The organism is Streptomyces ziwulingensis (assembly GCF_039542605.1).
GTDB lineage: Bacteria > Actinomycetota > Actinomycetes > Streptomycetales > Streptomycetaceae > Streptomyces > Streptomyces ziwulingensis.
Genome location: NZ_BAABIG010000005.1, coordinates 60,163 through 117,833, shown reverse-complemented (window position 1 = coordinate 117,833; position 57,671 = coordinate 60,163). Strand labels below are relative to the sequence as shown.

The window sequence follows — 57,671 nt, the reverse complement described above, 5'->3', positions numbered from 1 at the left end:
TGGCCGAGGGCGCCGAGTCCGCCGTACCGCCGCCCGCTTCCCCGCCGCCCGTCCCGCCGCTTCCGGCGGAACAGCCCGCGATTGCCAGGGCGAACAGACAGGCCAACCCGGCCGCGGACTTTCGTGGACGGCTCATCGCGTACGCTCCCGCTCTCAAGATTCATGTCTCAGGACGGAAACAAAACGTGTTCCCGAATCGGCAAGGTGCCACACAGGACTGTGTCCATCCTGGGCAAAGTACCGCCAACTCCCCGACTTTCTCAGCTCAGTGACAGCTTCGGCCTTTTCTCACCGGCTCCGCACAAGAAAGGCAGAGATTTCGTCACATGAACACTCCCTAATATCCGGAGAATGCATTCCGAGCCTGCCATCGAAAGCCGCGCCGCCGTGCGCGGTCGCCGCCGCAAACGCGGCAACGGGTCCGCCGCGGCGGTTGACGGTCCTGTGTTCGTTGACAACTCCGGACGCCGGGCCAGGCTGCTGCGCCGGATCGGCCTGCTCGTCGGTGTCGTCTGTTTCGGGTACGCGATCGTGCTGGGCATGGCCTTCATGGGCATCGGCACGTCGATCAACCCGTCCTCGCTGCTGCCCTTCGCCGGAGGCGGCGCGGACGGTTCCGCGCCCGGCGGGGGCCTGCGGCCCGAGGGCGGCGCACCCCCGAGGGGGCTGCCCAGCGGCCGCCCGTCCGGCGCCGCCACCGGCTCCGCTCCCGCCGGTACCTCAGGTCCCTCCGGTACTTCCGCTCCCTCCGGTACTTCCGCTCCCTCCGGTGCCGCCACCGGCTCCGCCTCCGCCCCGGCCGCCTCCGCGACCGCCGACTGACCGGGACCGCAGCCACCCCATGAGCCCCACGTCTCCCACGCCTCCCACTACTCCCGCGCCTCCCACGCCGCCCACGCGCGGCCGCCGTCGCGCCCCCGGCCGCATGGAACGGGCCGCCGGCCGCGCCGCGGCCCTGCAGAAGCCGCGCGTCATCCTCGCCCTGCTGCTCCTGCTGGCGCTCACCTGCGTCATGCTCCTCGACGGCTACCTGCGCGCCGAGGTCGGTGGCGACCAGCGGGTGCGTTCCGGCGCCAGTTCCAGCGACGTTCCCGAGGACGTCCTGGACGGCGGCCCCATCCTCACCTTCCGCGGCGGCGAGGCCACCTCGCTCTCCGTCCCGGACAAGACGATCGCCCTGACCTTCGACGACGGGCCCGACCCCACCTGGACCCCGCAGGTCCTGGAGATCCTGAAGAAGTACGACGTCCCCGGCACCTTCTTCCTGGTCGGCTCGATGATCTCGCGCTACCCGGGCCTGGTCGAGGACACGGTCGAGCAGGGCAACGAGGTGGGCGTCCACACCTTCACCCACGTCGACCTCTCCTACCAGAGCGAAGCCCGGATGACCCGCGAGATCGAGCAGACCCAGTTGGCGCTGGCCGGCGCGGCCGGCATCACCACCACGCTGTTCCGGGCGCCGTACTCCTCGGAGACCGACGCCATCGACAACTACAGTTGGCCGGTCTACAAGAGGCTCGGCGAGGACGGCTACACCAGCGTCTTCATCGACACCGACAGCGACGACTGGAAGCGGCCGGGCGTCGCGAAGATCGTCAAGTGGGCCACGCCCGAGGACGGCGAGGGCGCGTCCGTCCTCTTCCACGACTCCGGCGGCGAGCGCTCGCAGACGATCGAGGCGCTGCCGAAGTACATCGAGAAGATGCGGGCGAAGGGGTACACCTTCACCACCGTCAGCGGCGTGATGGCGGAGCAGCGCGGCGCGGACGCCACCGCCCCGGCCGCCGGCGCCGGGCAGACGGACCCCGCCGGACAGGGCGGCACCGAGGCGGGAACCGGGGCCGGGGCCGGTGCTGATGCGGGCACGGGTGCGGGTACCGGCACCGCGCTTCAGGCCGCCCACCGTGAGGCCGGCGGCGCCACCCTCTACGAGGGCAAGGCCCTCATCGCCGCGGTCGCCGTCGCCGAGTGGACCGTGCCCGCGCTCTCCGTCGGACTGATGGTCGTGGGCGTCGCCGTCATCGGCCGGTTCGGCATGATGCTGCTCCTCGCCCGCCGCCACTACCGACAGCGCAACAGACGCCGGTTCGGTTGGGGGCCGGCCGTCACCCGCCCGGTCAGCGTGATCGTCCCGGCGTACAACGAGAAGGAGTGCATCGCCAACACCCTTCAGTCGCTGGCGCTGAGCACCCACCCGATCGAGGTCATCGTCGTGGACGACGGTTCCACCGACGGCACCTCCGAGATCGCCCACGAGGCGGCCCGCTCCCTGGGCATGACCAACGTCCGCGTCATCCGGCAGGAGAACGCGGGCAAACCCGCCGCCCTCAACAACGGCGTGCGCAGCGCCGGCCACGACATCGTCGTGATGATGGACGGCGACACCGTCTTCGAGGCGGACACCGTACGGCAGCTCGTCCAGCCGTTCGCCGACCCCGGGGTCGGCGCGGTCGCGGGCAACGCCAAGGTCGGCAACCGCGACACCCTCATCGGCGCCTGGCAGCACATCGAGTACGTGATGGGCTTCAACCTCGACCGCCGCATGTACGACCTGCTGCGCTGCATGCCGACCATCCCGGGCGCGATCGGCGCGTTCCGCCGCGAGGCGGTCCTCCAGGTCGGCGGCATGAGCGAGGACACCCTCGCCGAGGACACCGACATCACCATCGCCATGCACCGGGCGGGCTGGCGGGTCGTCTACCAGGAGCACGCCAGGGCCTGGACGGAGGCGCCGGGCTCGCTCAAGCAGCTCTGGTCCCAGCGCTACCGCTGGTCGTACGGCACCATGCAGGCGCTGTGGAAGCACCGCAAGTCCCTCACCGACAAGGGGCCCTCGGGGCGCTTCGGCCGGGTCGGCATGCCGCTGGTGGTGATCTTCCAGATCGTCACGCCGGTCTTCGCGCCGCTCATCGACGTGTTCACCGTCTACTCGATGATCTTCGTCGATCTCCAGGCCGCGCTGCTGGCATGGCTGGCGGTCCTCGCGTTGCAGTTGTGCTGCGCGGCGTACGCCTTCCGCCTGGACCGGGAGAAGTACCGGTACCTGCTGATGATGCCGCTCCAGCAGCTCGCGTACCGGCAGATGATGTACCTCGTCCTGATCCACTCCTGCATCACCGCCCTGACCGGCGGCCGGCTGCGCTGGCAGAAGCTGAAGCGGACGGGTGAGGTCGGCACCCCGGCGGGGACGAGCTGATGGGGGCGCACAGCAGGCAAGCGGTGAGGAGAGAGGCGCACGGCAAGGAGGCGGTGGGCAAGGAGGCGCTGGGCAAGGAGGCGCAGGGGACGGAGGCGCTGGGGAAGGGCGTGGCGGGGGAGGGCGTGGCGGGGAAGGGTGCGGCGGGGAAGGGAGCGGCCGGGCGGGACCGCTACTTCGACACCCTCCGCGCGGTCGCCCTCGTCCGGGTCGTGATGTACCACACCTTCGGGTGGGCCTGGGCGGGCCTGGTCTTCCCCTCCATGGGGATCATGTTCGGCCTGGCCGGCACGCTGATGGCGAAGTCCCTGGAGCGCCCCGCGCTCAAGGTGGTCAGGAGCCGGATCCGCCGGCTGCTGCCGCCCTTCTGGTTCTGGGGCGTCTTCGTGGTCGTCGCGATGCTGGTGCACGGCTGGATGCCGGGCCCGCAGATCGTCTACTGGGTGGTGCCGCTCGGCGACCCGCCGGGCAACGCCTGGGGCGAGCAGGCCTGGGAGATCCTCTGGTACCTGCGGACCTACCTGTGGTTCGTCCTGCTCTCCCCGCTCCTGCTGCGCGTCTTCCGGCTCGCGCCGGTCCTCGTGCTGCTCGCCTCCCTCGCCCCGATCGTGGTGTTCCAGTTCTGGTGGCGGCCGCCGGACGACCGGTTCGGCACCGGGCTGCTGGACCTGGCGACCTACCTCTTCTGCTGGCTGGCCGGTTTCGCCCACCGCGACGGCGTGCCGCGCCGGCTGAAGCCGGTCGCGGTCGTCCCGCTCGCGCTCGCCGCGCTGGCCTACGGCGCCTGGTACGCCTTCGCCCACCGGGCCGAGTACGGAACCTACGACCTGGACGACATCCCGCTCGCGCAGGCGTTCTGGTCGGCCGGGTTCGTGACGCTGCTGATGTACTCCAAGGAGCGCCTGGGCCTGGACCTCGCGGGGCTGAGCCGCTTCCCCCGGCTGGACCGGCTGGTCACCGTCTTCAACGCGCGGGCCATGACGGTCTATCTTTGGCACGAACTGGCCCTGATCCTGGCCGTGCCGCTGATCGACCAGTTCTGGAAGGTGCCCGCCTTCGAGGTGTACCTGCCGCTGGCGAGCCAGTGGTTCCTGTTCGGGATCGGCTGGGTGCTGATCGCCGTCTCCGTGGTCGCCTGCGGCTGGGTCGAGGACGTGGCGGCGCGCAGGAGGCCGAGGCTCCTGCCCTGAGCGGGGACTGCAACAATGACCGGGTGACCCGCGCCTCCCTGAACAAGCAACCGCACGAAGTCGCCTCGATGTTCGACGACGTCGCGGAACGGTACGACCTGACCAACGACGTGCTCTCGCTCGGCCAGGACCGGGTGTGGCGCAGGGCGGTCGCCCGGGCCGTCGACGCCCGCCCCGCGCAGAAGGTCCTCGACCTCGCCGCGGGGACGGCCACCTCCTCGCTGCCCTTCGCCCGCACCGGCGCCTACGTCGTGCCCTGCGACTTCTCGCTCGGCATGCTCCGGGTCGGCAAGGGGCGCCACTCCTGGCTGCCGTTCACCGCGGGCGACGCGACCCGGCTGCCGTTCAAGGACGACGCCTTCGACGCGGTCACCGTCTCGTTCGGCCTGCGCAACGTGCAGGACACGGACGCGGCGCTGCGCGAGCTGTACCGGGTGACCAAGCCCGGCGGCCGGGTCGTGATCTGCGAGTTCTCACACCCGACCTGGGCGCCGTTCCGCACGGTCTACACCGAGTACCTGATGCGCGCCCTGCCGCCGGTCGCCCGCGGCGTCTCCTCCAACCCGGACGCCTACGTCTACCTCGCCGAGTCCATCCGCGCCTGGCCCGACCAGCCCGCGCTCGCCGAGCGGCTCCAGAAGGCCGGCTGGTCGAAGGTGGCCTGGCGGAACCTGACCGGCGGAATCGTGGCACTGCACCGCGGCTTCAAGCAGGCGTGAGCCCGGCCCGGAACGGAACCACCCGGACACCGTTCCGGCCGACTCGCCCTCCGCTCAGACCGGCTTGGACCGCACCAGGGCCTCTCCGGGGCCCTGCGGGAACGGGCCGAGCGGTGTGTGCGTGATGCGGGGTTCCTCCAGCTCGCGCCGGACCCCGCCGCCGGGCGCCGGTGGCAGCCGGGGCTCGCGCACCCCGGTGCCGCCGCCCTCCGCCTCACCGAGGTCGAACCAGACGGTGACCGCCGCCCCGCGCGGCACCTCGACCCCGGGCGGCGGGTACTGCCGTACGACGTACTCCACGACCACGCGGTGGAGGTCGGGGCGGTCGGGGGCGGCCAGCAGCACGCCGTGGGTCTCGGCCGACCGGCGCGCGTCGACGGCCATCAGGCCGACCAGGCGCGGCACGGGGACCTCGGACATCTCGGGTGCGTTGCGCACGGACCTCACCCCCAGCGGTACGGGCAGGGTAACCCCCGTCCCGTACCCACCGGAAGCTTCAGGTAGCAATCCGTAGCCGATTTTACGGCATTTGGTTACTCTCTGTTACAGTGCGAGGCGGTAGCAGTGTCCCTGGCGCTGGGACCGCGGTGTCGTGAAGACCTCGGCCAGGTCCATGCCGAGGCGCCGGGTGACCGCGATGGAGCGTTCGTTGTCCGCGTCGACCATCGCGACCACGGCCGGCACGCCGGCCGAGCGGACCCGCTGGACCGTCTCGCGCGCCGCCGCCGTGACGTACCCCTTGCCCCAGTGCGCCCGGCCCAGCCGCCAGCCGACCTCGATCTCGCCCCTCGGGCCCCAGTCCCGCGGCCACGGCTGGGCGCCGGTGAAGCCGATCGCCTCGCCGGTCCCGTCCAGCACGGTCCACAGGCAGAAGCCGTGCTCGGCGTCGTGCCGCCGCTGGCGGGCGGTCAGCTCCTCGTACACGGACAGTTCCGCCGTCCGCCCGCCGTGGAACTCCATGACGTCCGGGTCGTCGAAGAGCCGGTGCCAGGTCACGGCGTCCTCGTCGGTGGGGACGCGCAACCGTACAGCGGGGAGAGCTCGTTTCACGGGGCAGCCCTTCAGCCGGGTGATCGGTGACGCTGAATAGACTGCCCATGTCCGGTGCCCGTCGGCACGCATCTTTTCGAACTCCGGGGGAGATCCCGTCGTGACCGAGCCCCTCACCGACAACACCGCCGATGTGATCGTCGTGGGCGCGGGGCCAGCCGGCTCCACGACCGCGTACCACCTGGCCAAGGCCGGGCTCGATGTCCTGCTGCTGGAGAAGACCGCCTTCCCGCGCGAGAAGGTCTGCGGCGACGGGCTCACCCCGCGCGCGGTCAAGCAGCTCGTGGCGATGGGCATCGACATCTCCGAAGAAGCCGGCTGGCTGCGCAACAAGGGCCTGCGGATCATCGGTGGCGGCAACCGCCTCCAGCTCGACTGGCCCGACCTCGCCTCCTTCCCCGACTACGGCCTGGTCCGCAAGCGCGACGACTTCGACGAACAGCTCGCCCGGCAGGCCCAGAAGGCCGGCGCCCGGCTGTACGAGCGCTGCAACGTCGGCGCGCCCGTCATCGACGACCGCACCGGCCGCATCACCGGCGTGCGGGCCAAGCTCGGCGAGGAGAAGCGCGAGGTCACCTTCCACGCCCCGCTGGTCGTCGCCGCCGACGGCAACTCCACCCGCCTCTCCCTCGGCATGGGCCTGCACCGCCGCGAGGACCGTCCGATGGGCGTCGCGGTGCGCACCTACTTCACCTCCCCGCGCCACGACGACGACTACCTGGAGTCCTGGCTGGAACTGTGGGACCGGCGCGGCCCGCAGGACCGCCTGCTGCCGGGCTACGGCTGGATCTTCGGCATGGGCGACGGCACCTCCAACGTCGGCCTGGGTGTCCTGAACACCTCCGACTCCTTCAAGGAACTGGACTGGCGCGAGGTCCTCAAGGCGTGGTGCGCCTCCATGCCCGAGGACTGGGGCTACACCCCGGAGAACATGACCGGCCCGATCCGCGGCGCCGCCCTGCCGATGGCCTTCAACCGCCAGCCCCACTACACCCGCGGCCTGCTGCTCGTCGGCGACGCCGGCGGTCTGGTGAACCCCTTCAACGGCGAGGGCATCGCCTACGCCATGGAGTCCGGCCAGATCGCCGCCGACGTCATCGTCCAGGCGCACGCGAGGGCGACGCCCGCCCAGCGGGAGACCGCCCTCGCGCGCTACCCGCGGGTCCTGAAGGACACCTACGGCGGCTATTACAACCTGGGCCGCGCCTTCGTGAAGCTGATCGGCAACCCGAAGATCATGCAGATCGCGGCCCAGCGCGGCCTGACCCACCCCGTGCTGATGCGGTTCACCCTGAAGATGCTCGCCAACCTGACGGACCCGACCGGCGGCGACGCGATGGACCGCATCATCAACGGACTGAGCAAGGTGGCGCCCAAGGCGTGAGCCGGGCCGGGGCTCAGACGCCCGGCTCGGCGGCTCTCACGGACCGGCGCGCGTAGATCTCCGCGCGCCGGTCCGCCGACTGCCGCAGCGCCGCCTTCCGCTCACGGGCGGAGAGCCGGTCCAGGTAGAGCCGCCCGTCGACGTGGTCCGTCTCATGGGCCAGGCAGCGGGCGAAGTAGCCGGTGCCCTCGATGACGAGCGGGGCGCCGTCCCGGTCGTACCCCCGCACCACCGCCCGGTCGGGGCGGGGCACGGCCATCATGGCGCCGGGCACCGACAGGCAGCCCTCGCCCTCGTCGAGCAGCCGCCGCCCGGCCGGGCCGAGCGGCTCCAGCACCGGATTGACGAGGTGTCCGACATGTCGGACACCTTCGTCGTCGGGGCAGTCGTAGACGAACAGGCGCAGACCGACACCGACCTGATTGGCCGCCAGTCCGGCCCCTTCGGCCACGTACATCGTCCGGAACATGTCGTCGATGAGGGCGGCGAGGTCGGGTCCGAACTCGGTGACGTCGCGGCACGGCCTGCGCAGCACCTCCTCGCCCGCCTCGGTGATCGGGCGCACCGATCCGCGCCGGGCCTCCGGCGCGAGCCGCGGGAAGGACGCGACGGGACGCCCTTGCAGGAACACACTCGGCATGACGTTCTCTCCTCCGGTTCGTGGTCGGGCCGGCGGTGTGCCGGCCCGACCACGAGAATGCCAGGAGAGCCGAAAGACCGCTGCCCCTGTGGACAACGGCCCTTCTGTGGATACTGCGCTGTGGACATCCGCGCTGTGGATACCCGCGCCGGCGTCAGAGGACGCGCACCGCACCGCTCGGCGGGTCGTACGACAGCGACTTCTGCACGACGCCGGTGGACGAGTTCTGCGCGCCGACGAACTGGCCGTCGCCGATGTAGACGCCCACGTGGTACGCGCTGCCCGCACCGCCCCAGTACAGGATGTCGCCCGGCTGGAGGTTGTCCAGCGACACCTGGGTGCCGGCCACCGACTGGTCCTGGGAGACGCGCGGCAGGCTCACGCCGACCTGCTTGAAGGCGGCCTGGACCAGTCCGGAGCAGTCGTAGGCGGACGGGCCGGTGGCGCCGGAGACGTACGCCTTGCCCACCTGGGCCTGCACGAAGGAGACCACCGCGGCGGCGGAGCCGGTGGCCGCGGAGGTGCCGGTGCTCACCGAGGAGCCGCCGGTGTCACCGGAGTCGGAACCGGTGTCCACCGAGGCGGTGGCGGTCAGGGTGGCACGCTCGGTGTCGCGGGAGGCGCGCTCGGCGGCGGCCTTGCGAGCGGCCTGCTCGGCCTTCTTCTTGGCCTCGGCCGCCTTCTGCTTGGCTTCCTTCAGGTCGGCCTTGGCTTCCTTGGCGGCCTCCGCGGCGGCGGCGTCGCGCGCTGCCCGCAGCTCGTAGTCGGCGGCCGCCTGCTGCGTGGCGTCCGCGGACTGGGCGGCCTGCGCGGCGAGGTCGGCCGTCAGGATGGGCAGTTCGAGCGTCTGCGTCACGGGTTCGGCGGCGTTCGCCGAACCCGACGCACCGGCCACTGCCAGGGTGCTGAGGACGCCACCGGCGACTCCGGCCCGCATCGCGATCGTCGACGCGCTGCGGCGGGGCTTCCGGTGGCTGCGTATGTGAGCGGTGTGGGACATGGGTACAACCGGTATCAGTAGGTCCTCCATACCTTCAAGAAACGTGTGCTGCGCCACAGTTGTTCACCCATAGGTCAGAAACCCGGGCGTGTCGCCTTCCATTGGCGCCGTAACGGACATTGCGGGCGGCCGTAACACGCCTGTGATCACGGCCTTTGATCGTTACGCCCGAATTGCTCCCCGCTTACCACCTGTTGAGGTAGTTGGCCAAGCCCGGTTCTCAGACGTCTCTCATCGATGTGGCGCAGGTCACGGAACGGTTGGCGGAGCCGTCGCGTCCGCGACGTTCGCCGGGATCGACCGCGGCGCCGGCCGCGGTGGCTTCCCGTCGGCCGGAGTCGCTCGTGAACGCGCGCACGCGTTCACACCTCGTCCCGGCTTCTGAGCCCCAGGTGTGAACGGATCGCATTATCAAGAGATCGCCTCCCACTCGAATTTGCCTGCTGAGCGGTCTCTTGATAATGCAACTACCCCTCTGGCCAGCGATGACGAGGGAAAATGTCACCTCTGGTGATCACTCGACTGCTTCCTGTGTGAAGATCACCGCTCATCCGACTTCATGATCCTTCGTCAGGTGGTGGAGATCACAAAGCTTGTGGAATACCCCGTGTCGCAGATCACAGAGCGGCAGGCATAGGATGCGAGGCAGTTGGGCTTGTGACCTGCTTCACATGTTCGCGATCTTCGCCGGGACGAGCGGGGTTCGTGGGGCGGCTGGGGCGGGAGTGAGTCCACTGGCAACCGCCAGCAGTCAGTGCCGACTGAGAGGAGCGAGGAGCGGTGAACGCGTATGCGCCCATCCTCGTACTGGGAGCCCTCGGAGCAGGCTTTGCGATCTTCTCCGTGGTCATGGCCACGCTGATCGGTCCGAAGCGGTACAACCGGGCCAAGCTCGAGGCGTACGAGTGCGGCATCGAGCCGACCCCCACGCCGGCCGGCGGCGGGCGCTTCCCCATCAAGTACTACCTGACGGCGATGCTCTTCATCGTCTTCGACATCGAGATCGTCTTCCTCTACCCCTGGGCCGTCACCTTCGACGCCCTGGGGATCTTCGGGCTCGTGGAGATGCTGCTCTTCGTGCTCACCGTCTTCGTCGCGTACGCGTACGTATGGCGGCGCGGCGGCCTGGAATGGGACTGAGGGGCCTTTAGTCATGGGACTCGAAGAAAAGCTGCCGAGCGGCTTCCTGCTGACCACCGTCGAGCAGGCCGCGGGCTGGGTGCGCAAGTCGTCGGTCTTCCCGGCCACGTTCGGCCTCGCCTGCTGCGCCATCGAGATGATGACCACCGGCGCCGGCCGTTACGACCTGGCGCGCTTCGGCATGGAGGTCTTCCGCGGCTCGCCGCGCCAGGCGGACCTGATGATCGTGGCCGGCCGGGTCAGCCAGAAGATGGCGCCGGTGCTGCGGCAGGTCTACGACCAGATGCCGAACCCGAAGTGGGTGATCTCCATGGGGGTCTGCGCCTCCTCGGGCGGCATGTTCAACAACTACGCGATCGTCCAGGGCGTCGACCACGTCGTCCCGGTCGACATCTACCTCCCGGGCTGCCCGCCGCGGCCGGAGATGCTCCTGGACGCCATCCTCAAGCTCCACCAGAAGATCCAGGGCTCCAAACTCGGCGTGAACGCCCAGGAGGCGGCCCGCGAGGCGGAGGAGGCGGCGCTCAAGGCCCTGCCCACCATCGAGATGAAGGGGCTGCTGCGATGAGCGACGCGCACCGGGACGCCGACGGCGCCAACCCCGAGAAGGACCTCTCCGCCGAGAACCTCCCCGGCCAGCGCGGTCAGGGCGGCGAGGAGATCCGCGTCCAGCGCGGCATGTTCGGCGCGGCGAGCGGCGGCGACACCTCCGGCTACGGCGGCCTGGTCCGCTCGGTCCGGCTCCCCGGGGCGGCGGCCAGGCCCTACGGCGGCCCGCGCGGCACCGACGGGTACGGCGACTTCGACGAGATCGCCGACGAGCTGGAGGGCGCGCTGGAGGAGCAGGGCCTGCTCCCGGAGAACGCCATCGGGAAGACGGTCGTCGACCGCGGCGAGCTGACCTTCCACATCGAGCGCGAGCACCTGGTCCGCGTCGCCCGCACCCTGCGCGACGACCCGGCGCTCCGCTTCGAGCTGTGCACCGGCGTCAGCGGCGTGCACTACCCGCACGACAAGGGCCGCGAGCTGCACGCCGTCTACCACCTGCGCTCACTCACCCACAACCGGCTGATCCGCCTGGAGGTCGGCGCCCCGGACAGCGACCCGCACATCCCGTCGCTGTTCGAGGTCTATCCGACCAACGACTGGCACGAGCGCGAGGCGTACGACTTCTTCGGGATCGTCTTCGACGGTCACCCGGCCCTGACGCGGATCATGATGCCGGACGACTGGCAGGGCTTCCCGCAGCGCAAGGACTATCCCCTCGGCGGCATCCCCGTCGAGTACAAGGGCGCCCAGATCCCGGCTCCGGACCAGCGGAGGTCGTACTCATGAGCACTTCGCACGCCTCCCCTCGGGAGACCACCGAAGGCCCCGTCTACACGGTCACCGGCGGCGACTGGGACGAGGTCGTCCGGTCCGCGGCCCGCACCGACGACGAGCGCCTGATCGTCAACATGGGCCCGCAGCACCCGTCCACCCACGGCGTGCTCCGCCTGATCCTGGAGATGGACGGCGAACGGGTCACCGAGGCCCGCTGCGGCATCGGCTACCTGCACACCGGCATCGAGAAGAACCTCGAATACCGGACGTGGACCCAGGGCACCACCTTCGTGACCCGCATGGACTACCTGACGCCGTTCTTCAACGAGGCGGCGTACTGCCTCGGCGTCGAGCAGCTCCTCGGCATCGAGGACCAGATCCCGGACCGCGCCTCGGTCATCCGGGTGCTCCTGATGGAGCTGAACCGGATCTCCTCCCACCTGGTGTGCGTGGCCACCGGCGGCATGGAGCTGGGTGCCACCACGATCATGATCTACGGCTTCCGCGACCGGGAACTGATCCTCGACATCTACGAGCTGATCACCGGCCTGCGCATGAACCACGCGTACATCCGCCCCGGCGGCCTCGCCCAGGACCTGCCGCCCGGCTCGGTGGACCAGATCCGCGAGTTCGTGAAGAAGATGCGCAAGAACCTCCCGGAGTACGACAAGCTCGCCACCGGGAACCCGATCTTCAAGGCCCGGATGAAGGACGTCGGCTATCTCGACCTGGCCGGCTGCATGGCGCTGGGCGCCACCGGCCCGATCCTGCGCTCCACCGGCCTGCCGCACGACCTGCGCAAGTCCCAGCCGTACTGCGGCTACGAGAACTACGACTTCGACGTCCCCACCGCCGACACCTGCGACGCCTACGGCCGCTTCCTGATCCGGCTGGAGGAGATGCGCCAGTCGCTCCGGATCGTCGAGCAGTGCCTGGACCGGCTCCAGCCCGGCCCGGTCATGGTGCCCGACAAGAAGATCGCCTGGCCCGCCCAGCTCGCGCTCGGGCCGGACGGACTGGGCAACTCCCTCGACCACATCAAGAAGATCATGGGCACCTCCATGGAGGCCCTGATCCACCACTTCAAGCTGGTCACCGAGGGCTTCCGGGTACCGCCGGGACAGACGTACACCGCGGTCGAGTCGCCCAAGGGCGAACTCGGGGTGCACGTCGTCTCCGACGGCGGCACCCGCCCCTACCGGGTCCACTTCCGCGACCCGTCCTTCACCAACCTGCAAGCCATGGCGGCGATGTGCGAGGGCGGCCAGGTCGCCGACGTCATCGTCGCGGTGGCGTCCATCGACCCCGTGATGGGAGGCGTCGACCGGTGACCACCAGTTCCTCGCAGCGGGGTGTCGGGCTCGGCATGCCCGAGCTGCCCGCACCCGACTACCCGGCCGAGGTCCGCGCGAAGCTGGAGACCGACGCGCGGGAGATCGTCGCCCGCTACCCGGACTCCCGGTCCGCCCTGCTGCCGCTGCTGCACCTCGTGCAGGCGCAGGAAGGGCACGTCACCCGCACCGGGATGCGGTTCTGCGCGGACGTGCTCGGCCTGACCACGGCCGAGGTCACCGCGGTGGCGACCTTCTACACGATGTACCGGCGCCGCCCCGGCGGCGACTACCAGGTCGGCGTCTGCACCAACACCCTGTGCGCGGTCATGGGCGGCGACGAGATCTTCGAAGAGCTCCAGGAGCACCTCGGCGTCGGCAACGGCCAGACCACCGAGGACGGCAAGGTCACCCTGGAGCACATCGAGTGCAACGCGGCCTGTGACTTCGCGCCGGTCGTGATGGTCAACTGGGAGTTCTTCGACAACCAGACCCCGGCCGGCGCCCGGCGCCTGGTCGACGACCTCCGCGCGGGCCGGCCGGTCACGCCCACCCGAGGCGCGCCGCTGTGCACGTTCAAGGAGACCGCCCGGATACTGGCGGGCTTCCCCGACGAGCGGGAGGGCGCCGTCGAGGCCGGGGGCAGCGCGGGACCCGCCTCCCTGGCCGGCCTGAAACTGGCGAAGGGCGAGACCTCCGCCGCTCGGGTTGTGCACCCGCGCGGTGCGGCCCCGCAGGACGACCGGCCGCACGAGCCCTCACCCACCGAGCACCTCAGCTCGCACGACGCACCGCAGGACACCTCGGCGTCCGACCCCTCCCATCCGGCGGGGCCCACGGCCGAGGAGGGGGAGTGATGACGTTGGCAGCCGAGATCAAGGACACCGGCCCGGAGAAGCTGCTCGCACCCGTGTTGTCGGCCTTCTGGGACGAGGACGCGTCCTGGACGCTGGACACGTACCGCAGGCACGACGGGTACGAGGGGCTGCGCAAGGCGCTGGCCATGTCACCGGACGACCTGATCGCGTACGTCAAGGAGGCCGGTCTGCGCGGCCGCGGCGGCGCCGGCTTCCCCACCGGGATGAAGTGGCAGTTCATCCCCCAAGGGGACGGCAAGCCGCACTACCTCGTGGTCAACGCCGACGAGTCGGAGCCGGGAACCTGCAAGGACATCCCGCTCCTCTACGCGAACCCGCACAGCCTCATCGAGGGCATCGTCATCGCCTGCTGGGCCATCCGGTCCTCGCACGCCTTCATCTACCTCCGCGGTGAGGTCGTCCCGGTACTGCGGCGGCTGCACGAGGCGGTACGCGAGGCCCGTGCGGCCGGCTTCCTGGGCGAGAACATCCTGGGCAGCGGACTCGACCTGGAACTCACCGTGCACGCGGGCGCCGGCGCGTACATCTGCGGTGAGGAGACCGCGCTGCTCGACTCGCTCGAAGGCCGCCGCGGCCAGCCCCGGCTGCGTCCCCCCTTCCCCGCTGTGGCCGGCCTCTACGCCTGCCCCACTGTGGTGAACAACGTCGAGTCCATCGCCTCGGTTCCCGCGATCCTGCACCGGGGCAAGGACTGGTTCAGGTCGATGGGCAGCGAGAAGTCCCCGGGATTCACGCTGTACTCCCTCTCCGGCCACGTCGCCGGCCCCGGTCAGTACGAGGCACCGCTCGGCATCACGCTGCGCCAGCTCCTGGAGATGAGCGGGGGCATGCGCCCCGGCCACCGCCTGAAGTTCTGGACGCCGGGCGGCTCCTCGACGCCGATGTTCACCGAGGAGCACCTCGACGTCCCCCTCGACTACGAGGGCGTGGGCGCCGCGGGCTCCATGCTCGGCACCAAAGCGCTCCAGTGCTTCGACGAGACCACCTGCGTCGTGCGCGCCGTGACCCGCTGGACGGAGTTCTACGCCCACGAGTCCTGCGGCAAGTGCACCCCCTGCCGGGAAGGGACGTACTGGCTCGTGCAGTTGCTGCGCGACATCGAGGCCGGCAAGGGCGCGATGAGCGACCTCGACAAGCTGAACGACATCGCCGACAGCATCAACGGCAAGTCCTTCTGCGCCCTCGGCGACGGCGCCGCCTCGCCGATCTTCTCCTCGCTGAAGTACTTCCGCGAGGAGTACGAGCAGCACATCACGGGCCGCGGCTGCCCCTTCGACCCGGCCAGGTCGACGGCCTGGGCCGACCACCGTACGGAGGTGAACGCATGACGGTACAGCGAACGGGAAGCGGCTCCGCCGCGAGCGAGCGCTCCTCCGGCGGGGGAGCGGCCGCGGTACCGCCCGAGGACCTGGTGTCGCTGACGATCGACGGCGCCGCGATCAGCGTGCCCAAGGGCACCCTGGTCATCCGGGCCGCCGAACAGCTCGGCATCGAGATCCCCCGGTTCTGCGACCACCCGCTCCTCGACCCGGCCGGCGCCTGCCGCCAGTGCATCGTCGAGGTCGAGGGCCAGCGCAAGCCCATGGCGTCCTGCACCATCACCTGCACCGACGGGATGGTGGTCAGGACCCACCTCACCTCCCCGGTCGCGGAGAAGGCCCAGAAGGGTGTGATGGAGCTGCTGCTCATCAACCACCCGCTGGACTGCCCGGTCTGCGACAAGGGCGGCGAGTGCCCGCTGCAGAACCAGGCGATGTCGCACGGGCAGTCCGACTCGCGCTTCGAGGGGAGGAAGCGGACCTACGAGAAGCCCGTGCCGATCTCCACCCAGGTGCTCCTGGACCGCGAGCGGTGCGTGCTGTGCGCCCGCTGCACCCGGTTCTCACATCAGATCGCCGGCGACCCGATGATCGAGCTGATCGAGCGCGGCGCCCTCCAGCAGGTCGGCACCGGCGAGGGCGACCCCTTCGAGTCGTACTTCTCCGGCAACACCATCCAGATCTGCCCGGTCGGCGCGCTCACCTCGGCGGCGTACCGGTTCCGCTCCCGCCCCTTCGACCTGGTCTCCTCGCCGTCGGTCTGCGAGCACTGCGCGGGCGGCTGCGCGACCCGCACCGACCACCGGCGCGGCAAGGTCATGCGGCGCCTCGCGGCCGACGAACCCGAGGTCAACGAGGAGTGGATCTGCGACAAGGGGCGGTTCGGGTTCCGGTACGCGCAGGCGCGCGACCGGCTCACCACCCCCCTGGTGCGCAACGCCGAGGGCGAGCTGGAACCCGCCTCCTGGCCGGAGGCACTGCAGATCGCCGCCCAGGGGCTGCTCGCCTCGCGCGGCCGGACCGGTGTCCTCACCGGCGGCCGGCTGACCGTCGAGGACGCCTACGCGTACAGCAAGTTCGCACGCGTGGCGCTCGACACCAACGACATCGACTTCCGCGCGCGCGTGCACAGCGCCGAGGAGGCCGACTTCCTCGCCGCCCGGGTCGCCGGCCGCGGCCGCGACCTCGACGGGACCGGCGTCACCTACACCGCCCTGGAGCAGGCCCCGGCGGTCCTCCTGGTCGGGTTCGAGGCCGAGGAGGAGGCCCCCGGCGTCTTCCTGCGGCTGCGCAAGGCCTGGCGGGGCCACGGGCAGAAGGTGTTCGCCCTGGCCACGCACGCCACCCGCGGCCTGGAGAAGGCCGGTGGCACCCTGCTGGCGGCCGCGCCCGGCACCGAGACCGAGTGGCTGGACGCGCTGGCCGGCGGCGTCGGTCTGGAGGACGAGGGGACCCTGGCCGCCGAGGCGCTGCGCGCCGAGGGCGCGGTGATCGTCGTCGGCGAACGGCTGGCGGGCGTCGCCGGGGGCCTGACCGCCGCGGTCCGGACCGCCGCGGCGACCGGCGCCCGGCTGGTGTGGATCCCCCGGCGGGCCGGGGAGCGCGGCGCCATCGAGGCGGGCGCGCTGCCGACGCTGCTGCCCGGCGGACGCCCGGCCACCGACCCCCGGGCGCGCGACGAGGTCGCCACCGTCTGGGGCGTGGCCGCGCTGCCGCACCGCTACGGCCGGGACACCGGCCGGATCGTGGAGGCCGCCGCCGACGGCGAACTCCAGGCGCTGCTCGTGGCGGGCGTGGAGGTCGCCGACCTGCCCGACCCGGCACGCGCGCGGGCGGCACTGGCCGAGGCCGGGTTCGTCGTCTCGCTGGAGCTGCGGCCCGGCGAGGTCACCGAGCTGGCCGACGTGGTGCTGCCGGTCGCCGCCGTCGCCGAGAAGGCCGGCACCTTCCTCAACTGGGAAGGGCGGGTCCGCTTCTTCGAGGCCGCGCTCAAGCCCGACCAGATGGCCCGCCGGGTGGCGCCCTCGGACGCGCGGGTGCTGCAGATGCTGGCCGACGCCATGGACGTACACCTGGGGCTGCCGGATCTGCGGACCGTGCGCGCGGAGATGGACCGGCTCGGGCACTGGGAGGGGCCCGGGGCGAGCGAGCCGCGGGAGGGCGCCGCCGGGCTGCCCCGGCCGGCCGCCGGGGAGGCCGTGCTCGCCGGGCACCGGCTGCTGCTCGACCAGGGACTCCTCCAGCAGGGCGACGAGGCGCTCGCCGGCACCCGGCACGCCGCACGCGCGCGCGTGTCGGCCGCCACGGCCGCCGAGGCGGGCGTCAAGGACGGCGACGCCCTCGCGGTGACCGGCCCCGCGGGGGCCGTGGAACTCCCCCTCCAGGTCACCGAGATGCCCGACCGCGTGGTGTGGCTGCCGCTGAACTCCACCGGAGCGGGCGTCCCCTCCGACACGGGGCTGCTGCCCGGCTCCCTCGTCCGCATCGGCCCGGCGACGTCCGTCGGCGAGGCCCCCGAGGAGGTGGAGGCATGAGCCCGTACCTCGCCGCTGAAGACCTCTCGATGTTCGGCACCGACCCCTGGTGGCTGGTGCTGGTCAAGGCGGTCTTCTGCTTCGCCTTCCTGATGGTGACCGTGCTGATCGCCATCGTCATGGAGCGCAAGGTCGTCGCCTGGATGCAGTTGCGGATCGGCCCCAACCGGCACGGCCCGTGGGGCATGCTCCAGTCGCTCGCCGACGGCATCAAGCTGATGCTGAAGGAAGACCTCGTCGTCAAACGCGCGGACAAGGTGGTGTACGTCCTCGCCCCCGTGGTCGCCGCCATCCCGGCCTTCATGGCGATCGCGGTGATCCCCTTCGGACCGGCCGGCAACGAGATCTCGGTCTTCGGCCACCGCACCGCCATGCAGCTCACCGACCTGCCGATCGCGATGCTGTACATCCTCGCCGTCGCCTCGGTCGGCATCTACGGCATCGTGCTGGCCGGCTGGTCCTCCGGATCGACCTACCCGCTCCTGGGCGGCCTGCGCTCCTGCGCGCAGATGATCTCCTACGAGATCGCCATGGGCGCCGCGTTCGCCTCGGTGTTCCTCTACTCCGGGTCGATGTCCACCTCGGCCATCGTCGAGCAGCAGGCCGACCGCTGGTACATCCTGCTGCTGCCGCTCTCCTTCCTCCTCTACATCGTGACGATGGTCGGCGAGACCAACCGCGCCCCCTTCGACATGCCGGAGTCCGAGGGCGACCTGGTGGGCGGCTTCAACACCGAGTACTCGTCCATCAAGTTCGCGATGTTCATGCTCGCCGAGTACGTGAACATGGTGACGGTCTCGGCGGTCACCATCACGCTCTTCCTGGGCGGCTGGCGGGCCCCCTGGCCGGTCAGCACCTTCTGGGAGGGCGCCAACCACGGCTGGTGGCCGCTGCTGTGGTTCGTCGTCAAGGTCCAGTTGCTGCTGTTCTTCTTCGTCTGGCTGCGCGGCACGCTCCCGCGCGTCCGCTACGACCAGCTCATGAAGCTCGGCTGGAAGGTCCTCATCCCGCTGTCGCTGGTCTGGCTGATGCTGGTGGCGACCGTGCGGGCGCTCAGGAACGAGAACTACGACTTCGCCGACATCGCGCTCTACGTCTGCGGCGGCGTCCTCGTCGTCCTGCTGCTCTCCTTCCTCGTCGACATGTTCCGGGACAAGGGCAAGGGGGACGGGCCGCCCGAGGAGGAGCCCGCCGCGTTCGACCCGATGGCCGGCGGGTTCCCCGTGCCGCCGCTGCCGGGGCAGGAGCTGCCGCCGGTGCCGAGGCGCCGCTCGCACCGCGAGCGGGAGCTGATTGTCAGTGGTGCGCCCGATACTCAGAGTGACGGACCTGTGGGCGGATCTACGGAGGGAAAGGAGACGTCCGATGGCTGAGGAGCCCCAGGAGGCCGGGCCGACCGAGCCCGGTTTCCAGAACCCCGTGGCCGGCTTCGGCGTGACCTTCAAGGCCATGTTCAAGAAGCGGCTGACCGAGCAGTACCCCGAGCAGCCGAAGACCACGGCTCCCCGCTTCCACGGACGGCACCAGCTCAACCGCCATCCGGACGGCCTGGAGAAGTGCGTCGGCTGCGAACTGTGCGCCTGGGCCTGCCCCGCCGACGCGATCTACGTCGAGGGCGCGGACAACACCGACGAGGAGCGCTACTCGCCGGGCGAGCGGTACGGCCGCGTCTACCAGATCAACTACGCCCGCTGCATCCTGTGCGGCCTGTGCATCGAGGCGTGTCCCACGCGTGCGCTCACCATGACCAACGAGTTCGAACTGGCCGACTCCAGCCGCGCCAACCTGATCTTCACCAAGGAGCAGTTGCTGGCCGGCCTGGAGGACGGCATGGTCGACGCGCCCCACGCGCTCTACCCGGGCACCGACGAGCAGGACTACTACCGGGGCCTGGTCACCGAGGCCGCCCCCGGCACCGAGCGGCAGGCCGCCCCCACCGAGGGCGAGGTGGTCCAGGAGGCCGACTCGACCTTCGGCGCGGACGAACCGGCCTCCGGGAAGGTGATCCGCTGATGAGCGCGCAGCTCGCCGCCGGGTCCGCCGCCCTGGCCGGCTCCGCCACCTCCACCGGGGAGGCCGCCCAGTTCTGGCTCCTCGGCACGGTCGCGGTGATCGGCGCCCTGTGCACCGTCTTCATGAAGAAGTCCGTGCACAGCGCGCTCTGTCTCGCCGGAACCATGATCATCCTCGCCGTGTTCTACCTGGCCAACGGCGCCTACTTCCTCGGCGTCGTCCAGATCGTCGTCTACACCGGCGCGATCATGATGCTCTTCCTGTTCGTGGTGATGCTGGTCGGCGTCACCGCGGCGGACTCCCTGAAGGAGACCATCCAGGGGCAGCGCTGGCTGGCCCTGCTGTGCGGCCTCGGCTTCGGCATCCTGCTGTTCGCGGGCATCGGCAACGCCTCCCTCACGGAGTTCAGCGGCACGGGCCGGGCCAACGCGGGCGGCAACGTGGAGGGCCTCGCGGCCCTGATCTTCACCAAGTACGTCTTCGCGTTCGAGATCACCGGCGCCCTGCTCATCACGGCCGCGGTCGGCGCGATGGTGCTCACCCACCGCGAGCGCACCGAGCGGGCCAAGACCCAGCGGGAGATGGCCGAGGAGCGGGTGCGCGAGGGCAGGTACCTGCCGCCGCTGCCGGCGCCCGGTGTCTACGCCCGGCACAACGCCGTGGACATCGCGGGTCTGCTGCCCGACGGCACCCCGTCCGAGCTGACGGTCAGCAGGACACTGCGCGAGCGCGGCCAGGTCCGGGACGTGTCCACCGAGGCGCTGGAGGATCTGAAGGCGCTGGAGCGGCGCGCGCAGGAGCGGCTGGAGCGCACGTCGGACGCCCCGGCCACCGTCGAGCGGGCCGAGGAGGCGTCGAAGTGAACCCCGTCAACTACCTCTACCTCGCGGCCCTGCTCTTCACGATCGGCGCCACCGGGGTGCTGATCCGGCGCAACGCGATCGTCGTGTTCATGTGCGTCGAGCTGATGCTCAACGCCTGCAACCTCGCGTTCGTCGCCTTCTCCCGGCTGCACGGCAACCTGGACGGCCAGGTCATCGCCTTCTTCACGATGGTCGTCGCCGCCGCGGAGGTCGTGGTGGGGCTCGCGATCATCGTGTCCCTGTTCCGTTCCCGCCACTCGGCCTCGGTGGACGACGCCAGTCTGATGAAGCTGTGAGGGGCTGCTGAATCGTGGAAGATCTCATTGCGCTGCTGGTGGCGGCGCCTCTGCTCGGAGCCGCGGTCCTGCTGTGCGGCGGGCGCCGGCTGGACGCCGTCGGCCACTGGATCGGCACCCTGCTGGCCGCCGTGTCCTTCGTGATCGGCGCCGTCCTGTTCACCGACCTGCTGGGCCGGGGCGCCGAGGAACGCACCCTGACGCAGCACCTGTTCAGTTGGGTCCCGGTCGAGGGCTTCCAGGCGGACGTCGCCTTCCGGCTCGACCAACTGTCGATGACCTTCGTCCTGCTGATCACCGGCGTCGGCTCGCTGATCCACCTGTACTCGGTCGCGTACATGGAGCACGACGAGCGCCGCCGCCGCTTCTTCGGCTATCTGAACCTGTTCCTCGCGGCGATGCTGATCCTGGTCCTCGCCGACAACTACCTGCTGCTGTACGTCGGCTGGGAGGGCGTCGGCCTCGCCTCCTACCTGCTGATCGGTTTCTGGCAGCACAAGCCCGGCGCCGCCACGGCCGCGAAGAAGGCGTTCCTGGTCAACCGCGTCGGCGACATGGGCCTGTCGATCGCGATCATGCTGATGTTCCTGTGGTTCGGCACCTTCGCCTTCGGGCCGGTGCTCGGCACCCTGGAGGAACCCGGGATCGCCGGGCAGGCCGGCGAGGGCAAGCTCACCGCGATCGCCCTGATGCTGCTGCTCGCCGCGTGCGGCAAGTCCGCCCAGGTGCCGCTGCAGTCCTGGCTCGGTGACGCGATGGAGGGTCCGACCCCGGTCTCGGCCCTGATCCACGCCGCGACCATGGTGACCGCGGGCGTGTACCTGATCGTCCGCTCCGCCGCGGTCTTCAACGGCGCGCCGGACGCCCAACTGGTGGTCACCGTCGTCGGCGCGGTCACGCTGCTCTTCGGCGCCGTCGTCGGTTGCGCGAAGGACGACATCAAGAAGGCGCTGGCCGGCTCGACCATGTCGCAGATCGGCTACATGGTGCTCGCCGCGGGCCTCGGCCCGATCGGCTACGTCTTCGCGATCATGCACCTGGTGACGCACGGCTTCTTCAAGGCCGGGCTGTTCCTCGGCGCCGGTTCGGTCATGCACGGCATGAACGACGAGGTGGACATGCGCCGCTACGGCGGCCTGCGCAGGTACATGCCGGTCACCTTCGTCACCTTCGGCCTCGGCTACCTCGCCATCATCGGCTTCCCGGGCCTGTCCGGCTTCTTCTCCAAGGACAAGATCATCGAGGCGGCGTTCGCCAAGGGCGGCACCGAGGGCTGGCTGCTCGGCGCCTGCGCCCTGCTGGGCGCGGCCCTGACCGCGTACTACATGACGCGCGTGATGCTGATGACGTTCTTCGGCGAGGAGCGCTGGCGCGAGGCGCCGGCGCCGTCCCCGGACCGGCCGGACGTGGAGCCCGCGGCCGGGGCGCGCGGCGCGGCCGACGCCCGACCGGTGCCCGCCGCCGCTGCCGCGGCGGGTCCGCCGCACCCGCACGAGTCGGCGAAGCTCATGACGATCCCGATGATCGTGCTGGCCGTGGGGTCGGTGGCCGGGGGCGCGTTCTTCAGCGTCGGCGACCGCTTCCTGCACTGGCTGGAGCCGATCACCGCCCACGCCCACGGCCATCCGCCGGTCGGCGCCCTGACCGTCACGCTGTCCACGGTCGCCGTGATGGTGATCGGCGTCGGCGCCGCCTGGGCGCAGTACGGCCGCCGCCCGGTCCCGGCCGTCGCCCCGCGCGGGTCGCTGCTCACCCGGGCCGCCCGGCGCGACCTGCTCCAGGACGACTTCAACCACGTCGTCCTGGTCCGCGGCGGCGAGCACCTCACGCGCTCCCTGGTCTACGTCGACCACAGCCTGGTCGACGGGGTCGTCAACGGCACGGCCGCCTCGGTCGGCGGTCTCTCCGGCCGGATGCGCAAGGTGCAGAACGGCTTCGCGCGCAGTTACGCGGTCTCGATGTTCGGCGGCGCGGCGGTTCTCGTCGCCGCGACCCTGCTGATGAGGGCGGTCTGATACCGAATGTCCGAATCGACCTTTCCCCTGCTGACGGCGACGGCGGCGCTCCCGGCCCTCGGGGCCGTCGCCACGGCCGCCGTGCCGGCCGCGAAACGCACCGCGGCCAAATGGCTCGCGCTGCTGTTCTCGCTGGCCACGCTCGTCCTGGCGCTCATCGTCCTGGTCCGATTCGACCCGGACGGCGACCGTTACCAGCTCACCGAGTCGCACTCCTGGATCGCCGACTTCGGCGTCCGCTACGAACTGGGCGTAGACGGCATCGCGGTGGCGCTGATCGCGCTCACCGCCCTGCTGATCCCGTTCATCGTGCTGGCCGGGTGGCACGACGCCGACCCGCTGGAGACCGGCAGCAGCCGGTGGCGGCCGACGCAGGGCTTCTTCGCCCTGATCCTGGCCGTCGAGGCGATGGTGATCATCTCCTTCGAGGCCACCGACGTCTTCCTCTTCTACATCTTCTTCGAAGCCATGCTCATCCCGATGTACTTCCTCATCGGCGGCTTCGGCGACCGGGCCCACGGCGCGTACCGAACCGCCGCCACCGCGACGGAGGCCGAGCGGACGGCCGCCACCCAGCGGTCGTACGCCGCCGTGAAGTTCCTCCTCTACAACCTCGCCGGCGGACTGATCATGCTGGCCGCGGTGATCGGCCTGTACGTGGTCGCCGGCAACTTCTCGCTCGCGGAGATCGCCGCGGCGCGGGCCGACGGCTCGCTCGACATGGCGACGAACACCGAACGCTGGCTGTTCCTCGGCTTCTTCTTCGCCTTCGCGGTGAAGGCGCCGCTGTGGCCGCTGCACACCTGGCTGCCCAACGCCATGCAGGAGTCCACCACCCCGGTCGCCGTGCTGATCACGGCGGTGGTCGACAAGGTGGGAACCTTCGCGATGCTCCGCTTCTGCCTCCAGCTCTTCCCGGAGGCGAGCAAGTGGGCGACACCGGTGATCCTCGTACTGGCGCTGATCAGCATCATCTACGGGGCGCTGCTCGCGGTCGGCCAGCGGGACATCAAGCGGCTGGTGGCGTACGCGTCGATCTCGCACTTCGGCTTCATCGTCATGGGCATCTTCGCGATGACCAGCCAGGGCCAGTCCGGCGCGACGCTCTACATGGTCAACCACGGCATCTCCACCGCCGCGCTGATGCTGGTCGCCGGCTTCCTCATCTCGCGGCGCGGCTCGCGGCTCATCGCCGACTACGGCGGAGTGCAGAAGGTCGCCCCGGTCCTCGCCGGCACCTTCCTGATCGGTGGCCTCGCGACCCTGTCGCTGCCGGGCCTGGCGCCCTTCGTCAGCGAGTTCCTGGTCCTGGTCGGCACGTTCACGCGCTATCCGGTGGTCGGGATCATCGCGACCTTCGGCATCGTGCTGGCCGCGCTGTACACCCTCGTCCTGTACCAGCGGACGATGACCGGCCCGGTGAGACCGGAGGTCGCCGCGATGCCGGACCTGCGGGTACGTGAACTGGTGGTGGTCACGCCGCTGATCGTGCTCCTGGTCTTCCTGGGCGTCTACCCGAAGCCGGTCACGGACATCATCGACCCGGCCGTCAAACAGACCATGTCCGACGTCCATGAGAAGGACCCCCAGCCCGAGGCGGAGGCGGCCAAGTGAGCGCAGCAGCCGTCCACAGCCTGTGGACAACGGCGGCGAGTGCCGCCGAACCGATCGCCGAGATCGACGCGCCGAAGATCGAGTACGGGCAGCTCGCGCCCACCCTGATCGTGCTCGGCGCGGCGGTCATCGGGGTGCTGGTCGAGGCGTTCGTCCCGCGCCGATCGCGCTACTACGCGCAGATGTTCGTCTCGACGGTGGCGCTCACGGCCGGCTTCGCCGCGGTCGTCGCGCTCGCCGCCGACGGCTACGGCACCACCAAGGCGGGCATCGCCGCGATGGGCGCCATCGCCGTCGACGGACCGGCCCTGTTCCTCCAGGGCACGATCCTGCTGGCCGCCCTGGTCGGCCTCTTCACCTTCGCGGAGCGGCGGCTCGACCCGGAGGCGCACGGCAACCGCGTGGACTCCTTCGCCGCGCAGGCCGCGTCCGTGCCGGGCAGCGAGAGCGAGCAGAAGGCGGTGCGGGCCGGATTCGCCACCACCGAGGTCTTCCCGCTGCTGCTCTTCGCCGTCTCCGGCATGCTGGTCTTCCCGGCCGCCAACGACCTGCTGACGCTCTTCGTCGCGCTGGAGGTCCTCTCCCTCCCGCTGTACCTGCTGTGCGCGCTCGCCCGCCGCAAGCGGCTGATGTCGCAGGAGGCCGCGGTCAAGTACTTCCTGCTCGGGGCGTTCGCCTCCGCGTTCACCCTGTTCGGCATCGCCCTGCTCTACGGCTACGCGGGCTCGATGTCCTACGGGACGATCGCGCAGGTCGTGGACGGATCGGCGCGGGAGGTCACCCCGGCGCTCGCCGACACCATGGGCAACGACGCGCTGCTGCTGGTCGGCGGCGCGCTGATCGTCATGGGGCTGCTCTTCAAGGTGGGCGCGGTGCCGTTCCACATGTGGACGCCGGACGTGTACCAGGGCGCGCCGACGCCGGTGACCGGCTTCATGGCGGCGGCGACCAAGGTGGCGGCCTTCGGCGCGCTGCTGCGCCTGCTCTACGTCGTCCTGCCCGGCCTGCGCTGGGACTGGCGGCCGGTGATGTGGGGCGTGGCGATCGTCACCATGCTGGGCGGCGCGATCGTCGCGATCACGCAGACCGACATCAAGCGGCTGCTGGCGTACTCGTCGATCGCCCACGCCGGGTTCATCCTCGCCGGTGTCATCGCGACCACACCGGAGGGCGTCTCCTCGGTCCTCTTCTACCTGGCGGCGTACTCCTTCGTCACGATCGGCGCGTTCGCGGTCGTCACACTGGTCCGCGACCCGGGCGGCGAGGCGACGCACCTGTCGAAGTGGGCGGGGCTCGGCCGCAGGTCGCCACTGGTGGCGGCGGTGTTCGCGGTGTTCCTGCTGGCCTTCGCGGGCATCCCGCTGACCTCGGGCTTCACGGGCAAGTTCGCCGTGTTCAAGGCGGCGGCGGAAGGGGGCGCGGCGCCGCTGGTCGTGATCGGCGTGATCTCCTCGGCGATCGCCGCGTTCTTCTACATCCGGGTGATCGTGCTGATGTTCTTCAGCGAGCCCCGGCCGGAGGGCCCGACGGTCGCCGTGCCGTCGCCGCTGACGATGACGGCGATCGGGGTCGGCGTGGCCGTCACGCTGGTCCTGGGTGTGGCACCGCAGTACTTCCTGGACCTGGCCGGCCAGGCGGGGGTCTTCGTCCGCTGACGAGGCGCCCACGAGACGGAGCGGCCCGGCACACCTTGGGGGGTGCCGGGCCGCTCACCCGCACCGGGCTATGCGCCGCCGCGGCGTGGCCTGATGGGTGAGGTCCAGGTCCAGCGGGAACGGGGCGCTCACCTTCATGCGCTCCCGGAAGATGCCCACGCTGGTGTGGAAGAGGGTCTGCGGATTCGCGAAGACGAGACTGCCGTCGATCAGTTCCGTGTGCGGAGGAAGAGCCGGGAGGCGGTCCAGGCCGTCGGCGGTCCAGCCGCCTTCCGGCGGGGTCGGCCAGGCGGAGGTGGACGCCTTCGGTGTGACGCTCATCAGTGCTCCCATGGGACGGAGTCTCGCGGGTGCGGGCGGACTGCCCGCCGAAAACGGACCGGCTTCCCTCGAACGTGTGAACGGCTTTCGTGTTCCGACGCCGGGCCCGGCCGGGAGACCTGTGGATAACTCGGAGGCTGTCGGTGCGGACCCCTATCGTTGAGGCAGTGGTCGGGACAGGACAGACAGGGCAGGACGTACGGGGGCGAGGACGATGGGCGGGACGGGCGTGATCGGCGAGATGACAGGGACGACGGGGACAGCGGCGGTGGACAGCGAGGCGCTGGCCGTGCTGCGCCGGGTCTTCGGGTACGAGGCTTTCCGCGGCGAGCAGGAAGCGGTCATCGAGCACGTGGTGGCGGGCGGGGACGCCGTCGTGCTCATGCCGACCGGCGGCGGCAAGTCGCTGTGCTACCAGATCCCCTCGCTGGTGCGGCCCGGCACGGGCATCGTGGTCTCGCCGCTGATCGCACTGATGCAGGACCAGGTGGACGCGCTGCGGGCACTCGGCGTGCGCGCCGGGTTCATGAACTCGACGCAGGACTTCGACGAGCGGCGCACGGTGGAGGCCGAGTACCTCGCCGGCGAGCTGGACCTGCTGTACCTGGCGCCCGAGCGGCTCCGCCTGGAGAACACCCTCGACCTGCTCTCCCGGGGAAAGATCGCGGTCTTCGCGATCGACGAGGCGCACTGCGTCTCGCAGTGGGGCCACGACTTCCGGCCCGACTACCTCTCGCTCTCCCTGCTCGGCGAGCGCTGGCCGGACGTCCCCCGCCTCGCGCTCACGGCGACGGCCACGCACGCGACCCACCAGGAGATCACCGAGCGGCTGCACATGCCGGCGGCGCGGCACTTCGTCGCCAGCTTCGACCGGCCCAACATCCAGTACCGGATCGTCTCGAAGACCGACCCCAAGAAGCAGCTCCTGAACTTCCTGCGCGAGGAGCACGCCGGCGACGCGGGCATCGTCTACTGCCTGTCCCGCAACTCGGTCGACAAGACGGCCGAGTTCCTCTCCCGCAACGGCGTGCGGGCGGTGCCGTACCACGCGGGTCTGGACGCGGGCACCCGCGCGGCGCACCAGTCGAGGTTCCTGCGCGAGGACGGCCTGGTGGTCGTGGCGACCATCGCCTTCGGCATGGGCATCGACAAGCCGGACGTGCGGTTCGTCGCCCACCTCGACCTGCCCAAGTCGGTCGAGGGTTACTACCAGGAGACCGGCCGGGCCGGACGCGACGGGCTGCCGTCGACGGCCTGGATGGCCTACGGCCTCAACGACGTCATACAGCAGCGCAAGCTGATCCAGTCCGGTGAGGGCGACGAGGCGTTCCGGCGCCGGGCCCAGTCCCACCTGGACGCGATGCTCGCGCTGTGCGAGACCGTCCGGTGCCGGCGCGGTCAGCTCCTCGCCTACTTCGGCCAGGACCCCGACCGGCCCGGCTGCGGCAACTGCGACACCTGCCTGACCACTCCCGAGACCTGGGACGGCACGGTCGCCGCCCAGAAGGTGCTCTCGACCGTCGTGCGGCTGAAGCGGGAGCGCGGGCAGAAGTTCGGTGCGGGCCAGATCATCGACATCCTGCTGGGCAAGCGGTCCGCCAAGGTGATCCAGTTCGACCACGACCAGCTCTCGGTGTTCGGCATCGGCGAGGATCTGGCCGAGGCCGAGTGGCGCGGTGTCGTGCGGCAGTTGCTGGCGCAGGGGCTGCTCGCGGTCGAGGGGGAGTACGGCACCCTCGTGCTGACCGACGACAGCGCAACCGTGCTGCGGCGGGAGCGGGAGGTGCCGCTGCGCAAGGAACCGAAGAAGCCGGCCGCGGCGGCCCGCGCGTCCGGCGGCGGACGAGGCGAGCGCAAGGCCAGGGCGGCCGCGGCCGAACTGCCGGCGGAACTGCAGCCCGCCTTCGAGGCGCTGCGCGCCTGGCGCGCGGAACAGGCCAGGGAACAGGGCGTCCCCGCGTACGTGATCTTCCATGACGCCACGCTCCGGGAGATCGCCACGGTGTGGCCGACCTCGATGGGGCAGCTCGGTGGCATCAGCGGGGTCGGCGAGAAGAAGCTGACGACGTACGGCGAGGGGGTGCTGGAGGTGCTCGCCGGGCTGGGCGAGCCGCCCGCCGGGACCGCGATCCCCCCGGTCGCCGCGAACACCCCGGCGGCCGCGCCCGCGTCACCCGCCTCCACACCTGCCGCCTCCGCACGACCCGCCGCTACACCACCCGCCTCCGCACCGGATGCCGGTTCCCGTTCTGCTCTGGGGCCGGACGACTGGCCCGAGCACGAGACCGAGCCGGAGCCCGACGACTGGATATGACCGCCCCGGCACCCGGTACGGCCCCGGGCGTCACAGGGCGCGGGTCGCGTACGCCCTGACGTCGGCGTCGGTGTCGCCGGTGGCCGTGGCCAGCGCCGCCCGGGCGTCCGGTGTGGTCGCCGTGTGCCGGGTCAGGGCCAGGACGGCCGCCTTGCGGACATCGGCGTTCGGGTCGGCCAGGGTCTTGGCCAGGGCCGGGACCGCGGTGCCGGGGGCGGCGGCCGACAGCGCGGTGGCCGCGCCGGAGCGGACCTGCCAGACCGGGTCGGCCAGTGCGGCGAGGGCCCGTGCCGCCCACCGGCCCGGGCAGCCCGTCTCCGCGAGGGCCGCGAGGGCCGCGCCGCGGACCAGCGCGTCGGAGTCCTCGGTGAGCAGGTCGAGGCCGGTGCCGGCCGACGGCCCCGCCCGCAGCGTGCCCAGCGCCTTGGCCACGGCGACCCGGACCTCCCGGGACGGGTCCGCGGTGGCCGCCGCGAGCGCCTCGGCCGCGTCCAGCGAGACCAGGGCGCGCACGGCCTCGATCCGGACCGCCGGGTCGGAGTCGGCGAGGGCGGCGGCGAAGGTGCCGGCGCTGCCCAGCCGCAGGATGCGCAGCAGGTCCAGGGCGGTGGCACGGACGACGGGATCGGCCTGGGAGAGCGCCCGGTGCAGGGGGTCGCCCAGTTCCGGTCCGGGCGTCAGCGTGTCGGCGAGTTCCCGCAGGGAGGCCGCGGCGGCGGCCCGCACCTCGCCGGCCGGGTCCGACAGGGCGGCGGCGAGCGCCGGACCGGTGCCGGCGGGCACGGTCTCGGTGAGGACGGTCACCGCGGTGCGCCGCACGGCGGGCTCGGGGTCCGACAGGTAGGGGGCGAGCGCGGCCAGTTCGGGACCGTTCTCGGCCAGCGAGAGGAGTTCCAGCAGGCGGGGCGAGACGGCGGCGACGGGGCCCGCGGTGAGCCGAGGGCCGTCCACCCCGACGGGACCGGGCCCCGGCCCGGCGGCGAGCGGTGCCAGCTCGCGGGCACCGGCCGTCGCGACCTGCTCCGCGTGCACCTCGCCGAGGTGCCGGGAGGGACCGCCGGTCGGCGTGAACTCGTCGACCTCGACCAGATAGGGAGCCACGGGACGGGCCGTGAACTCCATCGCACCGGAGGGGGACTTGTGCAGATCGAGGTGGTGGAACCAGGACACGTCGTCGCGCTCGGGATGGTCGAGACGGTCGTGGTAGAGGCCCCAGCGGGACTCGGTGCGGGCCAGCGAGGCCCGGGCGGCCATCTCCGCGCAGTCGCGGATGAAGTCGACCTCGGCGCAGCGCATCAGCTCGTGCGGGGTGCGCGCGCCCATCGCGGCGATGTCCGCGCGCATCCGCTCGAAGGACTCCAGGGCGAGCGACAGCCGCGCGCCGGACTTCGGCGGGGCCACGTAGTCGTTCACGAAGCGGCGCAGTTTGTACTCGACCTGGGGCTGCGGCGGGCCGTCCGGGTGGCGCAGCGGGCGGTAGACCAGTCCGTGCGCCTCGCGGAGCTGGTCGTGGGGCAGCTCGCCCTCGTACGCGGAGTACTGGGCGGCGTCGGCGCCCGCGAGGTCACCGAAGACGAACGCGCCGATCATGTAGTTGTGCGGCACACAGGCCAGGTCACCGGCGGCGTACAGGCGGGGCACGGTGGTGCGGGCGTGGTCGTCCACCCGTACGCCCGAGGCGGAGTGGCCGCCGCACAGGCCGATCTCGGAGATGTGCATCTCCACGTCGTGGGTGCGGTAGTCGTGGCCGCGGCCCGCGTGGAAGGTCCCCCGGGTGGGGCGCTCGGTGGAGTGCAGGATCGACTCCAGGGCCGAGACGGACTCCTCCGGGAGGTGGCTGAGCTTCAGGTACACCGGACCGCGGTCCCCGGCGACCTCGGCCGCGAACTCGGCCATCATCTGGCCCGACCAGTAGTCGGAGTCGACGAACCGTTCGCCGTGCCGGTTGACCTGGTAGCCGCCGAAGGGGTTGGCGACGTAGGCGCAGGCGGGGCCGTTGTAGTCCTTGATCAGCGGGTTGATCTGGAAGCACTCGATGCCGGTCAGTTCGGCGCCCGCGTGGTAGGCCATGGCGTAGCCGTCACCCGCGTTGGTGGGGTTCTCGTAGGTGCCGTACAGGTAGCCGGAGGCGGGCAGGCCGAGCCGGCCGCAGGCGCCGGTCGCCAGGATCACCGCGCCCGCGCGGACGGTCACGAACCGTCCGGTGCGGGTGTGGAAGCCCGCCGCGCCCACCGCCCGGCCGCCTGCCGTCAGGACCCGGACCGGCATCACCCGGTTCTCGATGCGGATCCGCTCCCGCATCTCGCGCCGCCGCAACTGCCGGTAGAGGACCTTCTTGACGTCCTTGCCCTCCGGCATCGGCAGGACGTACGAACCGGAGCGGTGGACCTGGCGGACGGCGTACTCGCCGTGCTCGTCCTTCTCGAACTTCACCCCGTACGACTCCAGCCGCCGCACCATGGAGAAGCCGCGGGTGGCGGTCTGGCGGACGGTGGACTGGTCGACGATGCCGTCGTTGGCGCGGGTGATCTCCGCGACGTAGTCGTCGGGTTCGGCGCGGCCCGGGATCACCGCGTTGTTGACGCCGTCCATGCCCATGGCGAGCGCGCCGGAGTGCCGGACGTGGGCCTTCTCCAGCAGCAGCACATCGGCGCCCTGCTCGGCGGCGGTCAGCGCGGCCATGGTGCCGGCGGTGCCGCCGCCGATGACGAGGACGTCGCAGGAGAGTTCTTCGGCATCGGTGAGGGCGGGGATCTCCACGACAGGGCCTTTCAGGTACCGAGGGAAGTGAGGACGTCGCGCCGCAGCGCCAGGCGCGTCGGATCGTCGTGCGCCGCGCGGCAACGGGGCCGGGGCACGTCCCGTACGGCGGTCAGCCGGCCGCCGCCGAGGAGGGCGACGCGGTCGCCGAGGAAGAGCGCCTCGTCCACGTCGTGGGTGACGAAGACGACGGTCGCGCCCGTGCCGTGCAACACCTCGACCAGCAGGTCCTGCATGCCGGCCCGGGTCTGGGCGTCGAGGGCGCCGAAGGGTTCGTCCATCAGGACGGCGCGGGGGCGTCCGGCCAGGGCGCGGGCGAGCTGGGCGCGCTGGCGCTGTCCGCCGGAGACCCGGTGCGGCAACTGCCGGGCCTGCGCGGCGAGTCCGACCCGCTCCAGCCAGGCCGTCGCCTGCGTCCGCCGGGCGGCGCGGGCCACGCCCCGGATGGCGAGGGGGAGTTCGACGTTGGCGCGCAGGGTGCGCCAGGGCAGCAGCGCGTCCTCCTGGAAGACCAGCGCGCGGTCGGCGCCCGGTCCTTCGATCGGCCGCCCGTCCTGCTCCGCCGTGCCCGCCAGCGGGGACAGCAGCCCGGCCAGCGTGCGCAGCAGGGTGGACTTGCCGCAGCCGGAGGGGCCGACGACGGTGAGGATCTCACCGGGCCGGACGTCGACGTCCACGCCGGTGAGGGCGGTGGCGTCCGGGCGGCCGAGGGCGGCGGCGCGCAGGTGGAGCCGGGTGCCGTGCGGCGCCGCCGGTGGTCCGGCCGCCGTACGGGCCTCAGTCGCGGACGAGGTGCTGCTCATCGCGTGCCTCCTCGGAAGCGGGACCGGGACCGGGGGTGGTGTGCCGGGCGCCGGCGGCGGCGTCGGCCGCGGGCGCGGTGGTGGGGGCGCCGGCGGCCGTGCGGGCGGGTTTGCCCGGGCGGGGGCGGGGGCCGGGAACGTAGGAGGTGCGGGGGAGCCAGCGGGTCAGGCGGCGGCCGAGGAGTTCCACGGCGGTGGAGGTGAGCCGGCCGAGGACACCGATGGTGGCCATGCCGACGAAGACCCCCGGGTAGTCGACGACCGTGTAGTCCTGCCAGACGACCTTGTAGGTACGGCCGTCGTGGAGGGCGTTCAACCGCTTCTCGAAGGAGCCGAGGGAGCGCAGCAGGGTGCCGGCGGTGACCGTGTTGATGGTCTTGGACTGGTAGCCGACGGTCACGGTGACCGTGGAGCCGTTCCCGGCCCCGGCGTCACCGCCGCAGGCGGCCAGCGGGAGCAGCAGGACGAGGGCGCCGGCGGCGAGCGCCGCGCGTTTCACGGGGGCCGCGGACGGCCTGGGGGACAAGGAGGTCATGGGAGTTCGCGCCTCTCACCGCAGCAGGTAGGGCATGTTGACCGTGACCGCCCCGGTGGGGCAGCGGGCCGCGCACGGGCCGCAGTACCAGCACTCGTCGACGTGCATGTACGCCTTGCCGTTGCTCTCGTCGATGGCGAGGGAGTCGAGCGGGCACATGTCCACGCAGAGCGTGCAGCCGTCGATGCACTTCGACTCGTCGATGGTCACGGGCACGTCGGCCCGCTGGGGCGCCAAGGGCATGGCTGTCTCCAGGAAGATGCGCGGACGGGAAGGGGTCGGGCGGGAAGGGCTGGTACGGAAGGGGTTCGGGCGGGCTGGTCACAGGGAGCGGTGCAGCAGGCCGCTCATCGCGATGCGGTCGCCGCGGAAGCGGATGAACTCCAGGTCGACGGGGCGGCCGTCGGCGAGGTGGGTGAGCCGTTCCAGCATGAGGACGGCGGTGCCGCGCGGGGCTTGGAGCACGGCGGCGGAGTGGGCGTCCGCGGTGACCGCCTCCAGGGTGATCTCGGCGTGGCCGAGCGGTCCGCCGGTGACGGACTCCAGGAGGCGGAAGACGTCGGTGTTCTCCAGGTCGGCGCCGAGCAGGTGGGTGCCGATGTCGAGCGGTACGTAGGTCAGGTCGAGGGAGAGGGGCAGGCCGTTCAGTCGGCGCAGCCGCTCGATGTAGAGGACGTCGGCGCCGGGCGGCACGCGCAGGCGTTCCGCGACCGGAGCGGGGGCCGGGACGGGGACCGTGGTGCGGACCTCGTTGGTGACCCGGCCGTGTTCGTGGAGGGTCTCCGCGAGCCCCATCAGCCGGTCGAGGCCGTGCGGGTACTTGCGGCCCACGATTACGGTGCCGACGCCGGGCTGGCGGGCCACCAGGCCCTCGGCGCGCAGCAGGTCGAGCGCCTGGCGCACGGTGTTGCGGGAGGCCCGGTAGTCGGCGGCGAGGACGTCCTCGTGCGGCAGCGCGCCGCCGGGGAACGCGTCGGTGAGCAGTTGGTGGCGGAGCAGATCGGCGAGTTGCCGGGCCCGGTCGGCACGCAGCCGGCGCCGCGCGCGGTGGGCGGCGACGGTGGTCGCCCCCTGGCCTGCGTGGTCGCGGATGCGGTCGGTGGGTGGCATGCCGGGAACCCTAGCTTTGCGGTAGGGAAAGTGGTGTTGCCGAAGTGTTGCGCCACCGGGAGCGGCCCCGTGCGCACCGTGGACCTGCGGTTCTGTCCATGGTGCCGGGGGCATCCGCCACCTCGGCGGTACCGGTACCGGTACCGGTACCGGCACCCGCATGCGCGCCAGCACCCGCACAGGTGCTGTCGCTGTCGCTGCCGTCGTAGCAGGCGTCGGCGGCCGTCGCCGGCGCCGTCAGGACAGGGCGGTCAGCCCTGGGGCGAAGGTGATCAGCAGGGGCAGCAGGGGGACCAGCGCGGCGGTCGCCGTGGTGAGCGCCCGGTGGCGGCGGTCCAGGCGCGGCCGGGGCGCCAGCAGACGGTCGACGCGCTCGCCGAGGAGGCGGTGGCTGGACGCGCAGGAGAGCACGCCCCGGTGCTGGTTCAGCTCGATCAGCGCCAGTGCCGTGGTGAGGTGGCCGCAGCGGCGGGAGGCGGTGTCGTCGGCGGCGAGTTCCACCAGGCGGTGGGTCTGGTCGCAGAAGTGGGTGAAGAGGGGGAGGCGGGGGAAGCCGGTGGCCAGGGCCGTGGACAGGTGCAGCAGCCAGTCGTGGTGGGCCCGGGCGTGGCCGCGTTCATGGGTCAGGACGGCGTCGACCTGGTGGTCGGTGAGCCGTTGCAGCGCCCCGGTGGTGACGATGAGCTGCGGCGGGCTGCCGGGCATCCACCAGGCGTCCGGGTACTCGTCCTCCAGCACCAGCAGCGGACCGCGGGCGGCCGGCAGGCCGGCGGGCAGGTCGGGGGCGCGCTCCCGGAGGTGCGAGCGGGCCTGGGCGCGCCGGCGCCGCGCCTCGACCAGCTCGCGGCCGAGCATGGCGGTCGTCCAGGCGGCCCCGCAGGCCAGCAGCAGGGTGAGGACCGCCGCCCAGGCCGGTCCGGCGGAGAGGTTGTACGCCGCGGTCACCGCGGGCGGTGCCGGGGCGAAGAGCTGGGCGCGGACGGTGCCGAAGACGGCGGCGGCGCCCAGGGCGAGGGCCGTCAGACAGCACAGCAGGACCGTGGCGACCAGGCACTGCCACACCCACAGCGCGACCACCGGGTCCCGTTCCGGCCAGGCGGCGCGGGTCAGCGTGCGGGGGACCGGCACGGCGGCGGTCAGGGCGACGACGCACAGCAGAAGCAGACTTACGGTCATGCCTCGGGCTCCGGTTCCTGGTCGGACGGGCGGCTCGGCTCGGGGGCGTGCGGGGCTTGCAAGGCGTGCGGGTTGTGCAAGGCGTGCGGGTTGTGCGGGGCGGCGGGAGCGTGAGCGCACCGCGCACACCGCCCGCCGCCAGTATGACGGGGACGGGCGGCGCGAGTCAGGTGCCGGAGACCGTCGGCTACGGCACACCCCCTCCGGCCACCCCCAGCTCCCCGCCCGGATCACCCCCAGCTCCCCGCCCGGATCACCCCAGCCGCCCGCCCGCCGCCCGGATCGAGCCCGCCCCCCTCCCAGATCACCCCCCGACCACCCGCCCCGTCACCTCCCCGAGGCCCACTCGCGTGCCGTCCGGGCCGGGGGCCCATGCCGACAGGGTCACCACGTCGCCGTCCTCCAGGAACGTCCGCTTGCCGTCGGGGAGTTCGAGCGGATCGCGGCCGTTCCAGGTCAGCTCCAGCAGGGAGCCCCGCTGATGGTCCGCCGGACCGCTCACCGTGCCCGAGCCGTACAGGTCGCCGGTGCGCAGGGAGGCGCCGTTGACGGTGAGGTGCGCCAACTGCTGCGCGGCGGTCCAGTACATGGTGGAGAACGGCGGCTCGGAGACGACGTGGCCGTTGAGGGCGACGGAGATCCGCAGGTCGTAACCGCCCGGCTCGTCACCCGTGTCGTCGAGGTACGGCAGCAGGGCGTGGGTCCGCTCCGGCGGCGCGGTCCGCGCCTCCTCCAGGGCGTCCAGCGGCGTGATCCAGGCCGAGACGGAGGTGGCGAAGGACTTGCCGAGGAACGGGCCGAGGGGGACGTACTCCCACGCCTGGACGTCCCGCGCGGACCAGTCGTTGAGCAGGCAGACCCCGAAGACGTGCTCGCGCCAGTCCGCGAGCCGCACCGGGCGGCCCCGCGTGGACGGCACCCCGACGACGAAACCGACCTCGGCCTCGATGTCCAGCCGCACCGACGGCCCGAAGAGGGGCGCCGGGTCGGTGGGCGCCTTGCGCTGCCCCGAGGGACGTACGACGTCCGTGCCCGACACCACCACCGTGCCGGCGCGGCCGTGGTAACCGATCGGCAGATGTTTCCAGTTCGGGGTCAGGGAGTCCGCGGCGTCCGGGCGGAAGATCCGTCCGACGTTCCGGGCGTGGTTCTCCGAGGCGTAGAAATCCACGTAGTCGGCGACCTCGAAGGGCAGGTGCAGGGTCACCGAAGACAGCGGATGGAACAGGGGTTCGAGGGTCTCGCGGTGGGAGGGGACGGTCACCCAGGCGGTCAGCGCGCGCCGCACGTCCGACCAGGCCGTGCGGCCGGCCGCCAGCAGCGGGTTGAGGGTCGGCCGCGCCAGCAGGGAGGCGTACGGCGAACCGAGCGCGTGGGCCGCCGCGCCGGCGTCGAGGACGTGGTCGCCCAGCCGGACGCCCACGGTCCGCTCCTGCGAACCGGGGGTCGAGAACACGCCGTACGGGAGATTGTGCGGGCCGAAGGGGTCGCCCTCGGGGGCGTCGAAGGGGGGCATCGGGTGCTGCCTCGCTCTCGTACTCGCCGTGCGCGGCGGTGCGCCGCTCGGGCCACGAGTGACGTGGCCCGACCACACGTTACGGCCGTCGCCCCGCCGTTGGGCAGAGCGCCGGGCGGCGCCGGGCGCGGCGTGCCCGCGGTGGCGCTCCGCGTCCGTCCGTGCGCGGGAAGTCGTCCACCGGCCGGGCCGCAATCTTGACGGAGCGGTGCGAACAGGGAGACTCTGGGCGGGTGCCGGGAGGTCTCGGGGAGGGGACGTTCCGACGGCACCTCAGGGGGGCGGATGGCCATTGGGGAGGCCGGTCCGGGTCCGGCGCGGTCCGAGGCGTGGGCGGAGCGGCCCGCGCGGATCATGCGCGAGCGACTCGGCCGGGACTGCGTGTACGTACCGTCCTGCCGTTTCGGCCTGTACGTGGCCCTGCGGCACTGGTGCCCGCCGGGCGGACGGGTGCTGATGTCGCCGGTCAACGACGACGTCATCTTCTTCGTCGTCCTGGCGGCCGGGCTGCGCCCGGTGCAGGCACCGCTGAACCCGCGCGACGCGTCCCTCGACATCGATGCCGTGCCCGAGGAGGTGTGGGGCACGCTCTCCGCCGTCCTGACGACGAACCTGTACGGGAACCCCGACCCGGCACCCGAACTGCGCGCCAGATGTGACGCGTCGGGCATCCCGCTGATCGAGGACGCGGCGCACGCCATCGGCAGCGAGGTCGGCGGCCGGCCGGTCGGAGCGTGGGGCGACGCCTCCGTCTTCAGCCTGTCCAAACACGTCGGCGCCCGGGCCGGCGGCATCCTGACGGTGGCCGACCCCGGCCTGCGGGACGTGCTGGAGGAGGCCCGCGAGGAGCTGCTGTCCCCGCGCCGGGCGACCGCCGAACTCGGCTACGCGGTCCGGCCGTACGCCGAGGCGGCCGTACGGAGACTGGGCCTGCGGCGGGCCGCCTGGGCGACGCTGCGGCTGCTGGGTCTTGCGGAGCGCGAGGGGATCCGGATGCCGCTGCGGCCGCGGGAACTGGCCCGCGCGGCCGCCGCCCCCGGCCTCAAGGCGTACGACCCCTGGGTCCGCGTCGACATGCACGACTACCGCCTGCGCGGCGGACGGTTCCGGCTCGCCCGCGTCGGCCGCGCGCTCGACCGGCTCGACGAGGTGCTCACCGCCTGCCGCGCGGGGACGGAACTGCTGCTGTCGACGCGCTGGGCGGAGCCGGGACACGCGGGCGGGCCGCCGGGCCGGGCGCAGGCGCAGCCGCTGTTCCGGGTGCCGCTGCTCGTCGCGGACCGGGACGCGGCGGCCGCCGCCCTGGTGCGGCGCGGCATCGTCGTCGGATACCTGTACGACCCGCCGCTGGACGACTACGCGGGCGCGCGGTTCACCGACCTCTCGCCCGCCCCCGAGGCGGCACGCTGGTTCGCGCGGCACGCGCTGCCCGTCGACCCGCTGCGGGCGCGCCCGGCGATCGAGGCCCTGGAGGAGGCCGGAGTACGGCCGGCCGAGGCGCCGCGGCGCCCCGCCCGGCCGGGGCCGTCACCGGAAGGACCGAATCCGTCCCGTGGCTGACACGCACGCCGACACACACGCCGACACGCAGGCGGACACGCACACCGACACACAGGCGGACACGCAGGCGGACAGCCAGCCCGAGGGAGAGGCGACGGCGACGGTGACGTCGTCCGCGGGCGGAGGCACGGGCGGGGGCACGGGCGGAGGCGCGGGCGGGGGTGGTGGTGAGGGTGGTGGTGCGGGCGGGCGTGGTGACGGCCGGACGGCCGAGGGCGGACCCGGCTCCGACTCGCTGTTCAAGAACGCCTACTTCCTCATGCTCAGCACCGGCGTCTCCGCGGTGCTCGGACTGGGTTTCTGGCTGGTGGCCGCCCGCTACTACTCGGAGGAGGCGGTCGGCCAGGGCTCCGCCGCGATCGCCGCCATGCGGCTGCTCGCCAGCATCACGGCGACGACGATGATCGGCGCCGTCGTCCGCTTCGTGCCCCGCGCCGGCCGGGCCACGGGCAGCCTGGTGCGGCGCGCCTACGCGGCCAGTTCGGTGGTGGTCGCGCTGGCCGCCGGCGTCTTCCTGCTCACCCTCGACCGGTGGGGCGACTCCTACGCCCCGCTGGGCGCCCCCGCGACGTCCGCGCTGTTCGTCGCGGCATGTGTGGCCTGGGCGCTGCTCACCCTCCAGGACGGGGTGCTGACCGGGCTGCGCAAGACCGAGTGGGTACCGGCCGGGAACGCGGTCTTCTCGGTCGGCAAGCTCATCCTGCTCGCCCTGTTCGCCACCACGCTGCCGGTACTCGGCATCTTCGTCTCCTGGGCCGTGGCGATCGCCTTCTCCACCCTGCCGCTCGGCTGGCTGATCTTCCGCAGGCTGATCCCGCGCCAGGCCGCCGCCGACCGCGACCTGGAGCCGCCCGGCACCCGGGAGATGGGACGCTTCCTGGCCGGTGACTCGCTAGGCGCGCTGTTCAGCCTGGCGATGATCAACCTGCTGCCGGTGATGGTCGCCGTCCGCTTCACCGCCGCCGAGAACGGCTACTTCTACGTGGCCTACACCGTCGGCGGCACGATGGAGTTCATGGCCATCAACATGGCCTCCTCGCTCACCGCGCACGCCTCCCACGACCCGCGCCGCCTCGCCGACGGCGTCCGCGGGGCGCTGCGCCGCATGACGCTGCTGCTGGTGCCGGTGGTGGCGTTCCTCGTCGTCTTCGCCCCGCAGATCCTCGCGCCGTTCGACGACGACTACGCGCAGCACGGTTCCACGGTGCTGCGGCTGCTCGCGCTCGGCGCCCTGCCGCGGATCGCCGTGGAGCTGTACATCGGGGTACTGCGGGTCCAGGGGCGCACGGGGGTGCTCGCCGCGGTCCAGGGCGCCATGTGCGCCCTGGTGCTCGGCAGCGCGACGCTGCTGTTCACCCCGGCCGGGATCGCGGGCGCCGGCTGGGCCGTCCTGCTGGGCATGACGGTGGTCGCCGCCGGCTGCGTACCGGGCCTGCGCGCGGCCCTGCACGGCACCGCCGCTCCCGGCCGGGGGCGGCGGGGGCGGGGGCCGGGACGGCGGGCGCTTCGGGGGCCGGGGTGGCGGACGCCTCGGTGGCCGGGCCGAAAGGCCGGCTCGGGGAAGAGCGGCGGGGGCCCGGAGGCCGCGTCCGGGAGCGCCGACTTCGGCACCCGCTGGGCGCGGCTGAACGCCACCGCCGGGTACGGCACCCACTGGGCCCGCCGGGCCGCGTACGAGAACGAGCGTCCGGGCAGGGCGTCGGAGGAGGGCCGGGAGGACACCGTCGCGCTCTTCATCGGGCGGCCCGGTTACGAACGGGAGGCACTTGAGGCCGACACCCTCGCCGTGATCGTCCGTCCGCGACGGGCCGGCGGGCAGCGCGAGTCGGGCGCGCCGGGCACGGAGGACACCGAGGGCGGTGTCCACAGCGCCGGGGAGGTGGAAGAGCCCCGGGAGCGGTGGCTCCGGGGCACCCTGTGGGCGCTGCTCACGATCGCCGCGGCCGCCTTCTGGACGGCGGCGGCGCTGAGCGGGCTGCCGTGGCTGGACCGGGGGCCCCGGGCGGCGGCGCTCACCGGACGCGAGCTGCTGGCGGAACTTCCCCTGGCCTCGCTCATCGCGGGCGCGGTGCTGCTGGTGGTGTTCGCGGCGGCGGTGACCCTGTGCGAGCGCCCCGAACCGTGGCTGCCCGGCGCCGCGCTCGGCGCCGCGATGCTCGCGCTGTACGCCGCGCCGGTCGCCCTCGGCCGGGAACCCCCGCCGGTGGGCGGGGCGTTCTACTCGAAGACGGCCGCAGTCCTCGCGCGGGCGGCGGGGCTCAACGGCCCCGAGCCCTTGCTGCGCTGGGTGCCACCGGTCCTGCTGCTGCTCTGTCTCGTGCCGCTGTGGCTGCTGCTCGCGCACGCGGGTGACCGGCTGCCGTGGCCGGGACGCTGGGGAGCGCTGTACCTCGCCGCGGTGGGCGGCTGGGTGTGGCGGCAGGCGCTCGCGCCGGTCGCGCCGCCCCTGTTCCTGCTGCTCACCCTGGCCACCCTGCTCCTGTCGCTGCGCCGCCGCCCGGAACCGACACGGGCCCCGGAACCGGCACCACCGCAGCCACCGCCACCGCCACAGCCGCCACCGCCACAGCCGCCACCACCACCGCCACCGCCACCGCCCGAACCTTCCGACGACCGCCGCCCCAGACCGCACGACAGATCCAGGGACTGAGCAACACCGAGCGGCACAGAGCCGAACCGCCAGGGGGGAACAGCCGTGCGTCCGCCAGCAACTCCACGGGAGACATCCGCACCGGAGCCCGCGCCCGCGCCGGAGTCCGCGCCCGCGCCGGAGTCCGCGCCCGCGCCGGAGTCCGCGCCCGCGCCCACGCCCGGACCGGAAACACCGCACGCGCCGGACGCCACCGGCTCCGCCCCGGAAACGGGCGCCCGGTCCCGGCCCCGGCGGCGTGTCGCGGACGCCTGGCCGGCGCTGCCCCTGTTGCTCGCCCTCGCCCTGTGGGCCTATGCCCTAACCCACACCGACGTCTCCCGGCTCGATGACTTCGGCCTGGTCAGCGCCCTGCACCCGGCCTTCTGGGCCGGGCTCGCCGTTCTCACCACGGGCTTTTGGTGCACCGTCCGCAACCCGCGCCGGGCGCAGGGCTGGTCCCTCGCCCACGTCCTCGGACTCCTGCTGATGGAACGGGCCACCCAGGCCCTGCTCTACCCCACCCCGCTGTACGCCTGGGCGTGGAAGCACGACGCGGTCATCGACCACCTGCTGACCGCGGGCCGACTCCAGAGCGAGACCCAGCTCGGCGACATGGCCGTCTACGACCAGTGGCCGGGCTTCTTCGCCGCCCAGGCCGCGCTGGTACGGCTCATCGGCGTGGCCGACACCACGAGGTACATGGCGTGGTGGCCCCTGCTCTCCAGCCTGCTGCTGCTCCTCCCGCTCCTCCTGATCTACCGCACCTTCAGCACCGACCGACGGCTGATCTGGACCGCCGTCTGGCTCTTCTACGCGGCCAACTGGGTGGGCCAGGACTACTTCTCCCCGCAGTCCGTCGCCTACGCGCTGCACCTGGGAATCCTCGCCGTCGTCCTGCGCCGGTACGGCGACACGCGCGGGCGGCGCGGCCGGCGGAGTACCGCCGTCTGGACGGGGCTGCTGACCCTGCTGGTCGCCGCCATCGTCGTCTCGCACCAGCTCACCCCCGGCATGCTGGCCGTCTCGCTGGCGGCCCTGTGCCTGGCCCGCCGCTACCGCGACTGGGTGCCGGCGGTGACGACGGTCGTCATCTTCGTGGCCTGGTGCGCCACGGCGGCGCTGCCGTTCCTGTCGGCCGCGATGCCGGAGATGATCCGCTCCGTCGGCGACATCGGCGCCAACGTCGAGACCGGGTACGGGGCCACCCCCACCGGCACCGGAGCGATCGCCACGTCCTGGGCGGCCCGGCTGCTCTCCGGGTCGGTCCTGCTGCTCGCCGCGCTGGGCGTGCTGCGCCAGCCGGTGCTGCGGTACCGGGCGATGCCGCTGCTGCTGATCGCCGCGGCCCCCCTGCCCATGTTCGTGGCCAGCAGCTACGGCAGCGAGATGATCTTCCGGGTGCTGCTGTTCATGTTCCCCGGGGCGGCCTTCTTCGCCGGCGCCGCGCTGCTGCCGAAGGTACGCACCCTGGCCGCGGACCTCGCCGCACGGGAAGCGCCGAAACGACGCCCCGCCGCCCCCGGCACGGCCCCTCCCGCCACCTCCGCCACCCCCGGCACCACCCCCGCTGCCACCTCCGCCACCTCCGCCACCGCCCCCGTCCGGCGCAGTCGGTTCTCCCTGCCCCGGCTCGGCCTCGGCGGCTGGCTCCCGCTGCCCGCGCTGCTCGCCGGCACGCTCGCGTTCGTGCCGGCCTACTCCGGCAAGGACCGGATCAACTACTTCCCGCCCGCGGAGGTGGCCCTGGTCCGGCAGCTCTTCGACCAGGCCCCCGACGGCTCGCTCGTCGTCGCCGCCAACCGCAACTACCCCCTCGCCCACGAGTCCTACTGGAGGGTCGACCACTACTGGTTCCTGGACGACGGGCGCAGCCACGTCGACCGGATCGTGCGCAGCCCGGCCACCACGCTCGCCGGTGACATGAGCGCCGTGGCGGAACCCGCCCGCGCCTATTTCCTGCTCACCCAGGGACAGGTGGCCAACTCCGAGATGAACGGCCAGCTCGACAAGGCGCAACTGGACCGCATCGCCGGCTCGGTGGCCGCGTCACCGCGGTTCCGGCTGGTCGCGGAGAACGACGCCGGGGTGCTCTACGTCCTGGAACCGGCGAGCCGAGGCAAGGGAGCGAGCCCATGACACCGCGGGTCCTCATGATCCGTACGCTGCCCGCCTTCGGCGGCTGGCTGGCGCTGGCCGCCCTCGCCCTGCCCGGCGGTTCCCCGCCGCGCGGTGCGGCGGTCGCCCTCTTCCTCGCCGTGGGGCCGGGTGCCGCCCTGGTCAGAATCTGCGGACCGGCACTCGCGGCGCGCCCCGCGCAGGGGCCCGTCGAGCGCCGGGACGCCGCCTTCGACAGCGAGTCCGACCTGCTGGAACGGGCGATGCTGGCCGTCCTGGGAAGCATCGGCGTGGTGCTGCTCGTCGCGACCGTCCTCATCGCCACCCACGCCTTCAGCGGTGAGCGCGTACTGCTGATCCTCACCCTGCTGACCACGCTCGCCGCGTTCTGCCCGCCCCTGCCCGCCTCCCCGAAGCGCAGGACCCCGAGTCCACCGAGGACACGGCGTACACCGAGGACACGGCGTACACCAAGGACACGGCATACACCAAGGACACCGAGTCCACCGAGGACACCGAAGGGTTCCGCCCAGTGACAGTGCCCCGCCCGCCCCGCAGCCGACGCCGCCTGATGCTCACCACCGCCGCCGTCACCTGCGCGGTCCTGCTGGCCGTGCTCGCCCTGCGCAACGCCGTCGGCCCGGACGAGGACTCCGGCGCGGACCCCTCCGGCCAGGGCGGGGACTGCCGGCCGACCGCCCTCCTCGAACCGCCCTGCGGCGCCTGGTTCGGGGCCTTCGTGCCGCACGACAAGGCGGACCTGGCCGAGAAGGTCCACGCCTACGAGAAGCACGTCGGCCGCAAGCTCGACCTCGTGTACACGTACCACGACATGTCCGCGGTCACGGAGACCCGGCTGGAGGGCCAGTTGCTGACCGAGCAGGAGCAGCGCGTCGGTGCGGACCGGATGCTGCTGCTCTCCTGGGAGAGCAAGTGGTGGGGCGGTACGAAGCGGCAGCAGCCGACCTGGAGGCAGCTCGCCGACGGCGAGCTGGACGACTCGGTGATCGACGTCCAGGCGCGGCGGGTCAAGGAGTACGGCGAGCGCACCGGCAAGAAGGTGTTCCTCTCCTTCGACCTGGAGATGGACACCCGCACACCGGCCTCCGGCACCCCCGAGGAGTACGTCCGCGCCTACCGCCACCTCCAGGACCGCTTCCGCGCGCTGGGCGTGGACAACGTGGTGTGGACCTGGATCATCACCGGTTACCTGGACCACGCCGACCTGTTCGAGCGGATGTATCCGGGGGACGACCGCGTCGACTGGATCGCCTACAACCAGTACAACTACTACCGCTGCCACCAGGCGGACTGGCTGAGCTTCGCGCAGACCCAGACCGCCACCCACGAGTGGGTCCGCACCCACCTCTCCGACGACAAGCCGCTGATGCTCTCGGAGTTCGGCAGCGCCTCCGATCCGGACCGGCCCAAGAGGCAGGCGGACTGGTACGCGGAGGTGCCCCGGGTGCTCAAGGATCTGGACGGCGTCAAGGCCGCGCTCCAGTGGAACTACCGGGACCCGGGGCCGCACTGCGACCTGGCGGTCGCGGGCGACGCGGCGTGGCGCACCCTGCGCGAGGCGGTCTCCGACCCGTACCTCAACCAGCCGCTGAGCTGACCGTCGGCGGGGACCCCGGCCGGCGGCCTCACCCGGCGAACTCCGGCCCGCGCACCACCGCGCGGCCCCGCCGGTACCAGCGCCAGGCGACCGTCTTCGGCCCGTCGCGGTAGGGGGCGATCCGGGCGCCCTCGCCCGCCAGCCAGCCGCGCACGTCGGCGACGGTGTGGGTGCGCCGGACGATGAGCCGGGCGATGCGGTACCGCTCGTCCCGGTCCGAGCTGAGCGCGTGCCGCACCGCGGTCGCCGTCTCGTACCCGATCCGCGCCGACCGCGAGCGGACCCGCGCGCTGTTGTAGCCGTGCGGGTAGGCGAGGTGCCGGACGGGACGGCCCAGGGCGTCCTCCAGTACGGTCTTGGAGACGCGCAGCTCGTCCGTCAGCGCCCGGTCGGACAGGGTGTCGAGCTGGGCGTGGGTGACCGTGTGGCTGCCGATCTCCATGCCATGGCACTCCAGTTCGGCCGCCTGGGCCAGCGTCATCATCGGCGCGGGCGGCAGCAGGCTGTGTCCGCCCGGTGTGATGGCACCGGTGGTGAGATAGGCGGTCGCGGGCAGCGCGCGCTCGGCGAGCGCGTGCGCGGTCGGCCCCGGCAGGTCCGCGAACCCGTCGTCGAAGGTGAGCAGCACCGGCCGGGGCGGCAGCGGCGCCCGCCCCGCGAGCCGGTCGGCCAGCGCGCTGATGGTGAGCGGCGTACGGCCGCTGTCGGCGATCGCGTCCATCTGCGCGGCGAACTGCCGCGGGGTGACGGTGAACTCCGCTATCCAGTGGGGCGGTTCGTCCATCACCGCGTGATAGAGGAAGACCGGGATGTACCCGCCCGCCGCCGGGCCCTCGTCCGCCGCCTCTCTCGCACTCCCGTCCCCCTCGGTCCCGCCTCTTCTCCTCACGGCTTTCCGCCGTCCGTGCGCAGGGCGCGGCGGGCTCGCAGATAGCCGACGGGGCCGTACAGCATGCCCCGGCGCTGCAGGCGCGAAAGACGCCGCGGCCAGGGATGGGTACGGGCGTCGTGCCCACCCGGGACCCCGCCCCCGCCCCCGCCCCCACTCCCACCCTCGCCCCCGCCCCCGCCCCTACCCTCGCCCCCGTCCCCGTCCCCGTCCTCTTTCTTGTCCCGTACGGCGGTGAGCGTCCGCGCGTGGGCCAGGCCCCGGGGCAGCCGGGCCAGGAAGGAGGGGAGCAGGGCGGGACTGTTCACGAGGGTCGCCGTGAGGTAGGCGGTCAGGCCGGCGCCGTAGCCGAACGCCTGGGTCTCCAGGTCCCGCCAGCCCTCCCGGTGGTGGTGCCACACCAGGGCGCGCGGGGTGTAGTGCAGCCGGTGGCCGCGGGCGAGGACGCGGACGAAGCCGTAGAGGTCGTCGCCGCCGCGGGCGCGGGTGCCCGCCCCGGTGGCCGGGTCGAAACCGCCGGCCGCGCGCAGCACCGCCGTACGGAAGGCCATGCCGGCACCCGAGCCGAACCGTCCGGCCGTGAACGGGAACAGCGGTTCGTCGGCGGGCGGCCGCCGCGGATCGTACGTCCGTGGCGTGAAGCCCTTCGCGAAGCCGCCGTGGCTCTCCAGCAGGACCTGTGCGGGGGTGCGCAGCCGCGCGGGCAGGATCAGGCCGGTCGCGCAGCCGAGGCGCGGGTCGGCGGCGAACGGCGCGCACAGCTCGGTCAGCCAGCGCGGGTCGGCGACCACGTCGTCGTCGGTGAAGGCGATCACCTCGCCGCGCACGGCGGCGAGCCCCCGGTTGTGGGCGACCGCGAGGCCGGGCACCGGTTCGCACACGTACCGCACCCGTTCGCCGTACTCGCGTTCGACCAGTTCGCGGGTCTCGGCGGTCACCGGCGCGTTGTCCACGACGACCACCTCGTAGTCGGGGTGGTCCTGGACGAGCAGCGAGTCCAGCGCGCGGGCCAGTTGCCCCACGCGCTCCCGGGTGGCCACGACGACACTGGCGGACGGGAGCGCCGGCCCCCGCTCCGGTGGTCCGGCCGCCGGCCCCGGCGCCGTCGCCTCTCCGGCCCCCGGCGGCAGTACGTCCCGCGCGAGCCGCGCCAGTACGTCCACCGGGTCGGCGCCCTCCGGCACCCGCCCGACCAGCGTGCCGACCGGCACCCCCGCCCGCCGGACCAGCACGAACACCTCACCTGCGGTCACGGGCGGACCCCCCGGCCCCGGTCTGAGCGACACCCCGCCGCGCGAGGCCCCGTCGTGCGCCGGTCCGCCGGTGTCCGCGCCCCCGAGATCCAGCTCGGCCACCTGCACCGGCCCGATGCTCAGGAAGTCCGCGATCTCCCGTTCCGTCTCCTGCCGCGCGCGTGCCGTACCGAACATGCGCATCCCCCTCGGTCACCGGAGCCGGCCCCCTGGCCGCCCCCCTCACGTCCGCGCGCCCCGCGCACGCCTCATCTGCCGCGCAGCCGCCCCGCGCCCTTCAGTGTCCGTGCCGCCACCGACGCGAGCCGGGGACGGGCGCGCACGAACCCGTGCGCCCGGCGCGCGGGCTCGCGTCCGAGCCAGTGCAGTGCCGCGCCCGCCCCCCAACGCGTCACCGCACCTTCGTAGACGGGCCGTTCGCCGGTTTTCAGCGAGTCCTTGTACTCGGCCGCGCCCCGCCCCAGGTCCAGCAGGCCGATGCCCTCGGCGGCGGCGGCCTCGGCCATCCGCAGATGCAGCACCAGCCCCGGCGAGTACTTCGCGGCCTCCGGGTCGTACGCCGGGAACCAGCAGGCCAGGACGGTCGTCGAGCGGAGCCCGAAGTGGGCGGCGACCGGCCGTCGGCCGGCGTAGAGCACGGACAGCGTGCCCGAGCACTCGGTGGCCCGGGTCTCGGCCAGCCGGTGCACCAGCCGGGTGATCCACTCCCGGGCGAACCGGTCCCGGCGGCCGGTCCTGCGGTACTGCGCCGACTTCCACGCCATGAGCGTGCGCAGCGCGGCCGGATCCCGTTCGTCGAACACGAACCGCACGTCCCCGACCTGGCGGCCGAGCCGGCGCTCCTTGGCCAGGGTCGTCTTCAGGAACTTCGGCGACCGGGCCCGCAGGACGTCCTCGTACGCCCGGTAGCCCCGCGCCACGTCGATGACGTGCGCCGCGTACCTCTCGGCGGCGTACGGCAGGAACAGGGGCTGCTCCGCCTCCACGTTGTCGAAGGCGAGACTGGACAGGCGGCAGGCCCGCAGCAGCTCGCGGGCGTCGGGAGCGCCCGGGGCGCCGGGGACCAGGCCCTGGCGCAGCACCGCCCCCTGGCAGTCGGAGACGCCGAGGCCGACGGCCCGGCCCTGGCCCAGCCGTCCCCGCTCGAAGGGCAGGAAACCGGCGGCCGCGCCGCCCTCGTACACCACCGCGACGCGCGCCCCGGGCCGGACCCGGCCGATGACGTCGGTGAATTCCGGTTCCATGAAGGGGTTGCGCGGGGACGGCGACTTGGCCCGCAGTTCGCGCCAGTGCTGCCGTTCCCCCTCGCCCAGTTCCTCCGGCACGAGCACCCGAATGCGTCCGCTGTTCAACCCGACCCCCCGATCAAGCCCCCTGGACAGTAGGAAGGTACCTCCGGGGCCCGTTCGGGGGTAGGCAGCGGAGCATGTTGCTGCCAACCGGTGCACAGCGCTTCAACCGCCCTTAGCCGATGTAGCGTCAGCTTTCGGACAGTTGTGTGTGGGGGGCGCGCGCGTGAACGCCCCCTTGACGACGGTGAGTCGGGACCCCTCGGGATCCGTATTCTCTGATCATGGACCCCACCGCTTACGCACTCGTCGCCACCGACCTGGACGGGACGCTGCTCCGCGGCGACGACACCGTCTCCGACCGGTCGCGCGCCGCGCTGGCCCGCGTGGCGGAGGCCGGCGCGCAACACCTCGTGGTGACGGGCCGCCCGGCGCCCAGAGTGCGCACCCTCCTCACCGACCTCGGCTGCGGGGGGCTCGCGGTGTGCGGGCAGGGCGCGCAGGTGTACGACGCCGGCGCGGACCGCCTGCTGTGGTCGGTCACCCTGGACCGGGAGCTGGCCGAGACCGCGCTCGGCAAGATCGAGGCCGAGGTGGGCCAGGTGTACGCAGCCGTCGACCAGGACGGGGTCGACGGGCTCACGCTGATCGAGCCGGGGTACCTGATGCCCCACCCGACGCTGCCCGCCGTCCGGGTCGGCCGGCGCGACGACCTGTGGGAGGCACCGCTCAGCAAGGTGCTGCTGCGCCACCCCTACCTGTCCGACGACGAGCTGGCGGCGACGGCGCGCGGGGTGGTCGGTTCGCTGGCGACGGTCACCATGTCGGGGCCGGGGACGGTCGAGCTGCAGCCGTGCGGGGTCACCAAGGCCACCGGTCTGGCGCTGGCCGCGCGCCACCTGGGGCTGCGGGCGGCGCAGACGGTCGCCTTCGGCGACATGCCCAACGACATCCCCATGTTCGACTGGGCGGCGCGCGGCGTCGCCATGGCCGGCGCCCACCCGGAGCTGAAGGCGGTGGCCGACGAGGTCACCACGTCGAACGAGGACGACGGCGTGGCCGTCGTCCTCGAACGACTCTTCCCGGCAGTTCTCTGAAGCCGGCGGGGGAGATCAGTAGGCGCCGAAGACGTTGTCCATGGAGCCGTACCGCTGGGCCGCGTAGTTGCAGGCGGCGGTGATGTTCGCGACCGGGTCGTACGGGTCCCAGGAGGTGCCGTCGACGTGGTACGCCTCGAAGGTCGGCGCGATCACCTGGAGCAGACCCTTGGACGGGGTGCCGTTGACGGCGTTGACGTCCCAGTTGTTGATGGCGAACTGGTTGCCGGACGACTCCCGCATCACGTTGCGGTAGATGCCGTCGTACGAACCGGGTATCCCCTTGGCGGCCATGATGTCGAGCGACTGGCGGATCCAGCCGTCCAGGGTGTTGCTGTAGCCGTTGGCCGCGGTCATGGCGGCCGTGGTGACCGCCGTCGTGGTCGAGTCGGCGGCCGGGGCGGCCGGGGCGGCGGAGGCGCTGGTGGCGCCGAAGAGCGGCAGCGCGAGCACGGCGGCGCCGGCACCGGCGACGGCGAGCTTGCGGGTGAGGCGGGTGGTCCCGGCGAACCGGAGGCCGTTTGCGGGCATGGTGAGGTCCTCTCCTACGCCTGCGAGGTGAGCTGTCGGGTTCGGGCGGGAGGTGCCCGGTGGCGCCCCGCTGGGCGCCGCTTGACCCCTAGCCGCACTGGTCCGCGGACCGGCGCGGCGGCTTACCTGGGTCCCCCGCTCCTGCCGTGCGTGAGTTGGTGGGTGGATGTGGGTCTGTCCGGCGGTGGCAGGATTCGGCGTCCGCCCGACAGGCCGGGAACGTATGCGGAAGCACATGTCGGAAACAAGTGCCGGAATCACCAACGTGCATGTTGACCTTGGTCTGGGCGATTTGGTGTGCTTGATCCTTTGCGAGTGGCAAGGCTCAACTGGCTTACGGGACAACGGGGCGAGGGTGTCCGTGGGGGACGGGCCGGCCGGGGTGGTGGCGTGAGCCAACTCACTGGGCTCAGCAAAAGTGGCAAATCGGGCAATAGCTGCAACTTGGCTGTAACTGCCCGAGCGTGGTCGCGGCCGCTCGCCAAGGCGGTCGCCGGGTGTCCCCACGCCCGGTCCGATGGCCGGATTTCGGCCGTCGCGGCGCCTGCCCGGCTATCAGTGAGGAGGTACTCGGCCGAGAGCGGGAACGCGGGTTTGCGTGTCGAATGGGTGACGTTCCCGGGCCGTCGGACGTTGGAGGGGGTGGTGGGGTCTCCGGAGGAACCCTCCTTCGCCGGCGCGCCCCGACCGCTCGGCGAAGTCCGCGCACGGCTGCTCATATCACCTGATCAGAAACGTACCGATCATGGTCCGATACCGACCGGCCTGTAACGGTGGGCGCTATCGGTGATCGAAAGGTGACCGGATACGCTGACTTGAGTGGTGGCAGCGACCTATCGACAAACCGTGTGACCGCAGTGGACACCAGCAGACAGGAGACCCCTCGTGACCGTCGTCGGGCCGTTCGGGCTGAGCGTGCGGGACCAGGCTCTGGAAGCCGGTGTCCAGGGCGGAATGGCGGCTGTCGAGGAAGGGTTGCTTGAGGCAACCAAGAGCGAGGTGCCCTTCATCACGGAGGCCGCCCAGCACCTGGTGCGGGCGGGCGGCAAGCGTTTCCGGCCACTGCTGGTGATGCTCGCGGCCCAGTTCGGCGACCCCGACGCCCCGGGCATCGTGCCCTCGGCCGTCGTCGTGGAGCTGACCCACCTCGCCACGCTGTACCACGACGACGTGATGGACGAGGCCGAGGTCCGGCGCGGGGTGCCCAGCGCCAACACCCGCTGGGACAACTCCGTCGCCGTCCTCACCGGCGACTTCCTGTTCGCCCGCGCCTCGCAGATCCTCGCCGACCTCGGGCCGGAGGCGGTCCGGGTGCAGGCCCTGGCGTTCGAGCGCCTTGTCACCGGCCAGATCCTGGAGACCGCGGGACCGCAGGACGGCCGGGACCCGGTCGAGCACTACCTGGACGTGCTGGGCGGCAAGACCGGCTCGCTGGTGGCCGTCTCCTGCCGGTTCGGCGCCATGATGTCCGGCGCCGACGAGACGGTCGTCGACGTCCTCACCCAGTACGGCGAGCGGCTCGGCGTCGCCTTCCAGCTCGCCGACGACGTGCTGGACATCGCCTCCGACTCCCACGAGTCCGGCAAGACCCCCGGCACCGACCTGCGCGAGGGCATCCCGACCCTGCCCGTGCTCCGGCTGCGCGAGCGGGCGGCCCGCCTCGGACTCGCCGAGGACCTCGCCCTGTGCGAGCTGCTCGACTCCGACCTCACCGACGACGCCCGGCACGCGGAGGCGCTGCGGCTGCTGCGCGCCCACCCGGCGCTGGAGCAGGCCCGGCGGGACACCGTCCGCTACGCGAAGGACGCCCGCGCCGCACTGGCCCCGCTGCGCGAGTGCGAGGCGAAGACCGCGCTGGTGGAACTGTGCGACGCGGTGGTGCACCGGGCCGGCTGACCCGCCGCGCCCCGCCCCGCCCCCGCCGCGTGCCCGCCGCGCCTCCCTCGCGCCCACTCGCCGGGTGCCCCGTCCCTTACGGGTCGGGGGAGCCGTAGCCCCCCGGTGTCATACCGCAGCAGTAGACGAGTTGAGCCCGGGGACTGACGCTTGCGGTCCGCCGATTTGGTCAGATGGTCCTCACGGAAACCACCAATCCTCACCGATTCGGGTGAGAATGGCGGCTCAGGGCGGACCGGTGCGCGGGCGGACCGGTGCGAGGTCGCGGGAGAGCCGCCGCCGACGACGGAGGTAGGGCACACATGGCACCGTACGGATCCGACGGCAGCACGGCCGCGGAGCAGAACGCCGAGCAGAGTGCCGGTCAGGCCGCCGCCGCTCAGGACGAGCTGCGGGCGGCGAGGCGGCGCGGGGCCGCGCGGTACGTCGTCCCGGTGACGGTCGTGGGCGTCGCGGCGGCGACGATCGGGCTCGTCCCGGCGCTCGCCGACTCCGGCGACCCGGACCTTCCCGAGATCACCGCCACCCGACTCGTCCAGCGGATAGCCGAGTCGGACGAGGAACAGCTCTCCGGCACCGTGAAGATCAGCACCGACCTCGGGCTGCCCGACCTCGGCGGTCTGGAGAGCGGCCTGATGTCCGGCGCCGCCGGCTCCGGCGCGAAGGACGGCTCCGCCGCCGACCCCACCGCCAGGCTCACCGAACTGGCGACCGGCACCCACACGCTGCGCGTCGCCGCCGACGGCCCCGACCGGCAGAAGGTGTCGCTGCTCCAGGACGCCGCCGAGTACAGCGTCATCCACGACGGCAAGGACGTCTGGGGCTACGACAGCAAGTCCGGCGAGGTCTACCACACCACCGTCTCCGACCGGGCCGGTGCCGCGCGCGAACAGGTCCCGGCCACGCCGAAGGACCTCGCCGAGCAGGCACTGAAGGCGGTCGACGACACCACCTCGGTGACCGTCGACGGCACCGCCCAGGTGGCCGGCCGGGACGCGTACCGGCTGGTGATCGAGCCGCGGCAGCAGGGCTCCACGGTCGGCGCGATCACCGTGGCCGTGGACGCGGAGACCGGGACGCCGCTGAAGTTCACCCTCACCCCGGCCGCCGGCGGCGCGGCGGTCGTGGACGCCGGATTCACCAAGGTCGACTTCGCGAAGCCGGACGCCTCCACCTTCGACTTCACCCCGCCCGAGGGCGCGAAGGTCACCGAGGGCGAAGCGCCGGCCGACGTGTCCGCCGAGGCACCCGGGCACGGCCGCGCGGCGCAGCGGGCGCAGCGGGACCTCGCCGCCGGCCTCGACGGCCTGAAGGTCCTCGGCGAGGGCTGGAACACGGTCGCCGCCTTCGACACCGGCTCCCGGGGCGGCCTGCCGGCCGGCGAGGCGGGCGGCGCCCTCGGTGGCTTCCTCGGCTCGCTCGGCGACCAGGTCAGCGGCGAGTTCGGCAAGGGCACGGTGTTCAGCACCCGCCTGGTCAACGCCCTGATCACCGACGACGGCAAGGTCTACGCCGGCCTGGTCACCAAGGAGGCCCTGGTGAAGGCGGCCGACGCCGGCGCGTGACGTATCGCGCGTGACGTACCGCGCGTGACGTACCGCGAACGGCATACGGAACGACAGCCGGTCCGGGAGCAGGGGCCGCAGTGCACGACGGAGCGAAGGAGCCGATGGACGCCGTCATCGCCACCCGCGGCCTGACCAAGCGCTACCGCGGCGGACAGCTCGCCGTCGACGGCCTCGACCTGGCCGTCCCGGCGGGCAGCGTCTTCGGCTTCCTCGGCCCCAACGGCTCCGGCAAGACCACCACCATCCGCATGCTGATGGGCCTGATCGCACCCACCTCGGGCACCGCCCGGGTACTGGACCGGCCGATGCCGCGCGCCGCCCGGTCCGTACTGCCCCAGGTCGGCGCCCTCATCGAGGGCCCGGCCCTGTACGGCTTCCTGACCGGCCGCGACAACCTGCTGCGCTACGACGCCGCCGACCCGGCCGCCGATCCGCGCACCCGGCGCGCCCGGGTCGCCGGGGCGCTGGACCGGGTCGGTCTCACCGCCGCCGCCGGGAAGAAGGCCAAGGCGTACTCGCTCGGCATGAAGCAGCGGCTCGGCCTCGCGGCGGCACTGCTCCAGCCGCGCCGCCTGCTGGTGCTCGACGAGCCGACCAACGGGCTCGACCCGCAGGGCATGCGGGAGATCCGCACCCTCGTGCGCGAACTGGCCTCGGACGGCACCACCGTCTTCCTCTCCTCCCACCTGCTGGACGAGATCGAGCAGGTGTGCACGCACGCCGCCGTGATGGCACGCGGCCGGCTGCTCACCCAGGGGCCGGTCGCCGACCTGTCCGCCGGGGCGCGCGGCCGGCTGGTGGTGACCACACCGGACCCGGACGCCGCCGCCCGGGTGCTGAAGGAGCAGGGCGCCGACGAGGTGCTGGCCGCCGGGGACCGGGTCACGGCGGAACCGCCCGACCGCGACCCGGCCGAGGTGAACGCGGCCCTGGTGGCGGCGGGCGTCCGGGTGCGCGGCTTCGGCCTGGAACGCGCCTCCCTGGAGGACGCCTTCGTCGCGCTGACCGGAGAGGGATTCGATGTCGCGGGCTGAGGCGGGCGGACCGGTGACGCGGGAGGAGGCGGCGGCGCCGCCCCCGGCGCCCGCCCGGGAGCCGCGCGCCCTGTGGACGCTCGGGCTCCTCCACAGCGAGCTGCTCACCACCTTCCGGCGCTGGCGCACCCTCGCCCTGCTGGGCGTGCTGGCCGCCGTGCCCGTCCTGGTCGGCGTCGCCGTGAAGATCGAGACGAGCGACGGTTCGGCGGCCGGCGGGGGCGGTGCCGGACCGGCGTTCATCTCGCAGGTCACCCACAACGGACTCTTCCTGGTCTTCACCGCGCTCGCCGCGACCCTCCCCTTCTTCCTGCCGATGGCGATCGGCGTCGTCGCCGGGGACGCGATCGCGGGCGAGGCGAGCGCGGGCACCCTGCGCTACCTCCTGGTCGCCCCCGCCGGCCGCACCCGGCTGCTGCTCACCAAGTACGCCACCGTGATCGCCTTCTGCCTGGCCGCGACCCTGGTGGTCGCCGTCTCGGCGTTCGCGGCCGGCGCCCTGCTCTTCCCGCTCGGGGACGTCACGACCATCTCCGGCACCCGGATCTCCTTCGCCGAGGGGCTGGGCCGCGCCCTGCTGATCGCCCTGGTCGTCGCCGCCTCGCTGGTGGGCCTGGCCGCCCTCGGCCTCTTCGTCTCGACGCTGACCGGCAGCGGCATCGCGGCGATGGCGACGACGGTCGGCCTGCTGATCACCGTCCAGATCCTCGACCAGTTCCCGCAGTTGCACGCCTTCCAGCCGTACTTCTTCTCCCACTACTGGCTGTCCTTCGCCGACCTGCTGCGCGAACCCGTCTACTGGGACGACCTGCTCAGGAACCTCGGACTCCAGGGGCTGTACGCGGTGGTGTTCGGCTCGGCCGCCTGGGCGCGGTTCACCGCGAAGGACATCACGGCCTGACCCGGGCGACGGCGACCGGGTCCGCGGCTTCCGCCACCGAGAGCAGCAGCGCCTCGCCGCCGTGCGGCGCCACCAGTTGCAGCCCGGCCGGACAGCCGTCCGCGCCGAAACCCGCCGGAAGATTGAGCGCGGGGTGTCCACTCAGGTTGAACGCCCAGGTCAGAGCGGTGGAGTAACGGTCGCCCGGTCCTTCGTGACCGTGCGGGGCGGTCGGGGCCGTCGGCGTCAGCAGCACCGCCGCCTCGGTGAACAGCCGGGCCAGCCGGCGGTCGTTCGCCGCCCGGACCCGGAGCGCGCCGGCCGGGTCGGCGCCGGGCGTGCGCAGAGTCAGTCAGGCGGCCGCCGGGTCCAGCAGCCGCAGCGGGCGCCGGGGCCGTACCAGCCGCACGGCCCCCGCCGCGACCAGGCGGTCCACCGCCGCCCTGGCCAGCGCGACCGGCTCGGGGTCGGGACCGGCGAAACCCAGGTCGGCGGACCAGACGGCGGGCAGCGGCAGCGCGGGGGGCGCCGGCCAGGGGGTGGGCATGCCCGGGGCGGGCACGCCGGGGGAGGGCCTGCCGAAGGCCGGTGGGGCCGGTGGGACCGATGCGGCCGGTGGGGCCGGCGGGGTCATCGCCCGCAGGTACGCCGCCGCGTCGGCGGGGGTGCGGGTGAGGACACCGGGGGCGGTGAGGCGCGGGGGACCGGGCGGTGCCGCGGCGCCCGGGACCGCCGACCGGGCCCCTTCCGCCCGGTCGGCGGTCGTCAGCTTCAGGCCGAGGACGCCGCACCAGGCCGCCGGGAGACGGACCGAGCCCGCCCCGTCGCTGCCGGTCGCCAGTGGCACGAGGCCGGCCGCCACGGCCGCCGCCGACCCGGCCGAGGAGCCGCCCGGCGTACGGTCGGCGCGCCACGGGTTGACCGTACGGCCGCCCGATCCGAGCCCCCAGGTCTGCCACCCGGTACCCGGCCCCGGTACCGAGGTCTCGCCCACGGCCACGCAGCCCGCCGCCAGGAGCGGGCCGGCCGCGCGCAGCCCGTACCGCCCCTTCACGGCGATCGGCACGCCCGCCAGCGGCAGCCGCGCGCCCGCGCCGACGCGCGCGTCGATCTCCCGGGCCCGCCGCAGCGCCTCCTCGGGCCACACCGCACGGAACGCGCACAGGGTGACGTCGACGGCCGTCATCCTTTCGAGTGCCTCCGCCACCGCGTCGACGGCGCGCAGCGCCCCGGACCGCACGGCCTGCGCGATCTCCGTCGCGGACCGCTCGGCGGGGGCCGCCGTCAGCGTCCCGCTCCGGTCAGCCGCGCCAGCGACTCGGTGCCGCGCGGCGGGGCCCCGGTCAGGTCGCCCAGCCGCCAGGCCGGTACCCAGGGGACGCGGTGCACGTCCACGGAGGCTTCCAGCAGCCGCACCCGCTGGGCGAGCGGCCGGGGCAGCCGGCCGGGGGCGTCCGCGACGAGGACGAGAGCGCGCGGGGCGTTCATGGCGTTCATGGCGGTCATGGAGTTCCTGGAGTTCATGGCCTCCAAGGCGCGGCCGGCCGCCGCCAGTCCCGTCGCGTGGGTCCGGGCGACCAGCAGCACCGATGCCAGCTCGCCGGGGCCGGGCCACCGACGGCCGCGGTCCTGTCCGCCGTAGACCTCGGCGAGGGTCGTGGTGCCCGCCCCGCCGTGCGCGCCGACCCACGAGAACCGCCGGGTGCCGTCCGGCGCCGGTACGGGAGGCGGCGGCGAGGCCGCTTCCGGTACGGGCACCGGGCCGCGGATCCAGATCTCCGGTCCCTGTCGCATGTCTGGACGCATGCCCGCCCCGCTCCCTCGGCACGCCCCGCCGCTCCCCCCGACGGCCCCACCGTGACCTCCTGGAACGAGCCTGTGACAGCGTGGTGACGCGAGAACCGCGCGCGAGCGGAGAGACTCGACAGCAGGTGTTCGAAAGGCTCCGGACGGCACGGGGAGGGCAACCACCGGCACGGCCGCACACGGAACCCACCGATGAGTGAGGGGACGATGGCTCGACTCAGCCGCGACAAGAAGCGGGACGACCGGCCGGCCGCCCCCGTGGAGCCGCCGATCGACGTGCGGGTCTCGGCCGCCGGCACCGGCACGGTCGGCGGCGCGCCGGTCACCGCGGCCCCCGGCCAGGAGATCCAGCAGACCGTCCTCGACCGGCTCCAGCGCCTCGCGCTCGCCTCCGGCCGCTCGGTCCTCGCCACGATCAGCGACGCGCGCATCGGATACGTCGTCCCGCTCCGCGTCGACCCGGACGGCTCCAGCCACCTCACCGGCGAACCGGCCCGGACACCACCGCGGAAGGACACACCACCGCAGGAGGACACACCACCGCGGGAGGACACCGGCCGCCCCACGGACGACGGAGCCACGCAGATCCTGGGTCCCGGTCCCGGTCCGACCCGGGCACCGGCACCGGAATCCCCTCCGACGTTCACCCTGCGAGCCCTCCCGGACCAGCAACCGACACCGCCCCCCGCCCCGGCTCCCGGGACCGTGCTGCCGCCGACCGGAGTCTTCGGGCCACCCCCCACGATGGGTGCGACCGGCGCGACCGCTACCACCGGCGCGACCTCGCGCCCCCCCGCGCCCCCGCCCC

At 72.7% G+C, this 57,671-nt stretch carries 46 protein-coding genes, 5 pseudogenes and 1 riboswitch (1 of these 52 running past the window's edge); of the genes and pseudogenes, 31 read left to right on the top strand and 20 right to left on the bottom strand.

Going from position 1 to position 57,671, the window contains the following annotated elements; genetic code table 11:
- Window positions 1-136, bottom strand: the start of a protein-coding gene (locus ABEB00_RS02515; RefSeq protein WP_345617132.1) for a chitinase. Its footprint begins 911 nt before the window's first position; 136 of the gene's 1,047 nt are visible here — the first part of the coding sequence; the start codon lies at window positions 134-136; its stop codon lies off the left edge, out of view.
- A 308-nt stretch (window positions 137-444) separates the two neighbouring features.
- On the opposite strand from ABEB00_RS02515, the gene ABEB00_RS02510 reads away from it, so the two are divergent.
- The 4 genes from ABEB00_RS02510 (at window position 445) to ABEB00_RS02495 (ending at window position 5,105) form a co-directional block, all read left to right on the top strand.
- Window positions 445-822, top strand: a complete 378-nt coding sequence (locus ABEB00_RS02510) for a hypothetical protein (protein ID WP_345617131.1) — start codon at window positions 445-447, stop codon at window positions 820-822.
- 103 nt (window positions 823-925) lie between these two features.
- Entirely contained in the window at window positions 926-3,196 is a 2,271-nt protein-coding gene (locus ABEB00_RS02505; protein ID WP_345617130.1) for a bifunctional polysaccharide deacetylase/glycosyltransferase family 2 protein, read from the top strand.
- A 215-nt stretch (window positions 3,197-3,411) separates the two neighbouring features.
- Window positions 3,412-4,386 (top strand): acyltransferase family protein, encoded by a 975-nt coding sequence (locus tag ABEB00_RS02500; RefSeq protein WP_425586421.1) that lies wholly within the window; start codon window positions 3,412-3,414, stop codon window positions 4,384-4,386.
- 23 nt (window positions 4,387-4,409) lie between these two features.
- Window positions 4,410-5,105, top strand: coding sequence for a demethylmenaquinone methyltransferase (locus tag ABEB00_RS02495; RefSeq protein ID WP_345617128.1), 696 nt, complete (start codon window positions 4,410-4,412; stop codon window positions 5,103-5,105).
- A gap of 54 nt (window positions 5,106-5,159) precedes the next feature.
- On the opposite strand, the gene ABEB00_RS02490 is transcribed toward ABEB00_RS02495, so the two are convergent.
- Window positions 5,160-5,543, bottom strand: coding sequence for a PASTA domain-containing protein (locus ABEB00_RS02490; RefSeq protein ID WP_425586418.1), 384 nt, complete (start codon window positions 5,541-5,543; stop codon window positions 5,160-5,162).
- A 105-nt stretch (window positions 5,544-5,648) separates the two neighbouring features.
- Window positions 5,649-6,155, bottom strand: a complete 507-nt coding sequence (locus ABEB00_RS02485) for a GNAT family N-acetyltransferase (protein WP_345617127.1) — start codon at window positions 6,153-6,155, stop codon at window positions 5,649-5,651.
- A gap of 100 nt (window positions 6,156-6,255) precedes the next feature.
- On the opposite strand from ABEB00_RS02485, the gene ABEB00_RS02480 reads away from it, so the two are divergent.
- Window positions 6,256-7,539: a geranylgeranyl reductase family protein gene (locus tag ABEB00_RS02480; RefSeq protein WP_345617125.1), complete on the top strand. Its 1,284-nt coding sequence runs from the start codon at window positions 6,256-6,258 to the stop codon at window positions 7,537-7,539.
- A 13-nt stretch (window positions 7,540-7,552) separates the two neighbouring features.
- Here ABEB00_RS02480 and def read toward each other — a convergent pair whose 3' ends face one another.
- Both def and ABEB00_RS02470 read right to left on the bottom strand, forming a co-directional pair.
- Complete coding sequence (gene def, locus ABEB00_RS02475; protein WP_345617123.1) at window positions 7,553-8,179, bottom strand: peptide deformylase; 627 nt, start codon at window positions 8,177-8,179, stop codon at window positions 7,553-7,555.
- A gap of 154 nt (window positions 8,180-8,333) precedes the next feature.
- On the bottom strand, window positions 8,334-9,179 hold the full coding sequence (locus tag ABEB00_RS02470; RefSeq protein ID WP_345617121.1) for a C40 family peptidase: 846 nt from the start codon (window positions 9,177-9,179) through the stop codon (window positions 8,334-8,336).
- A 780-nt stretch (window positions 9,180-9,959) separates the two neighbouring features.
- Here ABEB00_RS02470 and ABEB00_RS02465 point away from each other — a divergent pair.
- From ABEB00_RS02465 to nuoN, 14 genes are read left to right on the top strand one after another with little or no spacing between them, the layout of a single operon-like run.
- Window positions 9,960-10,319, top strand: coding sequence for an NADH-quinone oxidoreductase subunit A (locus tag ABEB00_RS02465; RefSeq protein WP_003992243.1), 360 nt, complete (start codon window positions 9,960-9,962; stop codon window positions 10,317-10,319).
- Between the two features lie 13 nt (window positions 10,320-10,332).
- Window positions 10,333-10,887 (top strand): NuoB/complex I 20 kDa subunit family protein, encoded by a 555-nt coding sequence (locus tag ABEB00_RS02460; RefSeq protein ID WP_345617120.1) that lies wholly within the window; start codon window positions 10,333-10,335, stop codon window positions 10,885-10,887.
- Entirely contained in the window at window positions 10,884-11,654 is a 771-nt protein-coding gene (locus ABEB00_RS02455) for an NADH-quinone oxidoreductase subunit C (RefSeq protein ID WP_345617119.1), read from the top strand. Before ABEB00_RS02460 ends, ABEB00_RS02455 begins: the two co-directional genes overlap by 4 nt.
- Entirely contained in the window at window positions 11,651-12,973 is a 1,323-nt protein-coding gene (locus ABEB00_RS02450) for an NADH-quinone oxidoreductase subunit D (RefSeq protein WP_345617118.1), read from the top strand. The genes ABEB00_RS02455 and ABEB00_RS02450 overlap by 4 nt, the downstream gene beginning before the upstream one ends.
- Entirely contained in the window at window positions 12,970-13,830 is an 861-nt protein-coding gene (gene nuoE / locus ABEB00_RS02445) for an NADH-quinone oxidoreductase subunit NuoE (RefSeq protein WP_345617117.1), read from the top strand. Before ABEB00_RS02450 ends, nuoE begins: the two co-directional genes overlap by 4 nt.
- On the top strand, window positions 13,827-15,179 hold the full coding sequence (gene nuoF, locus ABEB00_RS02440) for an NADH-quinone oxidoreductase subunit NuoF (RefSeq protein WP_345617116.1): 1,353 nt from the start codon (window positions 13,827-13,829) through the stop codon (window positions 15,177-15,179). The genes nuoE and nuoF overlap by 4 nt, the downstream gene beginning before the upstream one ends.
- Complete coding sequence (locus ABEB00_RS02435) at window positions 15,176-17,704, top strand: NADH-quinone oxidoreductase subunit G (protein ID WP_345617115.1); 2,529 nt, start codon at window positions 15,176-15,178, stop codon at window positions 17,702-17,704. The genes nuoF and ABEB00_RS02435 overlap by 4 nt, the downstream gene beginning before the upstream one ends.
- Window positions 17,701-19,077 carry an NADH-quinone oxidoreductase subunit NuoH gene (gene nuoH / locus ABEB00_RS02430; protein ID WP_345617114.1) on the top strand — a complete coding sequence of 459 codons (1,377 nt, stop codon included), beginning with the start codon at window positions 17,701-17,703 and terminating at the stop codon, window positions 19,075-19,077. Before ABEB00_RS02435 ends, nuoH begins: the two co-directional genes overlap by 4 nt.
- A complete protein-coding gene (gene nuoI / locus ABEB00_RS02425) occupies window positions 19,070-19,717 on the top strand; it encodes an NADH-quinone oxidoreductase subunit NuoI (RefSeq protein ID WP_345617113.1) in 648 nt (215 codons plus the stop codon). The genes nuoH and nuoI overlap by 8 nt, the downstream gene beginning before the upstream one ends.
- Window positions 19,717-20,580 (top strand): NADH-quinone oxidoreductase subunit J, encoded by an 864-nt coding sequence (locus ABEB00_RS02420; protein WP_345617112.1) that lies wholly within the window; start codon window positions 19,717-19,719, stop codon window positions 20,578-20,580. The genes nuoI and ABEB00_RS02420 overlap by 1 nt, the downstream gene beginning before the upstream one ends.
- Complete coding sequence (gene nuoK / locus ABEB00_RS02415; protein WP_345617110.1) at window positions 20,577-20,876, top strand: NADH-quinone oxidoreductase subunit NuoK; 300 nt, start codon at window positions 20,577-20,579, stop codon at window positions 20,874-20,876. Before ABEB00_RS02420 ends, nuoK begins: the two co-directional genes overlap by 4 nt.
- A gap of 14 nt (window positions 20,877-20,890) precedes the next feature.
- A complete protein-coding gene (gene nuoL, locus ABEB00_RS02410; RefSeq protein WP_345617108.1) occupies window positions 20,891-22,891 on the top strand; it encodes an NADH-quinone oxidoreductase subunit L in 2,001 nt (666 codons plus the stop codon).
- A 6-nt stretch (window positions 22,892-22,897) separates the two neighbouring features.
- Entirely contained in the window at window positions 22,898-24,505 is a 1,608-nt protein-coding gene (locus ABEB00_RS02405; protein ID WP_345617107.1) for an NADH-quinone oxidoreductase subunit M, read from the top strand.
- Window positions 24,502-26,160: an NADH-quinone oxidoreductase subunit NuoN gene (nuoN, locus tag ABEB00_RS02400; protein ID WP_345617106.1), complete on the top strand. Its 1,659-nt coding sequence runs from the start codon at window positions 24,502-24,504 to the stop codon at window positions 26,158-26,160. The genes ABEB00_RS02405 and nuoN overlap by 4 nt, the downstream gene beginning before the upstream one ends.
- Before the next feature lie 161 nt (window positions 26,161-26,321).
- On the opposite strand, the pseudogene ABEB00_RS02395 reads toward nuoN, so the two are convergent.
- A pseudogene (locus ABEB00_RS02395) lies at window positions 26,322-26,481 on the bottom strand (Uma2 family endonuclease); the annotation flags it as partial.
- Window positions 26,482-26,695: 214 nt separating this feature from the next.
- Between ABEB00_RS02395 and recQ the strand changes: the two are divergent.
- Complete coding sequence (gene recQ / locus ABEB00_RS02390) at window positions 26,696-28,795, top strand: DNA helicase RecQ (protein ID WP_345617105.1); 2,100 nt, start codon at window positions 26,696-26,698, stop codon at window positions 28,793-28,795.
- A gap of 30 nt (window positions 28,796-28,825) precedes the next feature.
- Here recQ and ABEB00_RS02385 read toward each other — a convergent pair whose 3' ends face one another.
- The 8 genes and pseudogenes from ABEB00_RS02385 to fahA form a co-directional block, all read right to left on the bottom strand.
- Window positions 28,826-31,555: a fumarate reductase/succinate dehydrogenase flavoprotein subunit gene (locus tag ABEB00_RS02385; protein WP_425586417.1), complete on the bottom strand. Its 2,730-nt coding sequence runs from the start codon at window positions 31,553-31,555 to the stop codon at window positions 28,826-28,828.
- An 11-nt stretch (window positions 31,556-31,566) separates the two neighbouring features.
- Window positions 31,567-32,358 carry an ABC transporter ATP-binding protein gene (locus ABEB00_RS02380; RefSeq protein ID WP_345617104.1) on the bottom strand — a complete coding sequence of 264 codons (792 nt, stop codon included), beginning with the start codon at window positions 32,356-32,358 and terminating at the stop codon, window positions 31,567-31,569.
- A pseudogene (locus tag ABEB00_RS02375) lies at window positions 32,333-32,635 on the bottom strand (ABC transporter permease); the annotation flags it as partial. The pseudogene ABEB00_RS02375 and the gene ABEB00_RS02380, both read right to left, overlap by 26 nt.
- Window positions 32,624-32,857, bottom strand: a pseudogene (locus ABEB00_RS02370) (ABC transporter substrate-binding protein); the annotation flags it as partial. The pseudogenes ABEB00_RS02375 and ABEB00_RS02370, both read right to left, overlap by 12 nt.
- A 51-nt stretch (window positions 32,858-32,908) precedes the next feature.
- Window positions 32,909-33,136 (bottom strand): 4Fe-4S dicluster domain-containing protein, encoded by a 228-nt coding sequence (locus ABEB00_RS02365; protein ID WP_010986276.1) that lies wholly within the window; start codon window positions 33,134-33,136, stop codon window positions 32,909-32,911.
- Window positions 33,137-33,214: 78 nt separating this feature from the next.
- Window positions 33,215-34,003, bottom strand: a complete 789-nt coding sequence (locus tag ABEB00_RS02360) for a GntR family transcriptional regulator (protein WP_345617103.1) — start codon at window positions 34,001-34,003, stop codon at window positions 33,215-33,217.
- 237 nt (window positions 34,004-34,240) lie between these two features.
- Complete coding sequence (locus ABEB00_RS02355) at window positions 34,241-35,179, bottom strand: M56 family metallopeptidase (protein WP_345617101.1); 939 nt, start codon at window positions 35,177-35,179, stop codon at window positions 34,241-34,243.
- A 304-nt stretch (window positions 35,180-35,483) separates the two neighbouring features.
- Window positions 35,484-36,695: a fumarylacetoacetase gene (gene fahA / locus ABEB00_RS02350; protein WP_345617099.1), complete on the bottom strand. Its 1,212-nt coding sequence runs from the start codon at window positions 36,693-36,695 to the stop codon at window positions 35,484-35,486.
- Between the two features lie 354 nt (window positions 36,696-37,049).
- Here fahA and ABEB00_RS02345 point away from each other — a divergent pair, with 354 nt between their 5' ends.
- From ABEB00_RS02345 to ABEB00_RS02325, 5 genes are all read left to right on the top strand, one after another.
- A complete protein-coding gene (locus ABEB00_RS02345) occupies window positions 37,050-38,255 on the top strand; it encodes a DegT/DnrJ/EryC1/StrS family aminotransferase (RefSeq protein WP_345617228.1) in 1,206 nt (401 codons plus the stop codon).
- A gap of 259 nt (window positions 38,256-38,514) precedes the next feature.
- The gene (locus ABEB00_RS02340; RefSeq protein ID WP_345617227.1) at window positions 38,515-40,905 is read left to right on the top strand and encodes a lipopolysaccharide biosynthesis protein; all 2,391 of its coding nucleotides are present in this window, start codon (window positions 38,515-38,517) and stop codon (window positions 40,903-40,905) included.
- 45 nt (window positions 40,906-40,950) lie between these two features.
- A complete protein-coding gene (locus ABEB00_RS02335) occupies window positions 40,951-43,023 on the top strand; it encodes a glycosyltransferase (protein ID WP_345617098.1) in 2,073 nt (690 codons plus the stop codon).
- Complete coding sequence (locus ABEB00_RS02330; RefSeq protein WP_345617097.1) at window positions 43,020-43,538, top strand: hypothetical protein; 519 nt, start codon at window positions 43,020-43,022, stop codon at window positions 43,536-43,538. The genes ABEB00_RS02335 and ABEB00_RS02330 overlap by 4 nt, the downstream gene beginning before the upstream one ends.
- A complete protein-coding gene (locus ABEB00_RS02325) occupies window positions 43,535-44,620 on the top strand; it encodes a glycosyl hydrolase (RefSeq protein ID WP_345617096.1) in 1,086 nt (361 codons plus the stop codon). Before ABEB00_RS02330 ends, ABEB00_RS02325 begins: the two co-directional genes overlap by 4 nt.
- 28 nt (window positions 44,621-44,648) lie before the next feature.
- Here the strand turns inward: ABEB00_RS02325 and ABEB00_RS02320 are convergent, their stop codons facing one another.
- The 3 genes from ABEB00_RS02320 to ABEB00_RS02310 all read right to left on the bottom strand — a co-directional run bounded on the left by ABEB00_RS02320 (window position 44,649) and on the right by ABEB00_RS02310 (window position 48,099).
- On the bottom strand, window positions 44,649-45,404 hold the full coding sequence (locus tag ABEB00_RS02320) for a polysaccharide deacetylase family protein (protein ID WP_345617094.1): 756 nt from the start codon (window positions 45,402-45,404) through the stop codon (window positions 44,649-44,651).
- A gap of 101 nt (window positions 45,405-45,505) precedes the next feature.
- Window positions 45,506-46,939, bottom strand: coding sequence for a glycosyltransferase family 2 protein (locus ABEB00_RS02315; RefSeq protein ID WP_345617092.1), 1,434 nt, complete (start codon window positions 46,937-46,939; stop codon window positions 45,506-45,508).
- Window positions 46,940-47,010: 71 nt separating this feature from the next.
- Window positions 47,011-48,099, bottom strand: coding sequence for a GNAT family N-acetyltransferase (locus tag ABEB00_RS02310; protein ID WP_425586420.1), 1,089 nt, complete (start codon window positions 48,097-48,099; stop codon window positions 47,011-47,013).
- A gap of 236 nt (window positions 48,100-48,335) precedes the next feature.
- On the opposite strand from ABEB00_RS02310, the gene ABEB00_RS02305 reads away from it, so the two are divergent.
- Window positions 48,336-49,148, top strand: coding sequence for an HAD family hydrolase (locus ABEB00_RS02305; protein ID WP_425586416.1), 813 nt, complete (start codon window positions 48,336-48,338; stop codon window positions 49,146-49,148).
- 15 nt (window positions 49,149-49,163) lie between these two features.
- On the opposite strand, the gene ABEB00_RS02300 is transcribed toward ABEB00_RS02305, so the two are convergent.
- Window positions 49,164-49,679: a transglycosylase SLT domain-containing protein gene (locus ABEB00_RS02300; RefSeq protein ID WP_345617090.1), complete on the bottom strand. Its 516-nt coding sequence runs from the start codon at window positions 49,677-49,679 to the stop codon at window positions 49,164-49,166.
- Between the two features lie 2 nt (window positions 49,680-49,681).
- Window positions 49,682-49,850, bottom strand: a riboswitch (cyclic di-AMP (ydaO/yuaA leader).
- A 714-nt stretch (window positions 49,851-50,564) separates the two neighbouring features.
- Between ABEB00_RS02300 and ABEB00_RS02295 the strand changes: the two genes are divergently transcribed.
- The 4 genes from ABEB00_RS02295 to ABEB00_RS02280 all read left to right on the top strand — a co-directional run bounded on the left by ABEB00_RS02295 (window position 50,565) and on the right by ABEB00_RS02280 (window position 55,078).
- Complete coding sequence (locus ABEB00_RS02295) at window positions 50,565-51,575, top strand: polyprenyl synthetase family protein (protein WP_345617089.1); 1,011 nt, start codon at window positions 50,565-50,567, stop codon at window positions 51,573-51,575.
- 302 nt (window positions 51,576-51,877) lie between these two features.
- A complete protein-coding gene (locus ABEB00_RS02290; RefSeq protein WP_345617088.1) occupies window positions 51,878-53,140 on the top strand; it encodes a LolA family protein in 1,263 nt (420 codons plus the stop codon).
- 104 nt (window positions 53,141-53,244) lie between these two features.
- Entirely contained in the window at window positions 53,245-54,177 is a 933-nt protein-coding gene (locus ABEB00_RS02285) for an ABC transporter ATP-binding protein (RefSeq protein ID WP_345617087.1), read from the top strand.
- Window positions 54,164-55,078 (top strand): ABC transporter permease, encoded by a 915-nt coding sequence (locus ABEB00_RS02280; protein WP_345617086.1) that lies wholly within the window; start codon window positions 54,164-54,166, stop codon window positions 55,076-55,078. Before ABEB00_RS02285 ends, ABEB00_RS02280 begins: the two co-directional genes overlap by 14 nt.
- On the opposite strand, the pseudogene ABEB00_RS02275 reads toward ABEB00_RS02280, so the two are convergent.
- Window positions 55,068-56,243: pseudogene (locus tag ABEB00_RS02275) on the bottom strand (amidase family protein). The gene ABEB00_RS02280 and the pseudogene ABEB00_RS02275 sit on opposite strands and share 11 nt — an antisense overlap.
- Window positions 56,244-56,341: 98 nt before the next feature.
- A complete protein-coding gene (locus ABEB00_RS02270; protein ID WP_345617085.1) occupies window positions 56,342-56,863 on the bottom strand; it encodes a DUF6668 family protein in 522 nt (173 codons plus the stop codon).
- A gap of 207 nt (window positions 56,864-57,070) precedes the next feature.
- On the opposite strand from ABEB00_RS02270, the pseudogene ABEB00_RS02265 reads away from it, so the two are divergent.
- Window positions 57,071-57,671: pseudogene (locus ABEB00_RS02265) on the top strand (tetratricopeptide repeat protein); the annotation flags it as partial.

Excerpts from the sequence above, each read along its gene's own strand:
- ABEB00_RS02505 (WP_345617130.1), top strand. The coding sequence starts at position 926 with ATGGAACGGGCCGCCGGCCGCGCCGCGGCCCTGCAGAAGCCGCGCGTC.
- ABEB00_RS02500 (WP_425586421.1), top strand. The coding sequence starts at position 3,412 with ATGTACCACACCTTCGGGTGGGCCTGGGCGGGCCTGGTCTTCCCCTCC.
- def (WP_345617123.1), bottom strand. The coding sequence starts at position 8,179 with ATGCCGAGTGTGTTCCTGCAAGGGCGTCCCGTCGCGTCCTTCCCGCGG.
- ABEB00_RS02470 (WP_345617121.1), bottom strand. The coding sequence starts at position 9,179 with ATGTCCCACACCGCTCACATACGCAGCCACCGGAAGCCCCGCCGCAGC.
- ABEB00_RS02460 (WP_345617120.1), top strand. The coding sequence starts at position 10,333 with ATGGGACTCGAAGAAAAGCTGCCGAGCGGCTTCCTGCTGACCACCGTC.
- ABEB00_RS02455 (WP_345617119.1), top strand. The coding sequence starts at position 10,884 with ATGAGCGACGCGCACCGGGACGCCGACGGCGCCAACCCCGAGAAGGAC.
- ABEB00_RS02450 (WP_345617118.1), top strand. The coding sequence starts at position 11,651 with ATGAGCACTTCGCACGCCTCCCCTCGGGAGACCACCGAAGGCCCCGTC.
- ABEB00_RS02435 (WP_345617115.1), top strand. The coding sequence starts at position 15,176 with ATGACGGTACAGCGAACGGGAAGCGGCTCCGCCGCGAGCGAGCGCTCC.
- nuoH (WP_345617114.1), top strand. The coding sequence starts at position 17,701 with ATGAGCCCGTACCTCGCCGCTGAAGACCTCTCGATGTTCGGCACCGAC.
- nuoI (WP_345617113.1), top strand. The coding sequence starts at position 19,070 with ATGGCTGAGGAGCCCCAGGAGGCCGGGCCGACCGAGCCCGGTTTCCAG.
- ABEB00_RS02420 (WP_345617112.1), top strand. The coding sequence starts at position 19,717 with ATGAGCGCGCAGCTCGCCGCCGGGTCCGCCGCCCTGGCCGGCTCCGCC.
- ABEB00_RS02405 (WP_345617107.1), top strand. The coding sequence starts at position 22,898 with ATGTCCGAATCGACCTTTCCCCTGCTGACGGCGACGGCGGCGCTCCCG.
- recQ (WP_345617105.1), top strand. The coding sequence starts at position 26,696 with ATGGGCGGGACGGGCGTGATCGGCGAGATGACAGGGACGACGGGGACA.
- ABEB00_RS02380 (WP_345617104.1), bottom strand. The coding sequence starts at position 32,358 with ATGAGCAGCACCTCGTCCGCGACTGAGGCCCGTACGGCGGCCGGACCA.
- ABEB00_RS02365 (WP_010986276.1), bottom strand. The coding sequence starts at position 33,136 with ATGCCCTTGGCGCCCCAGCGGGCCGACGTGCCCGTGACCATCGACGAG.
- ABEB00_RS02360 (WP_345617103.1), bottom strand. The coding sequence starts at position 34,003 with ATGCCACCCACCGACCGCATCCGCGACCACGCAGGCCAGGGGGCGACC.
- ABEB00_RS02355 (WP_345617101.1), bottom strand. The coding sequence starts at position 35,179 with ATGACCGTAAGTCTGCTTCTGCTGTGCGTCGTCGCCCTGACCGCCGCC.
- fahA (WP_345617099.1), bottom strand. The coding sequence starts at position 36,695 with ATGCCCCCCTTCGACGCCCCCGAGGGCGACCCCTTCGGCCCGCACAAT.
- ABEB00_RS02345 (WP_345617228.1), top strand. The coding sequence starts at position 37,050 with ATGCGCGAGCGACTCGGCCGGGACTGCGTGTACGTACCGTCCTGCCGT.
- ABEB00_RS02340 (WP_345617227.1), top strand. The coding sequence starts at position 38,515 with ATGCTCAGCACCGGCGTCTCCGCGGTGCTCGGACTGGGTTTCTGGCTG.
- ABEB00_RS02330 (WP_345617097.1), top strand. The coding sequence starts at position 43,020 with ATGACACCGCGGGTCCTCATGATCCGTACGCTGCCCGCCTTCGGCGGC.
- ABEB00_RS02320 (WP_345617094.1), bottom strand. The coding sequence starts at position 45,404 with ATGGACGAACCGCCCCACTGGATAGCGGAGTTCACCGTCACCCCGCGG.
- ABEB00_RS02315 (WP_345617092.1), bottom strand. The coding sequence starts at position 46,939 with ATGTTCGGTACGGCACGCGCGCGGCAGGAGACGGAACGGGAGATCGCG.
- ABEB00_RS02305 (WP_425586416.1), top strand. The coding sequence starts at position 48,336 with ATGGACCCCACCGCTTACGCACTCGTCGCCACCGACCTGGACGGGACG.
- ABEB00_RS02300 (WP_345617090.1), bottom strand. The coding sequence starts at position 49,679 with ATGCCCGCAAACGGCCTCCGGTTCGCCGGGACCACCCGCCTCACCCGC.
- ABEB00_RS02290 (WP_345617088.1), top strand. The coding sequence starts at position 51,878 with ATGGCACCGTACGGATCCGACGGCAGCACGGCCGCGGAGCAGAACGCC.
- ABEB00_RS02285 (WP_345617087.1), top strand. The coding sequence starts at position 53,245 with ATGGACGCCGTCATCGCCACCCGCGGCCTGACCAAGCGCTACCGCGGC.
- ABEB00_RS02280 (WP_345617086.1), top strand. The coding sequence starts at position 54,164 with ATGTCGCGGGCTGAGGCGGGCGGACCGGTGACGCGGGAGGAGGCGGCG.
- ABEB00_RS02270 (WP_345617085.1), bottom strand. The coding sequence starts at position 56,863 with ATGCGTCCAGACATGCGACAGGGACCGGAGATCTGGATCCGCGGCCCG.